At 60.5% G+C, this 57,671-nt stretch carries 46 protein-coding genes, 1 tRNA gene, 1 other RNA gene and 4 pseudogenes (2 of these 52 cut by a window edge); 44 read left to right on the top strand and 8 right to left on the bottom strand.

Annotation, left to right across the window (positions count from 1 at the left end; all coding sequences use genetic code 11):
• Positions 1–1,426: the 5' portion of a DNA repair protein RecN gene (gene recN / locus K5Q02_RS24140; protein WP_225835113.1), read on the bottom strand. It extends 248 nt beyond the left edge of the window; 1,426 of the gene's 1,674 nt are visible here — the first part of the coding sequence; its start codon is at positions 1,424–1,426; the stop codon falls past the left edge of the window.
• Positions 1,427–1,603: 177 nt separating this feature from the next.
• On the opposite strand from recN, the gene grpE reads away from it, so the two are divergent.
• From grpE to K5Q02_RS24115, 5 genes are all read left to right on the top strand, one after another.
• The gene (gene grpE / locus K5Q02_RS24135; protein WP_225835111.1) at positions 1,604–2,170 is read left to right on the top strand and encodes a nucleotide exchange factor GrpE; all 567 of its coding nucleotides are present in this window, start codon (positions 1,604–1,606) and stop codon (positions 2,168–2,170) included.
• Positions 2,171–2,269: 99 nt separating this feature from the next.
• Positions 2,270–4,192, top strand: coding sequence for a molecular chaperone DnaK (gene dnaK, locus K5Q02_RS24130; RefSeq protein ID WP_225835110.1), 1,923 nt, complete (start codon positions 2,270–2,272; stop codon positions 4,190–4,192).
• A gap of 123 nt (positions 4,193–4,315) precedes the next feature.
• On the top strand, positions 4,316–5,443 hold the full coding sequence (dnaJ, locus tag K5Q02_RS24125) for a molecular chaperone DnaJ (RefSeq protein ID WP_225835108.1): 1,128 nt from the start codon (positions 4,316–4,318) through the stop codon (positions 5,441–5,443).
• A 68-nt stretch (positions 5,444–5,511) separates the two neighbouring features.
• On the top strand, positions 5,512–6,312 hold the full coding sequence (dapB, locus tag K5Q02_RS24120; protein ID WP_225835106.1) for a 4-hydroxy-tetrahydrodipicolinate reductase: 801 nt from the start codon (positions 5,512–5,514) through the stop codon (positions 6,310–6,312).
• 70 nt (positions 6,313–6,382) lie between these two features.
• Positions 6,383–7,114 carry a PmeII family type II restriction endonuclease gene (locus tag K5Q02_RS24115; protein ID WP_225835105.1) on the top strand — a complete coding sequence of 244 codons (732 nt, stop codon included), beginning with the start codon at positions 6,383–6,385 and terminating at the stop codon, positions 7,112–7,114.
• Between the two features lie 12 nt (positions 7,115–7,126).
• Here the strand turns inward: K5Q02_RS24115 and K5Q02_RS24110 are convergent, their stop codons facing one another.
• Entirely contained in the window at positions 7,127–8,530 is a 1,404-nt protein-coding gene (locus K5Q02_RS24110; RefSeq protein ID WP_225835099.1) for a DNA cytosine methyltransferase, read from the bottom strand.
• A gap of 257 nt (positions 8,531–8,787) precedes the next feature.
• Between K5Q02_RS24110 and carA the strand changes: the two are divergent.
• The 4 genes and pseudogenes from carA (at position 8,788) to K5Q02_RS24090 (ending at position 14,085) form a co-directional block, all read left to right on the top strand.
• Positions 8,788–9,923: pseudogene (gene carA, locus K5Q02_RS24105) on the top strand (glutamine-hydrolyzing carbamoyl-phosphate synthase small subunit).
• 34 nt (positions 9,924–9,957) lie between these two features.
• Positions 9,958–13,179, top strand: coding sequence for a carbamoyl-phosphate synthase large subunit (gene carB / locus K5Q02_RS24100; protein ID WP_225835097.1), 3,222 nt, complete (start codon positions 9,958–9,960; stop codon positions 13,177–13,179).
• Positions 13,176–13,652: a transcription elongation factor GreA gene (gene greA, locus K5Q02_RS24095; RefSeq protein WP_225835095.1), complete on the top strand. Its 477-nt coding sequence runs from the start codon at positions 13,176–13,178 to the stop codon at positions 13,650–13,652. The genes carB and greA overlap by 4 nt, the downstream gene beginning before the upstream one ends.
• Positions 13,630–14,085, top strand: coding sequence for a DUF4149 domain-containing protein (locus K5Q02_RS24090; RefSeq protein WP_329959547.1), 456 nt, complete (start codon positions 13,630–13,632; stop codon positions 14,083–14,085). Before greA ends, K5Q02_RS24090 begins: the two co-directional genes overlap by 23 nt.
• A 9-nt stretch (positions 14,086–14,094) precedes the next feature.
• Here the strand turns inward: K5Q02_RS24090 and yhbY are convergent, their stop codons facing one another.
• Positions 14,095–14,406, bottom strand: a complete 312-nt coding sequence (yhbY, locus tag K5Q02_RS24085; RefSeq protein ID WP_225835093.1) for a ribosome assembly RNA-binding protein YhbY — start codon at positions 14,404–14,406, stop codon at positions 14,095–14,097.
• Positions 14,407–14,505: 99 nt separating this feature from the next.
• Between yhbY and rlmE the strand changes: the two genes are divergently transcribed.
• From rlmE to K5Q02_RS24010, 15 genes and pseudogenes are all read left to right on the top strand, one after another.
• Entirely contained in the window at positions 14,506–15,138 is a 633-nt protein-coding gene (gene rlmE, locus K5Q02_RS24080; RefSeq protein ID WP_225835089.1) for a 23S rRNA (uridine(2552)-2'-O)-methyltransferase RlmE, read from the top strand.
• A 187-nt stretch (positions 15,139–15,325) separates the two neighbouring features.
• Positions 15,326–17,242 (top strand): ATP-dependent zinc metalloprotease FtsH, encoded by a 1,917-nt coding sequence (gene ftsH, locus K5Q02_RS24075; RefSeq protein WP_225835088.1) that lies wholly within the window; start codon positions 15,326–15,328, stop codon positions 17,240–17,242.
• A gap of 8 nt (positions 17,243–17,250) precedes the next feature.
• Complete coding sequence (folP, locus tag K5Q02_RS24070; protein ID WP_225835087.1) at positions 17,251–18,102, top strand: dihydropteroate synthase; 852 nt, start codon at positions 17,251–17,253, stop codon at positions 18,100–18,102.
• Between the two features lie 22 nt (positions 18,103–18,124).
• Positions 18,125–19,462 (top strand): phosphoglucosamine mutase, encoded by a 1,338-nt coding sequence (gene glmM / locus K5Q02_RS24065; protein WP_225835086.1) that lies wholly within the window; start codon positions 18,125–18,127, stop codon positions 19,460–19,462.
• A gap of 65 nt (positions 19,463–19,527) precedes the next feature.
• A complete protein-coding gene (gene tpiA / locus K5Q02_RS24060; RefSeq protein WP_225835084.1) occupies positions 19,528–20,283 on the top strand; it encodes a triose-phosphate isomerase in 756 nt (251 codons plus the stop codon).
• A gap of 4 nt (positions 20,284–20,287) precedes the next feature.
• A complete protein-coding gene (gene secG, locus K5Q02_RS24055) occupies positions 20,288–20,677 on the top strand; it encodes a preprotein translocase subunit SecG (RefSeq protein WP_225835082.1) in 390 nt (129 codons plus the stop codon).
• Between the two features lie 10 nt (positions 20,678–20,687).
• Positions 20,688–20,773 (top strand) — tRNA-Leu (locus K5Q02_RS24050).
• A gap of 300 nt (positions 20,774–21,073) precedes the next feature.
• On the top strand, positions 21,074–21,532 hold the full coding sequence (gene rimP / locus K5Q02_RS24045; RefSeq protein WP_225839871.1) for a ribosome maturation factor RimP: 459 nt from the start codon (positions 21,074–21,076) through the stop codon (positions 21,530–21,532).
• A 66-nt stretch (positions 21,533–21,598) separates the two neighbouring features.
• Positions 21,599–23,080 (top strand): transcription termination factor NusA, encoded by a 1,482-nt coding sequence (gene nusA, locus K5Q02_RS24040; RefSeq protein WP_225835080.1) that lies wholly within the window; start codon positions 21,599–21,601, stop codon positions 23,078–23,080.
• Positions 23,081–23,106: 26 nt separating this feature from the next.
• A pseudogene (gene infB, locus K5Q02_RS24035) lies at positions 23,107–25,595 on the top strand (translation initiation factor IF-2).
• A gap of 109 nt (positions 25,596–25,704) precedes the next feature.
• Complete coding sequence (gene rbfA / locus K5Q02_RS24030; RefSeq protein ID WP_225835078.1) at positions 25,705–26,112, top strand: 30S ribosome-binding factor RbfA; 408 nt, start codon at positions 25,705–25,707, stop codon at positions 26,110–26,112.
• A 4-nt stretch (positions 26,113–26,116) separates the two neighbouring features.
• On the top strand, positions 26,117–27,034 hold the full coding sequence (gene truB / locus K5Q02_RS24025) for a tRNA pseudouridine(55) synthase TruB (protein ID WP_225835076.1): 918 nt from the start codon (positions 26,117–26,119) through the stop codon (positions 27,032–27,034).
• Between the two features lie 140 nt (positions 27,035–27,174).
• Complete coding sequence (gene rpsO / locus K5Q02_RS24020) at positions 27,175–27,444, top strand: 30S ribosomal protein S15 (protein WP_042554902.1); 270 nt, start codon at positions 27,175–27,177, stop codon at positions 27,442–27,444.
• Between the two features lie 172 nt (positions 27,445–27,616).
• Positions 27,617–29,722 (top strand): polyribonucleotide nucleotidyltransferase, encoded by a 2,106-nt coding sequence (gene pnp, locus K5Q02_RS24015; protein WP_225835073.1) that lies wholly within the window; start codon positions 27,617–27,619, stop codon positions 29,720–29,722.
• A 121-nt stretch (positions 29,723–29,843) separates the two neighbouring features.
• Positions 29,844–30,600: pseudogene (locus tag K5Q02_RS24010) on the top strand (carbon-nitrogen hydrolase family protein).
• Between the two features lie 75 nt (positions 30,601–30,675).
• On the opposite strand, the gene K5Q02_RS24005 reads toward K5Q02_RS24010, so the two are convergent.
• The 4 genes from K5Q02_RS24005 to K5Q02_RS23990 all read right to left on the bottom strand — a co-directional run bounded on the left by K5Q02_RS24005 (position 30,676) and on the right by K5Q02_RS23990 (position 34,044).
• Positions 30,676–31,209: a BON domain-containing protein gene (locus K5Q02_RS24005; protein WP_225835071.1), complete on the bottom strand. Its 534-nt coding sequence runs from the start codon at positions 31,207–31,209 to the stop codon at positions 30,676–30,678.
• Positions 31,206–31,799 (bottom strand): phosphoheptose isomerase, encoded by a 594-nt coding sequence (locus K5Q02_RS24000; protein ID WP_042554905.1) that lies wholly within the window; start codon positions 31,797–31,799, stop codon positions 31,206–31,208. The genes K5Q02_RS24005 and K5Q02_RS24000 overlap by 4 nt, the downstream gene beginning before the upstream one ends.
• 104 nt (positions 31,800–31,903) lie before the next feature.
• Positions 31,904–32,269 (bottom strand): YraN family protein, encoded by a 366-nt coding sequence (locus K5Q02_RS23995; protein WP_225835069.1) that lies wholly within the window; start codon positions 32,267–32,269, stop codon positions 31,904–31,906.
• Positions 32,266–34,044: a penicillin-binding protein activator gene (locus K5Q02_RS23990; RefSeq protein ID WP_225835067.1), complete on the bottom strand. Its 1,779-nt coding sequence runs from the start codon at positions 34,042–34,044 to the stop codon at positions 32,266–32,268. The genes K5Q02_RS23995 and K5Q02_RS23990 overlap by 4 nt, the downstream gene beginning before the upstream one ends.
• Positions 34,045–34,215: 171 nt before the next feature.
• Here K5Q02_RS23990 and rsmI point away from each other — a divergent pair, with 171 nt between their 5' ends.
• The 18 genes and pseudogenes from rsmI to lpxC all read left to right on the top strand — a co-directional run bounded on the left by rsmI (position 34,216) and on the right by lpxC (position 53,583).
• A complete protein-coding gene (gene rsmI, locus K5Q02_RS23985) occupies positions 34,216–35,088 on the top strand; it encodes a 16S rRNA (cytidine(1402)-2'-O)-methyltransferase (protein ID WP_225835066.1) in 873 nt (290 codons plus the stop codon).
• Positions 35,089–35,129: 41 nt separating this feature from the next.
• An RNA gene (gene rnpB, locus K5Q02_RS23980) (RNase P RNA component class A) lies at positions 35,130–35,487 on the top strand.
• A 301-nt stretch (positions 35,488–35,788) separates the two neighbouring features.
• Entirely contained in the window at positions 35,789–36,244 is a 456-nt protein-coding gene (gene mraZ / locus K5Q02_RS23975) for a division/cell wall cluster transcriptional repressor MraZ (protein WP_013792660.1), read from the top strand.
• A 2-nt stretch (positions 36,245–36,246) separates the two neighbouring features.
• Positions 36,247–37,187: pseudogene (gene rsmH, locus K5Q02_RS23970) on the top strand (16S rRNA (cytosine(1402)-N(4))-methyltransferase RsmH).
• Positions 37,184–37,477 (top strand): cell division protein FtsL, encoded by a 294-nt coding sequence (ftsL, locus tag K5Q02_RS23965; protein ID WP_042554910.1) that lies wholly within the window; start codon positions 37,184–37,186, stop codon positions 37,475–37,477. Before rsmH ends, ftsL begins: the two are co-directional and overlap by 4 nt.
• Positions 37,477–39,213 carry a peptidoglycan D,D-transpeptidase FtsI family protein gene (locus K5Q02_RS23960; RefSeq protein ID WP_225839868.1) on the top strand — a complete coding sequence of 579 codons (1,737 nt, stop codon included), beginning with the start codon at positions 37,477–37,479 and terminating at the stop codon, positions 39,211–39,213. Before ftsL ends, K5Q02_RS23960 begins: the two co-directional genes overlap by 1 nt.
• A complete protein-coding gene (locus K5Q02_RS23955; RefSeq protein WP_225835064.1) occupies positions 39,213–40,676 on the top strand; it encodes a UDP-N-acetylmuramoyl-L-alanyl-D-glutamate--2,6-diaminopimelate ligase in 1,464 nt (487 codons plus the stop codon). Before K5Q02_RS23960 ends, K5Q02_RS23955 begins: the two co-directional genes overlap by 1 nt.
• A complete protein-coding gene (locus K5Q02_RS23950; RefSeq protein WP_225835062.1) occupies positions 40,669–42,048 on the top strand; it encodes a UDP-N-acetylmuramoyl-tripeptide--D-alanyl-D-alanine ligase in 1,380 nt (459 codons plus the stop codon). Before K5Q02_RS23955 ends, K5Q02_RS23950 begins: the two co-directional genes overlap by 8 nt.
• A complete protein-coding gene (mraY, locus tag K5Q02_RS23945) occupies positions 42,049–43,131 on the top strand; it encodes a phospho-N-acetylmuramoyl-pentapeptide-transferase (RefSeq protein ID WP_225835060.1) in 1,083 nt (360 codons plus the stop codon).
• Positions 43,132–43,138: 7 nt separating this feature from the next.
• A complete protein-coding gene (gene murD / locus K5Q02_RS23940; RefSeq protein ID WP_225835059.1) occupies positions 43,139–44,485 on the top strand; it encodes a UDP-N-acetylmuramoyl-L-alanine--D-glutamate ligase in 1,347 nt (448 codons plus the stop codon).
• Positions 44,485–45,711 (top strand): putative lipid II flippase FtsW, encoded by a 1,227-nt coding sequence (gene ftsW, locus K5Q02_RS23935; protein WP_225835057.1) that lies wholly within the window; start codon positions 44,485–44,487, stop codon positions 45,709–45,711. The genes murD and ftsW overlap by 1 nt, the downstream gene beginning before the upstream one ends.
• On the top strand, positions 45,701–46,771 hold the full coding sequence (murG, locus tag K5Q02_RS23930; protein WP_225835055.1) for an undecaprenyldiphospho-muramoylpentapeptide beta-N-acetylglucosaminyltransferase: 1,071 nt from the start codon (positions 45,701–45,703) through the stop codon (positions 46,769–46,771). The genes ftsW and murG overlap by 11 nt, the downstream gene beginning before the upstream one ends.
• Before the next feature lie 34 nt (positions 46,772–46,805).
• A complete protein-coding gene (gene murC / locus K5Q02_RS23925) occupies positions 46,806–48,212 on the top strand; it encodes a UDP-N-acetylmuramate--L-alanine ligase (RefSeq protein WP_225839866.1) in 1,407 nt (468 codons plus the stop codon).
• On the top strand, positions 48,209–49,159 hold the full coding sequence (locus K5Q02_RS23920) for a D-alanine--D-alanine ligase (RefSeq protein ID WP_225835054.1): 951 nt from the start codon (positions 48,209–48,211) through the stop codon (positions 49,157–49,159). The genes murC and K5Q02_RS23920 overlap by 4 nt, the downstream gene beginning before the upstream one ends.
• Complete coding sequence (locus K5Q02_RS23915) at positions 49,159–50,019, top strand: cell division protein FtsQ/DivIB (protein WP_225839865.1); 861 nt, start codon at positions 49,159–49,161, stop codon at positions 50,017–50,019. Before K5Q02_RS23920 ends, K5Q02_RS23915 begins: the two co-directional genes overlap by 1 nt.
• A 22-nt stretch (positions 50,020–50,041) precedes the next feature.
• Positions 50,042–51,289: a cell division protein FtsA gene (gene ftsA, locus K5Q02_RS23910; protein WP_225835052.1), complete on the top strand. Its 1,248-nt coding sequence runs from the start codon at positions 50,042–50,044 to the stop codon at positions 51,287–51,289.
• Between the two features lie 79 nt (positions 51,290–51,368).
• Positions 51,369–52,559: a cell division protein FtsZ gene (gene ftsZ, locus K5Q02_RS23905; RefSeq protein ID WP_225835047.1), complete on the top strand. Its 1,191-nt coding sequence runs from the start codon at positions 51,369–51,371 to the stop codon at positions 52,557–52,559.
• Positions 52,560–52,671: 112 nt separating this feature from the next.
• On the top strand, positions 52,672–53,583 hold the full coding sequence (gene lpxC, locus K5Q02_RS23900; protein ID WP_225835044.1) for a UDP-3-O-acyl-N-acetylglucosamine deacetylase: 912 nt from the start codon (positions 52,672–52,674) through the stop codon (positions 53,581–53,583).
• A 175-nt stretch (positions 53,584–53,758) separates the two neighbouring features.
• Here the strand turns inward: lpxC and K5Q02_RS23895 are convergent, their stop codons facing one another.
• Positions 53,759–54,217 carry a DciA family protein gene (locus tag K5Q02_RS23895; protein WP_225835042.1) on the bottom strand — a complete coding sequence of 153 codons (459 nt, stop codon included), beginning with the start codon at positions 54,215–54,217 and terminating at the stop codon, positions 53,759–53,761.
• 86 nt (positions 54,218–54,303) lie between these two features.
• Between K5Q02_RS23895 and K5Q02_RS23890 the strand changes: the two genes are divergently transcribed.
• Together K5Q02_RS23890 and secA are read left to right on the top strand one after the other, a co-directional pair.
• The gene (locus K5Q02_RS23890) at positions 54,304–55,230 is read left to right on the top strand and encodes a M23 family metallopeptidase (protein ID WP_225835040.1); all 927 of its coding nucleotides are present in this window, start codon (positions 54,304–54,306) and stop codon (positions 55,228–55,230) included.
• A gap of 169 nt (positions 55,231–55,399) precedes the next feature.
• Positions 55,400–57,671, top strand: partial view of a preprotein translocase subunit SecA gene (gene secA / locus K5Q02_RS23885; RefSeq protein WP_225835038.1) — the 5' portion only. 467 nt of this gene lie beyond the right edge of the window; 2,272 of the gene's 2,739 nt are visible here — the first part of the coding sequence; it begins with the start codon at positions 55,400–55,402; its stop codon lies beyond the right edge, outside the window.

Raw genomic sequence — 57,671 nt, 5'->3', positions numbered from 1 at the left:
GACCGACGACTTCGGCGGTAGGGCCGCCGATGCCCACGTCCACTTCGTCGAACACCAGGGTCGGTACCCGTGAGGTTTGTGCGGTGATCACCTGGATCGCCAGGCTGATACGCGACAGCTCGCCGCCTGAGGCCACCTTGGCCAGTGCCTTGATGGGTTGGCCCGGGTTGGCGCTGACCAGAAACTCCACCTGTTCGAGGCCATTGGCGTTCGGTTCGTTGCTGGTGTTTTCCTGCAGTTGAATGCTGAAGCGCCCGCCGGGCATGCCCAGCGTCTGCATTTCCTTTTCCACCGCTTTGCTCAGCTTGCCTGCCGCCTTGTGTCTGTGGGCGCTCAGTTCGGCGGCCTTCTCCTGGTAGTGACGGCCATAGGAGGCCAGTTCTTCGCTCAGGCGTTCGGTGGCTTGGTCATCGGCATTCAGGCCTTCCAGTTCGTCGAACAGCTGCTGCTGCATGGTGGGCAGTTCGCTGGGGTGAATGCGATGCTTGCGTGCCAGGGTATAGATGGTGTCCAGGCGCTCCTCAAGTTGTTGCTGGCGCTGAGGGTCTGCCTCGAAATGATCGAGAAAGCGGTTCAGCTCGCCCACCGCCTCTTCGACCTGGATCTGTGCGCTGGCCAGCAAATTGGCGGCTTCGTTGAGCGCGCCCGGTTGGCCTTGGACGCCGCTGAGTCGGCTCAAGCTGTTGGTCAGGGCAGACAGTACGTTGCCGGCATCGCTCTCGCTGCATTGCTCGATGACCTGGCGACAGGCTGCGAGCAGGCCTTCGGCGTTGGTCAGGGCCTTGTGATCCTGTTCGAGCTGCTCCAGCTCATTGTCGCCAAGCCCGAGGTTCTCCAACTCTTCCAGTTGATAGCTAAGCAGTTGATGGCGCGCGCGCTGCTCATCGCCCTGAGAGGCGAGACGTTCCAGTTCGCTACGTGTTTGTTTCCAGCGCTGGGCGGCAAGGTGCACCTGGCGGGCCAGTTCCTGGGCATTGGCATATTCATCGAGCAGGCGTCGATGGGTGTCGGCCTTGAGCAGCGACTGATGTTCATGCTGGCTGTGGATGTCGATCAGCAGCTCGCCCAGCGCCTTGAGGTCGCCGAGCGGGCAGGGCGTGCCATTGATGTAGCCACGCGAGCGGCCTTCGGTGGTGATCACGCGGCGCAGAATGCACGGGCCGTCATTGTCCAGGTCGCGCTCGGCGAGCCAGGTGTGAGCTTCGGGGATATCGCCCAGATCGAAGCTGGCGAGAATGTCAGCCTTGTCGGCTCCGGGGCGTACCACACCGCTGTCCGCGCGATCGCCAAGAGTCAGGCCAAGGGCATCGAGCATGATCGATTTGCCGGCGCCCGTTTCGCCGCTGATGACGCTCATGCCTTTATCCAGCTCGAGATCAAGGTGTTCGACGATGGCGTAATTGTGTACGGACAGGTGCACCAGCATGGCGAGGCCTCCGAGAATTTGTCTGGTTATTTATACAGTGTTTTGTCTCGTGGTGGCAATCCTGCCCCTCGTATGCTGCTGCGATGTGCTTGCGCCCCTTGAAACCCTACAAATCGTCCTTATATAGGCGGCAGACGCGCGAGTTGAGGCTCGTCGAATTATTCAGAGGAGAAATGCATGGCTGACGAACAGAACCTGGATCCGCAGCCTCCCGAGGCTGAAGCGAATGACGCTGCGCTGAGTGACGACCTGATTGCTCGCGTGCAAACGCTGGAAGAGCAACTGGCGGCTGCGCAGGATCAGTCGCTGCGCATGGCTGCCGATCTGCAGAACGTGCGCCGCCGCGCTGAGCAGGATGTCGAGAAGGCGCATAAATTCGCTCTCGAGAAATTCGCCAACGATCTGCTGCCGGTGGTTGACAGCCTGGAGCGCGGTCTCGAGTTGTCGAGCCCGGACGATGAGGCCATTAAGGCCGTGCGCGAGGGCTTGGAGCTGACGCTCAAATTGCTGCTCGACACCCTCAAGCGTCATCAGCTGGAAGCTATCGATCCGCATGGTGCGCCGTTCAATCCGGAGCACCATCAGGCCATGGCTTTGCAGGAAAGCACCAACGTCGAGCCAAACAGCGTGCTCAAGGTGTTTCAGAAGGGCTACATGCTCAATGGTCGCCTGCTGCGCCCGGCGATGGTCGTGGTCAGCAAGGCACCGGCCGAGGCGCCACCGTCCATTGACGAGCAGGCTTGAAATCGGCGGCTGAGCCCCCATCTATTAAGTCAAGCGTATTAGTGCTACCGCAGCGGTCACGACAACGCTGCGGCTATATCAAAGTTTCGGGAGAGTAAAATGGGCAAAATTATTGGTATCGACCTGGGGATCACCAACTCCTGCGTCTCCATTCTTGAAAATGGCAAAGTCAAAGTCATCGAAAACGCCGAAGGCGCGCGCACCACGCCGTCGATCATCGCTTACGCCAACGATGGCGAGATTCTGGTCGGCCAGTCGGCCAAGCGTCAGGCTGTGACCAATCCGCACAACACCTTGTATGCGGTGAAGCGTCTGATCGGTCGTCGCTTCGACGAAGAAGTCGTGCAGAAAGACATTCAGATGGTGCCGTACAAGATCGCCAAGGCTGATAACGGCGATGCTTGGGTCGAAGTCAACGGCCAGAAAATGGCGCCGCCGCAGATCTCGGCTGAAATTCTCAAGAAGATGAAGAAGACCGCCGAAGACTATCTCGGCGAAGCAGTCACCGAAGCGGTGATCACCGTTCCGGCTTACTTCAACGACAGCCAGCGTCAGGCCACCAAGGATGCCGGTCGCATCGCTGGTCTGGACGTCAAGCGCATCATCAACGAGCCGACCGCGGCTGCGCTGGCCTATGGCATGGACAAGGCCAAGGGCGATCACACCGTGATCGTTTATGACCTGGGCGGCGGTACTTTCGACGTGTCGGTGATCGAGATCGCTGAAGTCGACGGTGAGCACCAGTTCGAAGTGTTGGCTACCAATGGCGATACGTTCCTCGGTGGTGAGGACTTCGATATCCGTCTGATCGACTACCTCGTCGACGAATTCAAGAAAGAAAGCGGTATGAGCCTCAAGGGCGATCCGCTGGCTATGCAGCGCCTCAAGGAAGCTGCCGAGAAGGCTAAAATCGAGCTGTCCTCGAGCCAGCAGACCGACGTCAACCTGCCGTACATCACTGCAGACGCCACCGGTCCGAAGCACCTGAACGTGAAGATCTCCCGCGCCAAGCTGGAATCGCTGGTCGAGGATCTGGTGCAGCGCACCATCGAGCCTTGCCGCATTGCGCTGAAAGATGCCGGTATCGATATTGGTGCGATCAACGACGTGATCCTGGTCGGTGGTCAGACCCGTATGCCACTGGTGCAGAAGCTGGTGACCGAGTTCTTCGGCAAAGAAGCACGCAAGGACGTCAACCCGGACGAAGCCGTTGCCATGGGCGCTGCCATTCAAGGTGCGGTTCTGGCTGGTGACGTCAAGGACGTACTGCTGCTCGACGTTTCGCCGCTGACCCTGGGTATCGAAACCATGGGTGGCGTGATGACTGCGCTGATCGACAAGAACACCACCATCCCGACCAAGAAGTCGCAGGTGTTCTCCACCGCGGACGACAACCAGGGCGCTGTGACCATCCATGTGCTGCAGGGTGAGCGCAAGCAAGCCGGTCAGAACAAGTCCCTGGGCAAGTTCGACCTGGCCGAGATCCCGCCAGCTCCGCGTGGCGTGCCGCAGATCGAAGTGACCTTCGACATCGACGCCAACGGCATCCTGCACGTCGGCGCGAAGGACAAGGCAACCGGCAAGACCCAGTCCATCGTGATCAAGGCCAACTCCGGCCTTTCCGATGACGAGATCGAGCGCATGGTACGTGACGCCGAGGCCAACGCCGAGGAAGACCGCAAGTTCGAAGAACTGGCCACTGCCCGTAACCAGGGCGATCAGCTGGTTCATGCGACCCGCAAGATGCTCACCGAAGCTGGCGACAAGGCCACTGCGGACGAGAAAGCGGCCATCGAAGCTGCGTTGGGTGAATTGGAAGTTGCCGTACGTGGCGACGACAAGGCAGCCATCGAAGCGAAGATGAATGCCCTGTCCGAAGCGACCACGCCGCTGGCGCAGAAAATGTATGCCGAACAGCCGCAGCCAGGTGCTGCCGGTGCGGCGGCGGATGCGGGTGAAACCAAGGGCTCTGCGGACGACGTGGTCGACGCCGAGTTCGAGGAAGTCAAGGACAACAAGTAAGCCCCGGCTTGCCTGTGTTTGCGCCCTGTCGCACAGCTGTGTGCCAGGGCGATCCGCCGCGCGGGGGCTTGCTCCCGCGTTGGCGTGTCTGGACGGTACGAATTTTGAGAGTGTTAGAAACCCATGTCTAAACGTGACTACTACGAAGTGCTCGGGGTCGAGCGCGGCGCCAGCGAGGCGGAGCTGAAAAAGGCTTACCGCCGCCTGGCGATGAAGCATCACCCCGATCGCAACCCCGGCGACAAGGCTGCCGAAGACGCCTTCAAGGAGGCCAACGAGGCCTACGAAGTGTTGTCCGATGCGGGCAAGCGCAGCGCTTACGATCAGTACGGTCATGCCGGTGTCGACCCGCAGATGGGTGGCGGTGGCGGCTTTGGCGGCGGCAGCGCCAACTTCTCCGATATCTTCGGCGACGTGTTCAGTGATTTCTTCGGTGGCCAGCGTGGCGGTCAGCGCGGCGGTGCCCAGCGCGGCAGCGACCTGCGTTACACCCTGGAGCTGGATCTCGAAGAGGCGGTGCGTGGCACCACAGTGACCATTCGCGTGCCGACGCTGGTCAACTGCAAGGTCTGCGAAGGCTCTGGTGCCAAGAAGGGCACCAGCCCGGTTACCTGTACCACTTGCGGTGGTATTGGTCAGGTGCGCATGCAACAGGGCTTCTTCTCGGTGCAGCAGACCTGCCCGCGTTGTCACGGCAGCGGCAAGATGATCACTGACCCCTGTGGCTCCTGCCACGGCCATGGCCGTGTCGAAGAGCACAAGACGCTGTCGGTCAAGGTGCCGGCTGGTGTCGATACCGGCGACCGTATTCGCCTGTCCGGCGAGGGCGAGGCGGGCACCATGGGTGGCCCGGCTGGCGATCTGTATGTGGTCGTCAACGTGCGTGAGCACGCGATCTTCCAGCGTGACGGCAAGCATCTGTACTGCGAAGTGCCGATCAGCTTCGCCGATGCGGCGTTGGGTGGCGAGCTGGAAGTGCCGACCCTTGATGGTCGGGTCAAGCTGAAGATCCCGGAAGGTACACAGACCGGCAAGCTGTTTCGTCTGCGTGGCAAGGGCGTGGCCCCGGTGCGTGGTGGCGGTGCTGGCGACCTGATGTGCAAGGTGGCGGTGGAAACGCCGATCAACCTGGATCGTCGTCAGCGCGAGCTGCTCGACGAATTTCGTCAGTCCCTGGCGGGTAACAGTTCCCACTCGCCCAAGGCCAACGGCTGGTTTGAAGGCGTCAAACGTTTCTTCGGCGATCTTTAATTCGGCAACGAGCGGCGGGCTATTGGTCAGAACCAGTAGCTCGCCGCTTGCAGTTTGGAGCGATGCATATGCGTATTGCAGTGACAGGCGCCGCCGGGCGCATGGGCAAAAATCTGATCGAGGCCGTGCAGCAAGCCGAAGGTGTCAGCCTTGGTGCTGCAGTGGCGCGTCCTGAAAGTACGTTGTTGGGTGCTGATGCTGGCGAGCTGGCCGCTGTCGGCAAACTCGGAGTTGCGGTTGGTGGCGATCTGCAGGGCGTGCTCGATCAATTCGATGTGCTGATCGACTTCACTCACCCCTCGGTAACCCTGAGGAATCTGGATATCTGCCGAAAGGCAGGCAAGGCCATGGTCATCGGCACCACTGGTTTCAGCGCTGCTGAAAAGCAGCTGCTGGTCGAAGCGGGCAAGGATATTCCGATCGTCTTCGCCGCCAACTTCAGCGTGGGCGTCAACCTGTGCCTGAATCTGCTCGATACCGCGGCGCGGGTGCTGGGTGACGACGTGGACATCGAAATCCTCGAGGCCCATCACCGTCACAAGGTCGATGCACCGTCCGGTACCGCGCTGCGCATGGGTGAAGTCATCGCCAATGCCCTGGGGCGTGATCTTGAAAAGGTCGCGGTCTACGGGCGTGAAGGCCAGACCGGCGCCCGCGCTCGCGAAACCATCGGCTTCGCCACGGTACGGGCCGGCGACGTGGTCGGCGATCACACCGTACTGTTCGCTGCCGACGGCGAGCGTGTGGAGATCACCCACAAGGCCTCCAGTCGCATGACCTTCGCCAACGGCGCCGTGCGTGCGGCCTCCTGGTTGCGAGACCGCTCTGCCGGTCTTTACGACATGCAGGATGTGCTGGGGCTGAAGTGATCGTAGTGCGGATGAGGTCACTGGCCTCATCCGGCTTCATCTGCAAGCCTTGTGAATAAGGATGTTGGCGATGAATCCGTTGAATCTCGATGATGTGGCGCGTTACGTCGAGCTGAATATTGGTGCCTTTCACCAGAAGCGTATTGCCAGCCTTGGGCGGCTCAAGCTCAAAGATGTGCTCAAGCGTAAGAACCCTTATATGTACCGCGCCAAGCACGTCCTCACGGCCGAGCAGATCATTCGCGGGATCATCGACGCGCATATTTCCTCCAACGAAGAAACCTTGTTCGGCGATTGGTTGGAAGGATTGGCGATCTTTATCAATGCTCAGGTCTATGGGGGTTGGAAGTCCGGTATCACCGGAGTGGATCTGGAATTCGATAAGGAGGGCTTGCGTTACATCGTTGCGATCAAGTCAGGGCCGAACTGGGGTAATAGCTCGCAGATCGGTCAGATGAAAAGTAATTTTCTCACCGCCCAGCGCACCCTGCGTACCGGTAATTCGGGGCTGCAGGTGGTTGCGGTCAATGGCTGTTGCTATGGGCGCGACAACAATCCCGACAAAGGCAGCTATTTCAAATATTGCGGTCAGCGTTTCTGGGCGTTCATTTCAGGTGATGAGGATCTTTACCTGGAGCTGATCGAGCCGCTTGGCTTCAAGGCCCGTGAGCGCAACGACGAGTTTGCCGAGAGCTACGGGCAGATGATTAACAAGTTCACCCGCGAGTTCACCCTGGAGTTCTGTGACGAACAGGGCGCGATCGATTGGGCGCGCTTGCTGCGTTTTAACTCCGAAGCCTGAGCGTCCAGAGCTTTAGCTGATTGCCAGGGTCAATTGCGCCTTGCGTCGTTGCTGCTCGAAGGCTTTCAGCCATTGTTCGTGGCAGGTCGCCTGATAGCGCGAGAACTTGAACGCGCTCGGCGCCGGGTGCGCTTCGCCTGCGAGCAGGCCGCGCAGCAGAACCCCTACAGCGTGGCCGAGGCTCACCGGCACAGCATTGCCGACCTGTTTGTACTGCTGGATCAGCGGGCCCGCCAGTTGCCAGTCGTCGGGAAATTCCTGAATACGTTTGTACTCCTGGATCGACAGCGGGCGGTCTTCCTGTGGGTGCGCCAGATCCGTGGCGGGCATCGCCGGATGCGTCACCAGGGTAGGCGAGGGTTTGTCCCAGGCCAGGCGCCGTAGAAAGCCGGTCTTGCCACCGCCGGAGAAGTAGGATTTGCCCATCGCTTCGCGCTGCAGATCCTCTGGCAGGTTGCGCCAGTTCTGCCCAGCTTTGAGCAGGCGGTAATAACGCAGGCGCTTTTCCGGGAAATTCAGGTGGGCATGATTGCTCAGGCCTTCCAGGGCCTGGCGTACGGTGCGCCAGGCGGGCAGGTTCAGGGCGCCATCCTCGCTATGGGTTGGTGTCAGGAACGGAGCGGTTTGCCCGTCTCGTGAGCAGATGATGATGACCCGCTCGCGCACCTGTGGGGTGCCGAAGTTCGCCGAGTTGTACAGGTTGAACGAGTAGGCGTAGCCCGCATTACGAAGCTTGCTGAGCACGAAGTTCAGTGCGCCTCCTTTCATTTCGTCCAGTGAAAGATCAGGGAAGTCCGTGCCGCGTTGGTCATGAGGGCGATGATCCATTGGGCAAGAGAGTAGGCCGCGGACGTTCTCGATGACGATCAGTGGTGGACGAATCTCCAGGGCGAGGTCGATGTATTTGAGAAAGGCGTTGCCGCGGTCGTCATTGAACGCCTTGCGTTTGCCGGCCGTGCTGAAGGCTTGGCAGGGTGGGTCGCCGACGATTACGTCGACGTCGTCGCGTCCGATGCCGGCGGCTTCCAGCACCTGTTCTGCGGAGCAGCTATTGATATCGCCGAGCAGTGCAGTGTCCGGGCGGTTCAGGGCGATGGTCTGGCGGCAGTACTTGTCCGATTCGCAAGCCAGGCGAATATCGAAACCAGCCTTTTCCAAGCCTAGATCCAGGCCCATGGCACCGGAAAAGAAACTCAGGGCGATGGGTTTTCCACTCTGGCGCTGCTGCGCCGGATGATCATGTGCAAGCATATGAGCCGTTTTTAAACCGTAGTGGGTGACGCTGAGTGGGTCGATGATCCAGCTGCTGCCAATTTTTTGGGCGGCCAGATTGCCATTTCGGCACAGGGTTCTAACACGCTGTACGCTGATCTTCAGTGCGGCGGCGGTGGCCGAAATGCTTAGATAGGTACTCATTCAGGGTTTCCCTGCCGAAACCTGTAGGAAGTACCGAATTTTACGGCTGAGGGGTGGTGTGTCAATTAGTGATGGATCGGTTTGCAAGTTTTCCCTGGTTATGGCTTTCGAAAAACCGGGTTTTCCTGTAGGCTTTCCGCTTTAGTGTGTCCACTAAAGTTGCGCAGAATGAATCAATTAAAAAAGCGGGATGACCTTCACACGTCATCCCGCTTTTTTACAATCTGCGTTCGCTTCACGATCTACGGGAGGTCTTCTTGAGTAAGCCAGCCATACTCGCCCTTGCTGACGGCAGCATTTTTCGCGGCGAGGCCATCGGGGCCGATGGCCAGACTATCGGAGAGGTGGTGTTCAACACCGCCATGACCGGCTATCAGGAAATTCTCACCGATCCTTCCTATGCCCAGCAGATTGTCACGCTGACCTATCCGCACATCGGTAATACCGGTACCACCCCAGAAGACGCCGAGTCGAATCGCGTTTGGGCGGCTGGTCTGATCATCCGTGACCTGCCGCTGACCGCCAGTAACTGGCGCAACAAGCAGTCCTTGCAGGATTACCTCAAGGAAAACGGCACTGTCGCCATCGCCGGTATCGATACCCGCCGCCTGACGCGCATTCTGCGCGAGAAAGGTTCGCAGAACGGCTGCATCCTGGTCGGTGCTGATGCCACCGAGGAAAAAGCCCTTGAGTTGGCGCGGGGCTTCCCGGGCCTCAAAGGTATGGATCTGGCCAAAGAAGTCAGCTGCACCGAGCGCTATGAGTGGCGTTCCAGCGTGTGGGATCTGAAGGATGACAGCCATCCGGAAATTGCCGCCAGCGAGCTGCCCTATCACGTCGTGGCCTATGACTACGGCGTTAAGCTGAACATCCTGCGCATGCTGGTCGCGCGTGGTTGCCGTCTCACCGTGGTGCCTGCGCAGACACCGGCCAAGGATGTGTTGGCACTCAACCCTGACGGCGTATTCCTGTCCAACGGCCCGGGTGATCCCGAGCCTTGCGACTACGCGATCCAGGCGATCAAGGACGTACTGGAAACCGATATTCCGGTATTCGGCATCTGCCTCGGTCACCAGTTGCTGGCCCTGGCTTCCGGCGCCAAGACCGTGAAGATGGGCACCGGCCACCACGGTGCCAACCACCCGGTTCAGGATCTGGATACCGGCGTGGTGATGATCACCAGTCAGAACCACGGGTTCGCCGTGGACGAAGCAACTCTGCCGGGCAACCTGCGGGCGATCCACAAGTCGCTGTTCGACGGCACCCTGCAAGGTATCGAGCGCACCGACAAGGACGCGTTCAGCTTCCAGGGCCACCCTGAAGCCAGCCCGGGTCGAACGATGTCGCCCCGCTGTTCGACCGCTTCATCGACGCCATGGCCAAACGCCGCTAAGCCCGCCGACTGACCTAAGGATTCGAGAGAGAACATGCCAAAACGTACAGACATCAAAAGTATCCTGATCCTCGGCGCCGGCCCCATCGTCATTGGGCAGGCTTGCGAGTTCGATTATTCCGGCGCCCAGGCCTGTAAGGCCCTGCGCGAGGAAGGCTTCCGCGTCATCCTGGTGAACTCTAACCCGGCCACCATCATGACCGACCCGGCGATGGCTGATGCCACCTACATCGAGCCGATCAAATGGGCCACCGTGGCCAAGATCATCGAGAAGGAACGCCCTGACGCCCTGCTGCCTACCATGGGTGGCCAGACTGCATTGAACTGTGCGCTGGATCTGGAAAAGCACGGCATCCTGGAAAAGTTCGGTGTGGAAATGATCGGCGCGAACGCCGACACCATCGACAAGGCTGAAGACCGCTCGCGCTTTGACAAGGCGATGAAGGACATTGGTCTGGCATGCCCGGTCTCCGGCATCGCGCACGACATGCAGGAAGCCTATGGCGTTCTCGAGAAGGTCGGCTTCCCGTGCATCATCCGTCCGTCCTTCACCATGGGCGGCACGGGTGGCGGTATTGCCTACAACCGAGAAGAATTCGAGGAAATCTGCACGCGCGGCCTCGATCTGTCGCCGACCAGCGAGTTGCTGATCGACGAATCGCTGATCGGCTGGAAGGAATACGAGATGGAGGTGGTCCGCGACAAGAAGGACAACTGCATCATCGTCTGTGCCATCGAAAACTTCGATCCGATGGGCGTGCACACCGGTGACTCGATCACCGTCGCACCGGCCCAGACCCTGACCGACAAGGAATACCAGATCCTGCGTAACGCCTCCCTGGCGGTGCTGCGCGAGATCGGCGTGGAAACCGGTGGCTCCAACGTACAGTTCGGCATCTGTCCGAACACTGGCCGTATGGTCGTCATCGAGATGAACCCGCGCGTGTCGCGTTCCTCGGCGCTGGCCTCCAAGGCTACCGGTTTCCCGATCGCCAAGATCGCCGCCAAGCTGGCCGTGGGTTACACCCTCGACGAGCTGTCCAACGACATCACCGGTGGTCGTACCCCGGCGTCGTTCGAGCCGGCCATCGACTATGTGGTTACCAAGATCCCACGTTTCGCCTTCGAGAAATTCCCCAAGGCCGACGCCCGCCTGACCACCCAGATGAAATCCGTCGGTGAAGTCATGGCCATCGGCCGTACCTTCCAGGAATCCCTGCAGAAAGCGCTGCGTGGCCTGGAAGTCGGCGTGTCCGGCTTCGATCCGAAGCTCGATCTAACCGACCCTGAGGCGGAAAGTACCCTCAAGCGCGAGCTGATCGTGCCGGGTGCGGATCGCATCTGGTACGTGGGCGACGCTTTCCGTGCCGGCAAGACGGTCGAAGAAGTGTTCGAGTTGACGCGTATCGACGAGTGGTTCCTGGTACAGATCGAGGATCTGATCAAGGACGAGCAGCGTATCAAAACCCTGGGTCTGTCGAGCATCGACCGTGACCTGATGTTCAGCCTCAAGCGCAAGGGCTTCTCCGATGCGCGCCTGGCCGAACTGCTCGGTGTCACCGAGAAGAACCTGCGCAGCCATCGCCACAAGCTCAAAGTGCTGCCTGTGTACAAGCGCGTGGACACCTGCGCTGCCGAGTTCGCAACCGATACCGCCTACATGTATTCGACCTACGAGGAAGAGTGCGAGGCCAATCCGAGCAGCCGCGACAAGATCATGATCCTCGGTGGCGGCCCGAACCGCATCGGCCAGGGCATCGAGTTCGACTACTGCTGCGTGCACGCCGCGCTGGCCATGCGTGAAGACGGTTACGAGACCATCATGGTCAACTGCAACCCGGAAACCGTTTCCACCGACTACGATACCTCTGATCGCCTGTACTTCGAGCCGGTGACCCTGGAAGACGTGCTGGAAATCGTTCGCGTCGAGAAGCCGAAAGGTGTGATCGTCCAGTACGGCGGCCAAACCCCGCTGAAACTGTGCCGTGCCCTGGAAGAAGCTGGCGTACCGATCATCGGTACCAGCCCGGACGCCATCGACCGCGCCGAAGATCGTGAGCGTTTCCAGCAGATGGTGCAGCGCCTCGGCCTGCGTCAACCTGCCAACGCCACTGCGCGTAGCGAAGAAGAGGCGCTGACGCTGTCCAAGAACATCGGCTACCCGATGGTGGTGCGTCCATCCTATGTACTGGGTGGCCGGGCGATGGAAATCGTCTACCAGGAAGAAGAGCTCAAGCGCTACATGCGCGAAGCGGTGAAAGTCTCCAACGACAGCCCGGTTCTGCTCGATCGCTTCCTCAACTGCGCCATCGAAGTCGATATCGATGCGGTATGCGATGGTGAGCAGGTCGTCATTGGCGCCATCATGCAGCACATCGAACAAGCGGGCGTGCACTCCGGTGACTCCGCCTGCTCGCTGCCGCCTTACTCGCTGCCGGCACACATCCAGGACGAGATCCGCGACCAGGTCAAGAAAATGGCCCTGGAGCTCGGCGTCGTCGGCTTGATGAACGTGCAGATGGCCGTGCAGGGCGAAGACATCTATGTGATCGAGGTCAACCCGCGCGCTTCGCGTACTGTGCCGTTCGTCTCCAAGTGCATCGGCGAGTCGCTGGCCAAGGTTGCGGCGCGTGTGATGGCTGGCAAGACGCTGGCTGAAATCGGCTTCACCAAAGAAATCATCCCGCCGTTCTTCAGCGTCAAGGAAGCGGTATTCCCGTTCAACAAGTTCCCAGGCGTTGACCCGATTCTCGGCCCAGAGATGAAGTCCACGGGTGAAGTGATGGGCGTCGGTGACACCTTCGGTGAGGCGTTCGCCAAGGCGCAGCTGGGCGCTAGTGAGATTTTGCCGAACTCCGGCTGTGCGTTTATCAGTGTGCGTGATGATGACAAGCCGCTGGCCGAGCAGGTCGCGCGTGATCTGATAGGCCTGGGCTTCGAAGTCGTGGCCACCTCCGGTACTGCCAAAGTGATCGAGGCTGCCGGTCTGCCGGTACGTCGCGTGAACAAAGTGACCGAAGGCCGTCCGCACGTGGTCGACATGATCAAGAATGACGAAGTCACTCTGATCATCAACACCACCGAAGGTCGTCAGTCCATCGCGGACTCCTACTCCATCCGTCGTAACGCTCTGCAGCACAAGATCTACTGCACCACCACCATTGCGGCTGGTCAGGCGATCTGCGAAGCACTCAAGTTCGGTCCCGAGAAGACAGTGCGCCGGCTGCAGGATCTGCACGCAGGAATCAAGGCATGATCAAATACCCAATGACCGTCGAGGGCGCTCGCGCCCTGGAAGAAGAGCTGGCCCACCTGACCAAGGTCGTCCGTCCGAAGCTGAGCCAGGATATCGGCACGGCCCGTGAATTGGGCGATTTGAAGGAAAACGCCGAATACCATGCTGCTCGTGAGCAGCAGGGTATGGTCGAGGCGCGCGTGCGTGATATCGAAGGGCGCCTGCAGAATGCAGTGGTGATCGATGTCAGCACCATTGCCCATACCGGCAAGGTGATCTTCGGCACCACGGTGGAAATCGCCAACGTCGAGACTGACGAAAGTGTGTCCTACCGGATCGTCGGAGAGGACGAGGCCGATATCAAGCAGGGCAAGATTTCCGTTGGTTCACCTATCGCCCGTGCCTTGATCGGCAAGGACGAGGGTGACGTGGTTACGGTGAAAACGCCAAGCGGTCTGATCGAGTACGAAATTGTCGAAGTTCGTCACGTCTGACCTCGCCGCGACGTCCGACATGGCGGCAGGCTTCTGGATGCTGCTGCAAACCCTCTGGGTGGGCGGCATCTGGATACTGCACTTCATGGTGCTGCCGGGGCTATACAGTGTAGGGCTGGCGTCGCTGCTGATCGATGAAATCGCCGGCGTGCTGATGCCGCAGATGGTGTTGATCACCTTGGTCTGCGTGCTGATTCAGGCTGGCTTGCTGGTCAGGTTGCGTCGTCTTTCGTCGCTTTGGGGCGAGCGCCGCGGGCAATTGCTGCTCGCGGTACTGGCAATCGCCTCGGGCTTGCTGGCTTCGCTCGCGCTCTGGCCAGATGCCATTCGTTGGCAACTGTTCAGTTACCTGTTGCTGGCATTTTTCGGTCTGCTGCTGGTGCTACAGCCTGTACCCCGCAAGTCTTCGGTAGCCGACCCCGCGGTCGGCTAATTCGACGACTCAGCCCTGATGGCGGCTGATGTTGGACAGATTGCGATTGGCTTTGGGATTCTTGCGGTAGAGCAACGCCATTTTTCCGATAACCTGTGCCAGGTCGGCCTTGCTGGCCTTGCACAGTTCATCGATCACTGCCAGGCGGCCTTCGCGCTCGGTAATGCGCAGCTGAATCTTGATCAGTTCATGATCGTTCAGGGCGCGCTCCAGCTCCGCCAATACGCCTTCGGTAACACCGTTATCGGCAACGATCAATACCGGTTTCAGGTGGTGACCGATAGATTTGAACTGTTTCTTCTGCTCTTGAGTGAGCGGCATAATCTGAACCCTGCGTCTTAATCTGGGGAAAGCGGCCTATTTTAACCGAGCCGCTCGAAGACCGCCCAGTTATTCATTCTGTTCTTCCGAGGTGTTGTTGTGGCCCGTTCCAAGACCAGCCAGCGTTGGCTGAAAGAGCATTTCGACGATCCGTACGTCAAAATGGCGCAAAAGGACGGCTATCGTTCACGTGCCAGCTACAAATTGTTGGAGGTTCAAGAGAAGGATCGCATCCTGCGCCCCGGCATCACGGTGGTCGACCTCGGTGCTGCTCCGGGCGGTTGGTCGCAGGTCACCAGTCGCGTCATTGGCGATAAAGGCCGGCTGATCGCTTCTGACATCCTGGAAATGGACAGTATTCCGGACGTGACTTTCATTCAGGGCGATTTCACGGATGACGCGGTGTTCGCGCGCATTCTGGAAGCGATCGACAATCATCCGGTAGACCTTGTGATTTCCGATATGGCCCCCAATATGAGTGGAGTCAGGGAGTCGGATCAGCCTCGTGCCATGTATTTGTGCGAGCTGGCACTGGATCTCGCCACGCGGGTATTACGTCCTGGTGGCGATTTCTTGATCAAGATCTTCCATGGCGAAGGTTTCGATGAGTACCACAAGCAGGTTCGTGGTCTGTTCGAGAAGGTGCAGATGCGCAAACCGCTGTCATCGCGCGGCCGTTCTCGTGAGCAGTACATGTTGGCTCGCGGACTCAAAGTACAGCGCGAAGAGTAAAACCAAAGGCTTGGTTGTCAGTCCAAGCCTATGCGCGCATCGTTACGGGCAGATATCTCATAAAGGGTTACAGACGGTGTCAGCCACGGGCGGGCGTTTGTAGTAAGTTAGATCGGTTTATAACTGGTCGTCATGCGAAGCACGCTTCGGCAAGGGGCCTGCTTCAGAGGGTAGCTAATTGAACGACATGGCAAAGAATCTGATCCTGTGGCTGATCATCGCTGCCGTCCTGGTTACGGTGATGAACAATTTCTCCAGTCCGAGTGAGACTAACAAGCTCAACTACTCGGAGTTCATCCAGCAAGTGCAGGATGGTGGGGTCAAGCGTGTCACCGTCGATGGTTACATCATCAGCGGCATGCGTTCCGACGGTTCGTCGTTTGAAACCGTGCGCCCGGCGATCCAGGATAATGGCCTGATCAAGGATCTGATGGATAACAACGTCGAGATCGTGGGTAAGCAGCCTGAGCAGCAGAGCATCTGGACGCAATTGTTGGTTGCCAGCTTCCCGATCCTGGTGATCATTGCCGTGTTCATGTTCTTCATGCGCCAGATGCAGGGCGGTGCCGGTGGCAAAGGCGGGCCGATGAGCTTTGGTAAAAGCAAGGCGCGCCTGCTTTCCGAAGATCAGGTCAAGACCACTTTCGCTGACGTCGCGGGCTGCGACGAGGCTAAAGAAGAAGTCAGTGAACTCGTCGAGTTCCTGCGTGATCCGGGCAAGTTCCAACGCCTCGGTGGGCGTATTCCGCGCGGTGTGCTAATGGTCGGCTCGCCGGGTACCGGTAAAACCCTGCTGGCTAAAGCTGTTGCCGGCGAAGCAAAAGTACCGTTCTTCACTATTTCCGGTTCCGACTTCGTGGAAATGTTCGTGGGTGTCGGCGCATCCCGTGTGCGTGACATGTTCGAGCAAGCCAAGAAGCATGCGCCGTGCATCATCTTCATCGACGAGATCGACGCCGTTGGTCGCCACCGTGGCGCCGGCATGGGTGGCGGTCACGACGAGCGCGAGCAGACCCTCAACCAGTTGCTGGTAGAGATGGACGGCTTCGAAATGAACGATGGCATCATCGTCATCGCCGCGACCAACCGTCCGGACGTGCTCGACCCTGCGTTGCTGCGCCCGGGCCGCTTCGACCGTCAGGTCGTGGTCGGTCTGCCGGACATCCGTGGTCGTGAGCAGATCCTCAATGTGCACATGCGCAAGGTGCCGATGGGCGAAGACGTCAAGGCTGCGGTCATCGCCCGTGGTACTCCAGGCTTCTCCGGTGCTGACCTTGCCAACCTGGTCAACGAGGCATCGCTGTTCGCTGCTCGTTCGGGTAAGCGCGTCGTCGAGATGAAGGAGTTCGAACTGGCCAAAGACAAGATCATGATGGGCGCAGAGCGCAAGTCCATGGTCATGTCGGACAAGGAGAAGCTCAACACCGCATTCCACGAGGCGGGTCACGCCATCGTCGGTCGTCTGGTGCCCGAGCATGATCCGGTCTACAAGGTGTCGATCATTCCCCGTGGCCGTGCCCTAGGCGTGACCATGTTCCTGCCAGAGGAAGACCGTTACAGCTTGTCCAAGCGCGCCCTGATCAGCCAGATCTGCTCGCTGTACGGTGGCCGCATCGCCGAGGAAATGACTCTGGGCTTCGACGGTGTCACCACTGGCGCGTCCAATGACATCATGCGCGCCAGTCAGATCGCCCGCAACATGGTTACCAAGTGGGGGCTTTCCGAGAAACTTGGCCCGCTTCTGTATGCCGAAGATGATGACCAGCCGTTCCTTCGTGGTGGTGGCGGTTCGTCCAGCTCCAGCGTGTCGGGTGAAACAGCCAAGCTGATTGATTCAGAGGTGCGCAGCATCATCGACCAGTGCTATGGCACGGCCAAGCGCTTGCTCGAGGAAAACCGCGACAAGCTTGATGCCATGGCTGAAGCCTTGATGAAGTATGAAACCATCGACGCTGATCAGATCGACGACATCATGAGCGGTCGCGCGCCGCGTGAGCCGCGTGATTGGACAGGTGGTGGCAACGATGCCGGTAAGCCGGCAGCCAAGCCCGATGAAGCTGATCTTCCCGAAAAACCAATCGGCGGCCCTGCTGCCGAGCTGTAAGGCTTTTCATGTCCCTTGCGATACCCCGGAACCGGCTGCCCTGTGGCAGCCGGTTTCTTGATTTGACCCGTCCTCAGGTGATGGGGATCCTCAACGTAACCCCAGATTCTTTCTCCGACGGTGGCCGCTTCGCCATGCGCGATGCGGCGTTGCGCCATGCCGAAAGCATGCTGCTGGCCGGGGCGACGCTGATCGATGTCGGCGGTGAGTCCACTCGGCCGGGCGCCGCTCCGGTGGCCGTGGAGCAGGAGCTCGCGCGCGTGGCGCCGATGGTGGAAGCCATCGCCGCTGAGCTGGACGTGATCATCTCCGTCGATACCTCGACTCCGGAAGTCATCCGTGAGTCGGCCAGGCTGGGTGCCGGGCTGATCAACGACGTGCGCTCGCTACAGCGTGATGGTGCGCTTCAAGCGGCTGCCGACAGCGGCTTGCCGGTTTGCCTGATGCATATGCGTGGCGAGCCCACGACCATGCAGCAAAGCCCGCAGTACGACGATGTGCTGGATGCCGTGGCGGACTTTCTGCGTGAGCGTCTGGCGGTCTGCGAGGCAGCAGGTATTTCTGCGCAGCGTATCGTTCTGGATCCGGGTTTCGGCTTTGCCAAGACCCTCGAGCACAACCTCAGCCTGTTCCGGCGCATGTCGGCGCTGCAGGCTTTTGGTCTACCACTGCTGGTAGGCGTTTCACGCAAGAGTATGATTGGCGCCGTATTGGGTCGCGAGGTCGACGGACGCCTGTATGGCAGTCTGGCCCTGGCGGCTCTGGCCGTTGCCAAGGGTGCAAGCATTCTGCGCGTTCACGATGTGGCGGAAACCGTCGATGTTGTGCGCATGGTCGCCGCAGTCGAGGCGGCGCAGTAATCAGAAGAAGGGAGTTGTCGTTTTGAGTCGCAAGTATTTTGGCACCGACGGTATTCGTGGGCGCGTCGGTCACTATCCCATCACCCCGGACTTCATGCTCAAGCTCGGCTGGGCTGCAGGCATGGCCTTTCGTAAGCAGGGCAAGTGCCGGATTCTGATCGGCAAGGACACGCGCATCTCCGGCTACATGTTCGAGTCGGCCCTGGAGGCGGGTCTGTCCGCTGCAGGCGCTGACGTCATGCTGCTGGGGCCGATGCCGACACCGGCGATCGCCTATCTGACGCGTACCTTCCATGCCGAAGCGGGTATCGTCATCAGTGCGTCGCACAACCCGCACCATGACAACGGCATCAAGTTCTTCTCCGGGCAGGGCACCAAACTGCCTGACGAGGTCGAGTTGATGATCGAGGAGCTGCTCGATGCGCCGATGACGGTGGTCGAATCCGAGCAGCTCGGCAAGGTGTCGCGGATCAATGATGCCGCGGGTCGCTATATCGAGTTCTGCAAGAGCAGTGTTCCGACCAGTACCGATTTCGCCGGCCTCAAGATCGTTCTCGATTGTGCCCATGGCGCGGCCTACAAGGTCGCTCCGGCGGTGTTTCAGGAACTCGGGGCCGAGGTTTCGGTGCTTTCCGCTCAGCCCAACGGGCTGAATATCAACGCCGATTGTGGCTCGACCCATATCGAAAACCTGCAGGCCGAAGTGATCGCGCGTCAGGCAGATCTGGGCATTGCTTTCGATGGTGACGCCGATCGGGTGCTGATGGTCGATCACACTGGAGCTGCGGTAGACGGTGACGAACTGCTGTTCATCATCGCTCGCGACCTCCAGGCTCGTGGCAAGCTGCAGGGTGGCGTTGTCGGTACGCTGATGAGCAATCTGGGTCTTGAACTAGCTCTCGATGAGCTGCAGATTCCCTTCGTGCGCGCCAATGTGGGCGACCGCTACGTGATCGCCGAGCTCCTGGAGCGTGGCTGGCAGCTGGGTGGCGAGAACTCTGGGCATTTGGTGTGTTTCCAGCACGTCACTACGGGCGACGCCATCGTCGCTGCGCTGCAGGTGTTGCTTGCCATCCGTCGGCGTGGGCAGAGCCTTGCCGAGGCGCGCCAGGGTCTGCGCAAATGTCCGCAAGTGTTGGTCAATGTGCGTTTCGGTGGCGGTGTCGATCCGCTCAAGCATCCCGATGTTCAGGCGGCCAGTGACAGCGTGACCGAGCGTATGGCGGGGCGTGGCCGTGTGCTGCTGCGCAAGTCCGGCACCGAACCGCTGGTTCGGGTGATGGTAGAGGGCGAGGACGAAACTCAGGTGCGAGCCTATGCCAATGAATTGGCTGAGGTTGTCTCTCGAGTCTGTGTCTGATTCGGCTTGCCAGTCCACAATCGGTTGGGTAACATCTGCGCCCTCTTTGACCAACGAGGTAAAGCATGCGCCGCCCAATGGTTGCTGGTAACTGGAAAATGCACGGTACCCGCGCCAGTGTCGCAGAGCTGATCGGTGGTCTGAATCAGCAGGCGTTGCCTGCTGATGTCGATGTTGCTGTGTTCCCTGTCAGTGTTCATCTCGGTCAGGTTGTCGAGGGGTTGGGTGGTGTTGCCGTGTCGGTTGGCGCGCAAGACTGCGCAGTCGAGGCGGGGCAGGGTGCGTTGACCGGTGAGGTGTCGAGCGAGCAATTGCGCGATGCCGGTTGCCAGCTCGTGCTGATCGGCCATTCCGAGCGTCGCCTGATCCTGGGTGATAGCGAAGAGCAGGTCGTGCGCAAGTTCGCTGCGGCGCAGGTTGCCGGGCTCGTTCCGGTTCTGTGTGTGGGGGAAACCCTCGAGCAGCGCGAAGCTGGGGAGACGCTTGCAGTCGTCGAGCGTCAGCTCGATAGCGTGATCGACGCCCTGGGCGTTGCGGCTCTGTCGGCTGCTGTAGTGGCATACGAGCCGGTCTGGGCCATTGGTACCGGGCTGACGGCGTCGCCCGCGCAGGCTCAGGATGTGCATGCGGCGATTCGTGCTCGGGTCGCTGGTAAAGATGCAGATGTTGCAGGTGCTTTGAGAATTCTTTATGGCGGCAGTGTCAAGGCCGCCAATGCTGCCGAGCTATTCGGCATGCCAGATATCGATGGGGGGCTTGTGGGTGGAGCCTCTCTGAATGCGGATGAGTTCGGTGCGATCTGTCGCGCTGCAGGAAACTAAGAATATGCTGGAAACAGTCGTTGTGGTTCTTCATCTGCTGGGTGCGATCGGTGTGGTTGTGCTGGTTCTGCTGCAGCAGGGTAAGGGTGCGGATGCGGGTGCTTCGTTTGGTGCTGGTGCTTCGAATACCGTATTCGGTAGTCAAGGAACTACTACCTTTCTGAGTCGAGTTACTGCTATACTTGCCACCGCTTTTTTCATTACCAGCTTGGGGTTAGCTTACTTTGCTAATCAAAAGTCTGATGCGCTTGGTCAGGCTGGTTTGCCTGATCCGGCAGTGATGGAAGTGCCGCAGGAAAGCAAGCCTGCAGCAGAAGATGTACCGGTGCTTGAGCAACAGCAGGCGCCAACTTCGGGGCAGCAAGATGTACCTCAAACCCCTGAAGAGCAGTAAGCGTTAATTTGCCGAGGTGGTGGAATTGGTAGACACGCTACCTTGAGGTGGTAGTGGCCATAGGCTGTAGGGGTTCGAGTCCCCTTCTCGGTACCAATTAAACAGAAGAGCCCGCTGCATGCGGGCTTTTCTGTTTCTGGTGGTTTGGTTGACCTGTGGGGCGTTTCGGTCGTATAATCCGTTCCCGGTTTTAGCGCGGGGTGGAGCGGTTCGATGGCTCGTCGGGCTCATGGCCCGAAGGTCGTTGGTTAATCCATTCCCCCGTAGCCAGTATTAGCTGAGCCCCTTTCAAGGGGCTTTTTGCTAGCTGGTAGACAGATTTGCCGTCGCACGGACGGTTTTATGGATGGGCGTTTCGCCCATTTTTTATTTGCACAGCATGCGCGAGGGGTTCAGGTGTCGAGCAAGCTAGAACAGTTGCAGGCCTTGGTGGCCCCGGTAGTCGAGGCGCTTGGCTACGAGTGCTGGGGTATTGAGTTTCTGTCTCAGGGGCGGCATTCGCTGCTACGTATTTATATTGATAGCGCCGATGGCATTCTTATCGACGATTGCGAGAAGGTCAGCCGGCAAATCAGCGGTGTTCTCGATGTCGAGGATCCTATTGCAGCGGAGTACACCCTGGAGGTGTCGTCGCCCGGTATGGATCGGCCGCTTTTCACGTTGGTGCAGTTCGGCAGCCATGTTGGCGAACAGGTAAAAATCAAGTTGCGCTCGCCGTTCGAAGGGCGCCGCAATTTTCAGGGTCTGCTCCGCGGTGTGGAGGAGGAAGATGTGGTGGTGCAGGTGGATGACCACGAGTTCCTTTTGCCGATCGATCTGATCGACAAGGCCAATATTATCCCCAGGTTTGATTGAGACACGGATCCCGCGGGGTTCGCGGAATGCGTGGATCCCAATGGATTGCGAGAGGCGAGGCGTACGATGAGCAAAGAAGTACTGCTGGTTGTTGAGTCGGTATCCAATGAAAAGGGCGTGCCGGCCTCTGTAATTTTCGAAGCGCTTGAGTTGGCTTTAGCCACGGCGACTAAGAAGCGTTTTGAAGATGAAGTAGAGCTGCGCGTGGCGATCAATCGCCAGACTGGCAACTATGAGACCTTCCGTTGCTGGACCGTTGTCGAAGAAGAACACTTCGACGATCCAGCGCATCAGGTGACCACCGACATGCCGCGCGCTGTCGAGGCGAGCGCCAAGGTCGGTGATGTACTCGAGGAAAAGATCGAGTCCATCGAGTTCGGGCGCATCGCTGCGCAGACCGCCAAGCAGGTCATCGTGCAGAAAGTGCGCGAGGCCGAGCGGGCTCAGGTCGTCGAAGCCTACCGCGAGCGTGTTGGCGAGATCATCGCGGGCACCGTGAAGAAGGTCACCCGTGACAATGTCATCGTTGATCTGGGTGCCAACGCGGAAGCATTGCTGGCGCGTGAAGACATTATCCCGCGTGAAACTTTCCGGGTTGGTGTTCGCCTGCGTGCGCTGCTCAAGGAAATCCGTGCTGAAAACCGCGGGCCGCAGCTGATCCTGTCGCGTACTGCGCCGGAAATGCTCATTGAGTTGTTCCGTATCGAAGTGCCGGAAATCGCCGAAGGCCTCATTGAGGTTAAAGCCGCTTCTCGTGATCCGGGCTCGCGAGCCAAGATCGCGGTGCGTTCCAAGGACAAGCGTATCGACCCGCAGGGTGCCTGTATTGGTATGCGCGGTTCGCGCGTGCAAGCGGTTTCTGGCGAGCTGGTTGGTGAGCGTGTGGACATCGTGCTGTGGGATGACAATCCTGCTCAGTTCGTCATCAACGCCATGTCGCCGGCTGAAGTCGCGGCGATCATCGTTGACGAAGATGCTCATGCCATGGACATCGCTGTTGGCGAGGACAACCTGGCGCAAGCAATTGGCCGTGGTGGTCAGAACGTTCGTCTGGCCAGCCAACTGACCGGCTGGACGCTGAACGTGATGACCGAAGCGGACATCCAGGCCAAGCAGCAGGCCGAGACTGGCGACATCCTGCAGAGCTTCATCGACGAGCTGGAAGTCGACGAAGAACTGGCTCAGGTGCTGGTCGAAGAAGGCTTCACCAGCCTGGAAGAAATTGCTTATGTACCGATGGAAGAGATGCTCAGCATCGATGGTTTCGATGAAGAAATCGTCAACGAACTGCGCTCGCGAGCGAAAGATCGTTTGCTGACCAAAGCCATCGCTACAGAAGAAAAGCTGGCAGACGCCCAGCCGGCCGAAGACCTCCTCGAACTCGAGGGTATGGACAAAGGCCTGGCGCAGGAACTGGCAGTGCGCGGTGTGGTTACCCGCGAAGACCTGGCCGAGCAGTCTATTGACGACCTGCTCGACATCGACGGCATCGACGAAGAGCGTGCCGGCAAGCTGATCATGGCCGCCCGAGCCCACTGGTTCGAGTAAGTTTTACGGCCTGAGGAGAGAAGTGCATGACGCAAGTCACGGTGAAAGAACTGGCCCAAGTGGTCGACACACCGGTAGAGCGCCTGCTGCAGCAGATGCGAGAGGCGGGTTTGCCGCACAGCAGTGCCGAGCAAGTTGTCACCGATAACGAGAAGCAGGCCCTGCTTGCTCATCTGAAGAGCAGCCACGGCGAGAAGAAAGCCGACGCGCCGCGCAAGATTACCTTGCAGCGCAAAACCACCAGCACCCTGCGGGTCGCTGGCAGCAAGACCATCAGCGTTGAAGTGCGCAAGAAGAAAACCTTCGTCGAGCGCAGCAACGAAGAGATCGAAGCCGAGAAGCAGCGTGCGCTCGAAGAGCAGCGCGCCGCGGCGGACGCCGTTCGCCTGAAGGCCGAGGAAGAAGCCAAGCGTAAGGCCGAGGAAGAGGCCAAGCGTCAGACTTCCTCGCCGACTGCTGAGCGAACCCCTGCTGTTGAGGCTCCGTCGGTTGTCGCTCCTGTCGCAGCACCTGCAGCCGATGAGCGTAAAAAGGACGAGCCGCGTCGCCCAGACAAAGCTCGTAACGACGACGCTGATCGCCGTGGTGGCGATCGCAAGACCACTCAGCATCGCCCAACCGTCAAGGAAAAGGCGCCTGCTCCGCGTGTTGCTCCGCGTACTGTCGACGAAGAAAGCGATAACTTCCGTCGTGGCGGTCGTGGTAAGTCCAAGCTCAAGAAGCGCAATCAGCATGGCTTCCAGAGCCCGACCGGTATCCGGTCGTGCGTGACGTTGCCATCGGCGAGACCATCACTGTTGGCGAGCTGTCCCAGCAGATGTCGGTCAAAGCTGCTGAAGTCATCAAGTTCATGTTCAAGATGGGCACTCCGGTGACCATCAACCAGGTTCTCGACCAGGAAACTGCGCAACTGATCGCCGAAGAGCTGGGCCACAAGGTCAAGCTGGTCAGCGACAACGCGCTGGAAGAGCAACTGGCTGAGTACCTGAAGTTCGAAGGGGAGGCTATCTCCCGCGCGCCGGTCGTTACTGTCATGGGTCACGTTGACCATGGTAAGACCTCGCTGCTCGACTATATCCGCCGCGCCAAGGTGGCTTCTGGTGAGGCAGGTGGCATCACCCAGCACATCGGCGCCTACCACGTGGAAACTGATCGCGGCATGGTCACCTTCCTTGATACCCCGGGCCACGCCGCGTTTACCGCGATGCGTGCTCGTGGTGCCAAGGCGACCGATATCGTGATCCTGGTCGTGGCTGCTGATGACGGCGTGATGCCGCAAACCATCGAAGCGATTCAGCATGCCAAGGCTGCTGGCGTACCGCTGGTGGTTGCGGTGAACAAGATCGACAAGCCGGGCGCTGACCTCGACCGTATCCGCAGCGAGCTGTCGGTTCACGGTGTGACGTCCGAAGAGTGGGGCGGTGATACGCCATTCGTGTCGGTGTCCGCGAAAGTGGGTACCGGTGTAGACGATCTGCTTGAAGCCGTGCTGCTGCAGGCCGAAGTGCTGGAGCTGACCGCAACGCCGTCGGCCCCGGGCCGTGGTGTAGTGGTTGAGTCTCGCCTGGACAAGGGGCGTGGCCCAGTGGCGACTGTTCTGGTTCAGGACGGTACGTTGCGCCAGGGCGACATGGTTCTGGTCGGTTCGAACTACGGTCGTATCCGCGCCATGCTCGACGAAAACGGCAAGTCGATCAAAGAAGCGGGCCCGGCGATTCCGGTTGAGATCCTCGGTCTCGACGGGACACCGGAAGCCGGTGACGAAATGAGCGTATTGGCTGACGAGAAGAAAGCGCGTGAAGTTGCGCTGTTCCGTCAGGGCAAGTTCCGCGAAGTGAAACTGGCCCGTGCTCATGCTGGCAAGCTGGAGAATATCTTCGAGAACATGGGTCAGGAAGAGAAGAAGACGCTCAACATCGTCCTCAAATCCGACGTCCGTGGCTCGCTGGAAGCTCTGCAAGGCTCGCTCGGCGGTCTGGGTAACGACGAAGTGCAAGTGCGCGTCGTCGGTGGCGGGGTTGGTGGTATCACCGAATCCGACGCCAACCTGGCACTGGCCTCCAACGCTGTACTGTTCGGCTTCAACGTGCGTGCCGATGCTGGCGCACGGAAGATCGTCGAGCAGGAAGGTCTGGACATGCGTTACTACAACGTCATCTACGACATCATTGAGGACGTCAAGAAGGCGCTCACCGGTATGCTCGGCAGTGACGTTCGCGAGAACATCCTCGGTATCGCCGAAGTTCGTGACGTGTTCCGTTCGCCGAAGTTTGGCGCGGTCGCCGGTTGTATGGTGGTTGAAGGTACCGTGCACCGTAACCGTCCGATCCGCGTACTGCGCGACGACGTGGTGATCTTCGAAGGCGAGCTGGAATCCCTGCGTCGCTTCAAAGACGATATGGCCGAAGTGCGTAATGGCATGGAGTGCGGTATCGCTGTGAAGAGCTACAACGATGTCAAGGTCGGCGACAAGATCGAAGTGTTCGAGAAAGTCCAGGTGGCTCGCAGCCTGTAATCGCGAGTCGCAACACGCAGCGCCCGGCCCCGCATTTGCGCGGCCGGGCGTTTGCCGCTTTTGAGTCCGATGCTTTTTCAAGCATCGAGGCGAGTGGAAGGTAGCAAAGATGGCAAAAGACTATAGCCGTGCTCAACGTATCGGCGACCAGATTCAACGCGAATTGGCGCAGCTGATTCGCACCGAAGTCAAAGACCCGCGCCTGGGTGGCCTGGTGACTGTCACGGCGGTCGATGTCAGCCGCGACGCCAGCCACGCCAAAGTATTCGTCACCATCATGGGTGCGGAGCCGGAGGAAGGCGTAGATCCCGTTACGCAAAGCCTGCGGGTGCTCAATGACGCCAGCGGCTTCCTGCGTATGCAGCTCGGCAAGGCGATGAAGTTGCGCAGTGTGCCAAACCTGCGTTTTCACTACGACGAGAGTGTGATTCGTGGTGCTCAGCTGTCGGCGCTGATCGAGCGTGCGGTGACCGAGGACAGCAAACACAACGAAGACGATACCGAGGCCAAGGAGTAAGCACGTGGCCCAGGTAAAGCGTATTCGTCGCAAGGTCGACGGCATTATTCTGCTCGACAAGCCCAAAGGCTTCAGTTCCAACGCCGCACTGCAGAAAGTTCGCTGGCTGCTCAATGCCGAGAAGGCGGGGCACACCGGTAGCCTCGACCCACTGGCCACCGGCGTATTGCCGCTGTGCTTTGGTGAAGCAACCAAGTTTTCCCAGTATCTGCTCGATGCCGACAAGGGTTACGAGACGGTCATGCAGCTTGGCGTCACCACCACCACGGCGGATGCCGAGGGCGAAGTACTGCAGCGCTGTGAGGTGAACGTTGTGGCGGCTGATATTGAAGCGCTGCTGCCACGTTTTCGCGGCAATATCAGTCAGATTCCGCCCATGTACTCGGCACTCAAGCGTGACGGACAGCCGTTATACAAGCTGGCTCGGGCAGGAGAAGTAGTGGAGCGCGAGGCGCGTTCTGTTAGTATTGCGCGCCTTGAGTTGCTTGATTGCGCTGCCGACAAGGCGAGCCTGGCGGTGGACTGTAGCAAAGGCACCTATATTCGTACCCTGGTCGAGGATATTGGCCAACTGTTGGGTTGTGGTGCTCACGTCGCAGATCTGCGTCGGGTCAAGGCCGGGCCGTTTGGGTTGACGCAGACAGTCAGCCTGGAAGAGCTGGAGCAGGTGCATGCCGACGGTGGTCACGAGGCGGTTGATCGCTTCCTTCACCCTGTCGACAGTGGGCTTGAACACTGGCCGCTGCTCAGCTTCTCGGAGCACAGTTCGTTCTATTGGCTGCAAGGGCAGCCCGTGCGTGCATCGGATGCGCCGAAGTTTGGCATGGTGCGGGTACAAGATCACAATGGCCGCTTCATCGGTATCGGTGAAGTGAGCGAAGACGGGCGCATTGCGCCGCGTCGTTTGATTCGGTCTGCATGACCGTGGCGAGCTGCTCAAACGGCTCGTATCGAGGGTGGCTGTCAATAGGCGCGGTCATTACTCCTTTTAAAACACGGGAAGTTATTCCCGGCCTATTGAGATTGTCGTTCGCGACAGTCTCCAGATGAGAGGATGCCCACATGGCACTCAGCGTTGAAGAAAAAGCTCAGATCGTTAACGACTACAAGCAAGCCGAAGGCGATACCGGTAGCCCGGAAGTTCAGGTTGCTCTGCTGTCCGCTAACATCAACAAGCTGCAAGGCCACTTCAAGGCCAACGGTAAAGATCACCACTCGCGTCGTGGTCTGATCCGTATGGTTAACCAGCGCCGCAAGCTGCTGGATTACCTGAAGGGTAAAGACACCAGCCGTTACAGCGCCCTGATTGGTCGCCTGGGTCTGCGTCGCTAAGCAATGCTTATGCGTCGTTGACCGCAAAAGCTGGAAGTGGGCTCGCCCTGCTTCCAGCTTTTGCGTTTATGCTTTACCTGTTTTGGACAGCGCCGGGTCGACTCCCGAAGCAACTGCCCACGAATTCGCAAGAAACCGTTTCCCCAAAGGCAACAGAGAGAAGGAAAACACCGTGAACCCGGTAATCAAGAAATTTCAGTTCGGTCAATCGACCGTTACCCTCGAGACTGGCCGTATCGCCCGTCAAGCCTCCGGCGCAGTGCTGGTCACCGTTGACGACGACGTTGCTGTACTGGTTGCCGTAACCGGCGCTAAAACTGCCGACCCGAGCAAAGGCTTTTTCCCGCTGTCCGTGCATTACCAGGAAAAAACCTACGCTGCAGGCAAGATCCCCGGCGGTTTCTTCAAGCGTGAGGCCCGTCCCTCCGAGAAAGAAACCCTGACCTCGCGTCTGATCGATCGTCCGATCCGTCCGCTGTTCCCGGAAGGCTTCCAAAACGAAGTGCAAGTCATCTGCACCGTGGTTTCCACCAGCAAGAAGACCGATCCGGACATCGCTGCGATGATCGGTACCTCGGCTGCTCTGGCGATCTCCGGCATTCCGTTCAACGGCCCAATCGGTGCCGCCCGCGTCGCTTTCCATCCGGAAACCGGCTACTTGCTGAACCCGAACTATGAGCAGCTCAAGGCTTCCAGCCTGGACATGGTCGTAGCCGGCACCAAAGACGCCGTACTGATGGTTGAGTCGGAAGCCAAAGAGCTGACCGAAGACCAGATGCTGGGCGCTGTGCTGTTCGCCCATGATGAATTCCAGGTCGTTATCCAGGCTATCGCCGAGCTGGCTGCCGAAGCCGCCAAGCCGACGTGGGACTGGCAGCCTAAGGCTGAAAACACCGCACTGCTCAGCGCTATTCGCGGCGAGTTCGGTGATGCCATCTCCCAGGCTTACACCATCACCGTCAAGCACGAGCGCTATGCCCGTCTGGGTGAGCTGCGCAATGAAATCGTTGCCAAGTTCTCTGGCGAAGAAGGCCAGCCAACTGCCGGCGAAGTCAAAGAAGTATTTGGCGAAATCGAATACCGCACCGTGCGCGAGAACATCGTCAACGGCAAACCGCGTATCGATGGCCGTGACACCCGTACCGTACGTGGCCTGAACATCGAGGTCGGCGTACTGGACAAGACCCACGGTTCGGCGCTGTTCACCCGCGGCGAAACCCAGGCGCTGGTCGTTGCTACCCTCGGTACTGCCCGTGACGCACAGCTGCTGGACACCCTCGAAGGCGAGCGTAAAGACCCCTTCATGCTGCACTACAACTTCCCGCCGTACTCGGTGGGCGAGTGTGGCCGTATGGGCGCCACTGGTCGTCGTGAAATCGGCCACGGCCGCCTGGCTCGTCGTTCGATCGCAGCCATGCTGCCAGCTGCTGACGTGTTCCCGTACACCATCCGTGTCGTGTCGGAAATCACCGAGTCCAACGGTTCCAGCTCCATGGCCTCGGTCTGTGGTGCTTCCCTGGCGCTGATGGACGCTGGTGTGCCGATGAAGGCACCGGTAGCCGGTATCGCCATGGGTCTGGTGAAAGAGGGCGAGAAATTCGCCGTTCTGACCGACATCCTCGGCGACGAAGATCACCTGGGCGACATGGACTTCAAGGTAGCGGGTACCGCCAATGGCGTCACCGCGCTGCAGATGGACATCAAGATCCAGGGCATCACCGAAGAAATCATGGAAATCGCTCTGGGCCAAGCCCTGGAAGCGCGCCTGAATATCCTCGGCCAGATGAATCAGGTCATTGCTCAATCGCGTAGCGAACTGTCGGCCAATGCGCCGACCATGATCGCCATGAAGATCGATCAGGACAAGATTCGCGACGTCATCGGTAAAGGCGGCGCCACCATCCGCGCCATCTGTGAAGAGACCAAGGCTTCGATCGATATCGAAGACGACGGCTCGATCAAGATCTTCGGCGAAACCAAGGAAGCTGCAGAAGCCGCGCGTCAGCGCGTTCTGGGCATCACTGCGGAAGCCGAGATCGGCAAGATCTATGTCGGTAAGGTTGAGCGCATCGTCGACTTCGGTGCCTTCGTCAACATCCTGCCGGGCAAAGACGGTCTGGTGCACATCTCCATGCTCAGCGATGCGCGCGTAGAGAAGGTCACCGACATTCTGAAAGAAGGCGAGGAGGTCGAAGTGCTGGTACTGGACGTCGACAACCGCGGCCGTATCAAGCTGTCCATCAAGGACGTTGCCGCTGCCAAAGCTTCGGGTGTCTGATCCGGGCTAACGCCGCTGCTACGAAAAAAGCCAGTCAGGGTGACCTGACTGGCTTTTTTATTGCTGTTAGTTTTAGCGGCGCAGACGCTGCGCTAAAGTTGCGCTTTTCGCGGAGAAGCTCATGTCGTCACCTGTTCTGGTTGCGGCTCAATGTGCGGTGCAGGCTGGCGATCTCGCTGCCAACCTGGCTCTGCATCTGGATTTCATGCGGCGCGCTCGTGAGCTGGGCGCGGCCCTGATTGTCTTCCCCGAGCTATCTCTTAGCGGATACGAGCCGGCTCTGGCCGCTGTGCTGGCGCAGGCTACCGACAGCGCGTTGCTCGGTCCGTTGTGCAGTCTGGCCGTGCAGGCCGGCATGACGGCCGTAGTAGGTTTCCCGCTGCGTGTCGCAGGCCATGACAAGCCGCAAATTGCCGCCTGCATTGTTCATCCCGACGGCTCACGTGCCATCTATTACCAAGCAGTATCTGCATGCAGGTGAAGAGCAGTTTTTCAGCTCAGGCCAGGGTGGCCAGTTGCTGCGTATTGAGGCCATGTCGGTGGCCTTGTCGGTGTGTGCGGATTTCGCTCATGCCGACCATCCTGCTCAGGCAGCCGAGCGTGGTGCGCAGGTGTATGCAGCCAGTGTGCTTATCGGCGAGGGCGGTTATCACCACGACAGCTCGCTGTTGCAGGACTATGCACGGCGGCATGGTATGGCGGTGCTGATGGCTAATCATGGAGGCCCAACGGGAGGCTGGGTTGCAGCCGGGCGTAGTGCGTTCTGGGATGGGCAGGGGCGATGTATCGCATCAGCGGCAGGCGTGGGCAATCGTCTGCTAGTCGTTTCCAGGCAGGCGGATGGCTGGCAGGGGCGCGACATTGTGTTGTCCAGTTGATGCCTAAGCGCCCGTTATAAAAAAACGCCAGTCAGGGCATGCCTGGCTGGCGTTTTTTGTTACGGCGTTTACTGATCAGTCGGTGTACTGGAACAGCTTGATGATCTTTTGTACGCCCGAGGTGTTCTGTACGACGTTGCTGGCGGCATTGGCTTCCTGGCGGCTGACGACGCCCAGCAAGTAGACAACACCGTTCTCGGTGATCACCTTGATGCGACTGCCCGGTACGCCGCTGTCGGCGAGCATCTGGGTTTTGATCTTAGTGGTCAGCAGCGAGTCGTTGCTGCGGGCCAGCAGCGAGCTTGGCTGCTGCACCTGCAGCTCGTTGTGTACCTTGCGCACGCCTTGTACGGTGCGCGCGGCCTGCTCGGCGGTGCTCTTCAGTTCGGCGCGTGGCGTTTGCCCTGCGATCAGGATCACGCCGTTGTAGCTGCTCACCACGATGTGCGAGGTGGGGCTAGCGAGATCAGCGTGCGCGCGGGTAATGGCGTTTTCGACATTGGGGCCGACGAACTGATCGTCGATCTTGTTGCCAATGCTACGGCTGCCGCAACCGCCAAGGATGAGGCTGATTGCCAGTGCGGCGAAGATCAATGGTGAACGGGTCATTCTTCACTCCCAAACAGTTGACTGTCGATAAGGTCGCACAAGCAGTGGATGGCCAGCAAATGGACTTCCTGAATGCGTGCCGTGACCTTGGACGGCACGCGAATTTCCACATCTTCGGGGAGCAGCAGCGAAGCCATGCCGCCGCCGTCACGCCCGGTCAGGGCGACCACGGTCATTTCTCGGTCGTGGGCCGCCTGAATGGCCTGGATCACGTTGGCCGAGTTGCCACTGGTGGAGATCGCCAGCAGCACGTCGCCAGGTTGGCCCAGTGCACGAATCTGCTTGGAGAAAATTTCGTTGTAGCTGTAATCGTTGGCGATCGAGGTGATCGTCGAGCTATCGGTGGTCAGCGCAATGGCGGGCAGGCTCGGGCGCTCACGCTCGAAACGGTTGAGCAGTTCCGAGGAGAAATGCTGAGCGTCGCCAGCGGAGCCGCCGTTGCCGCAGGAAAGAATCTTGCCTTCGCTGAGCAGCGCCTGAACCATCACCTGACTGGCGTGCTCGATGAAAGGTGGCAGTACCTCCATCGCGTGGTGCTTGGCTTCTATGCTGGCTTGAAACAGCTGGCGAATACGGGCTTGCATATCCATGTGGATGTTTTGACCTTGACTGTAACGGTACGCCGAGCCGGGTGGCGCGCAGCGCTGTCGTTGAAAATGGCGGTGAAGCGGAGCGTTCGCAGCAAGCCGGAGCTTCAGCTGTCGAAGGCGTTCCTGATCCACTCCAGTGGTGCGGGTTTGCCATGGCCTATGGCTATGACATCGAAACGACAGGGATGTTTGGCCCAGCGCTTCTCTTGCTGCAGAAACTGCGTCGCCGTTGCGATCAGCTTGTCGCGCTTGCGCTTGTCGACGCTTTCGATCGCACCGCCCCAGGCATTGTGTTTGCGGTAGCGCACTTCGGCGAATACTACTGTATCGCCATCGAGCATGACCAGATCGAGTTCGCCGCGTTGGCCGCGCCAGTTATGGGCGATGTGTTTCAGACCGTGAGTTTCGAGATGCTCGCGGGCGAGGGCTTCAGCCGCTCGCCCGCTGGCATGTCGCGGGTCGTCGCTCAAAGCGGAACGTCGGGCAGGCGCTGGATCTGCCCGCCACGAATTTCAGCCCAGGGCAGTTGACGCTCCACGCGCTGTGCTGGGTTCAGGCTGAGGCTGCCTGAAAGACCATCGACACGGCTGTCTGGCAGTGCCTTGAGCTGGCCGAGGCGCGGCGCCAGGCGGAAGGCGTCGACGCCCATGGCGTACAGGCGGCCCATGCTGCCGCCAGCTTGCGGCCACTGGTTGTTGACCTGCTGGCGCAGTGGGTCGTTGGCGTCCAGCAGCCACGGCGTTTCGCAGAAACGGATGCCGTCTAGGTCGCGATACTGGGCGGCGTTCATGCTGCCGTTGAACAGGTGCGAGGTCGCATAGACCGGTACTTCACCTGCGTACTGGTAGGCCAGGGTCGGTTTGATCTGTTGAGCCTGTTGCGGCGTGGCGGCAAGGAAGATGAAATCGACATCTTGGCGGCGGCTGGGCGCGGCGCCAGAGGCCGAACCGCTGCCGCTGAGCTGGAACAGGTTGGCGATCTGCCGAGCCATGTCCACCGGTTGGTCGATATGTTCGGCACCGAGGAAGGTGCCGCCGGCGGCCTGCCAGCTTTGCTGGAACGCGGCCAGAACGCGATCGCCCCAGTCACCTTTGGGAACCAGTGCGACGGCGCTGCGCTTGCCATCGGCCCAGGCGCGACGAGCGACTTCACGGGCTTCGTCTTCGGCAGCCAGACCGAACTGGAACAGTTGCTCCGGGCTTTCTGCGCTGGCTTCGCTGTAGTTGAGGGCCAGCGTGGTGATCGGCAGTTGCTCGCGATTACCCAGCTGAGTCACCAGATTCTTCTCGAGTGGGCCGACGACCAGTTGCACGCCATCGGCCTGAGCCTGGCGGTAGAAATCATCCAGGGAGGTCAGGCGGGCACTGTCGTACAGCTGGATCTGCGGCTGCTTCTCGCCGCTCTGCTGCGCCTGGTAGTGAGCGGCAAGGAATCCGTCACGCAGTGCGCGCGCCACGGATGCCAGTTGGCCTTCCTGTGGCAGCAGCAGGGCGATCTTTTCCAGCGGCTGACTGGACAGCGCCTGCAGGTCGGCCAGGGCTTTCGGCAGTTGCAGGGCAGCGGGGTGGTTCGGGTGCTGAGCCAGCCAGTTGTCGATGGCGCCCTGCTGCTGTTGCAGGGTGCCGACTGTCTTGGCGACCTGCGCCAGAGACAGCCAGCCGGCCAGATCGGCATCGTCGGCGCTGGGCGCCGGCTCGGCCGGCAGGCTGGAGACCAGGCTCCAGATCTGATCCTGGTTGCGCTGTGCCTCGTCGCCGCTCAGCAGCGGCGCGATGAACACGCGCTCACGGGCTGCGGCGAGAATCTGGCCATCTTTCTCGAGTGCGTTGGCGCGGGTCAGCTGGGTGCGTGTCTGCTGTTCGACCGGCAGTTCACCGAGGCGCTCAAGGCTGGGATGGGCGAGGGCACTGAGCGCTGCCTTGGCATCGTTGCGGGTCAGGGCCAATTCGGCAGCGAGCGTGCTGGCGAATATCTGCTGAGCCGGCTTGAGGGTCTGCAGGTCGACCTGAGCGAGAATGCCGCTGGCGCGCTCGGCGTTGCCTTGCTTGTAGGCCAGGTCGGCGGCGGTGAGGCGCAGCAATTGCGCGTCTTCGCTCTGGCTGGTACCGGCCTGCTGGAGCATCTGCTCGAGGCTGGCTTGAGGTGTGCGAGGCAGTTCGCCGAGGTTGGAGGTGGGCGAGCTGCTGCAGGCAACGAGCAAGCCGGCAAGGCAGAGTGCAGAGAGCGGACGCAGGCAGGCGATCATGTAAGCGATTCCGGTTCTTGAGCAAATGAACGCACAATTGTACCCAAGGCATGCCGTCGGCGCGATCTCGAAGGTGTTAACCGGTGCGCAGACAGCGGTATCGTCCGTCGGGAACCCCTCGTTTGTCGCACGCGTTACAATGAGCGCTTTCTGATTAGATGAGGCGCCGCCGTGACTGCTAATGAAGCTCCCCGTTCCGCCACGGGCACCTTGTTCGTGGTGGCGACGCCTATCGGCAATCTCGACGACCTCAGCGCCCGGGCGCTCAAGGTGCTCAGCAGTGTCGCGCTGATCGCTGCCGAGGATACCCGGCACTCCTCGCGCCTGATGCAGCACTTCGGTATTGGCACGCAGCTGGCTGCCTGTCATGAGCACAACGAGCGTGATGAGGGCAGCCGCTTTATCGAGCGTCTGCGTGCGGGCGAAGATGTCGCACTGATTTCTGATGCCGGTACGCCGCTGATCTCCGATCCCGGCTACCATCTGGTGCGCCAGGCGCGTGCTGCGGGTATTCGCGTGGTGCCGGTGCCGGGCGCTTGCGCGTTGATCGCCGCGTTGTCCGCTGCCGGCCTGCCTTCCGATCGTTTCGTCTTCGAAGGTTTCCTGCCCGCTAAGAGCGTGGGGCGGCGCACCCGCCTTGAGCTGGTGCGTGAAGAGCCGCGTACGCTGATCTTCTATGAGGCGCCGCACCGGATTCTGGAATGCCTGCAGGACATGCGCGACGTGTTCGGCGGCGAGCGCCAGGCGCTGCTGGCGCGTGAGCTGACCAAGACCTTCGAAACCCTGCAGGGGCTGCCGCTCGAGCAGTTGTGCGAATGGGTGGCTGCGGATGCCAATCAGCAGCGTGGCGAGTGCGTGGTGCTGGTGGCGGGCTGGCAGGCGCCTGAAGACGAGGCCGCGGTCAGTGTCGAAGCGCTGCGCGTGCTCGATCTGCTGCTCGCCGAACTGCCGCTCAAACGTGCGGCGGCGCTGGCGGCGCAGATCACCGGGGTGCGCAAGAACCTGCTTTATCAGGCCGCGTTAGAGCGTCAGCAGGATGTTTGAACTTGTTCTCGCGGTGCCCCAGCGGTTACCCTAGTCGGCGGAGAGTCGATCGGACAGTCGCTGCCGTGCTTCGTTCGCGAAGTGTGGGGGAGGAAAGTCCGGGCTCCATAGGGCGGAGTGCCAGGTAATGCCTGGGGGGCGTGAGCCTACGGAAAGTGCCACAGAAAATAACCGCCTAAGCGCTTCGGCGCCGGTAAGGGTGAAAAGGTGCGGTAAGAGCGCACCGCACGGCTGGTAACAGTCCGTGGCTAGGCAAACCCCACTCGGAGCAAGACCAAATAGGGTTCCATTGGCGTGGCCCGCGCTGGAACCGGGTAGGTTGCTAAAGACGTACAGTGATGTCCGTCGTAGAGGAATGACTGTCCTCGACAGAACCCGGCTTATAGATCGACTCTCCACCTCCTTTCGCTTTGCGCTCCATCCTCTCGTTTCTAATACCGAAAAGATCTTACTCTTAACAAACTACTTTAAGTTTGTGGGTCAGGCTTCTGTATGTGCTTGTTTTTACCCCGACTATCGCTCCGATACCTCTGTCACACTCCCTCCTTTATCCGCTAAATCTCCGTTCTATAAGGACTTTTCCGTTCTGGCGCGCCTTGACGGTGGGGTATGCGCGTTCCTATAGTGTGCTCCGGTGGTGAAAAGTGGCATGAAGTGGGTTTTTTTGGATGCAGATGGCTAATTAAGGGGAAACGCAACAGTGTTTCGCGGAGCTAACGCCATAAGTCTCGACGCCAAAGGGCGACTCGCGATGCCTAGCCGGTATCGGGACGAGCTCGTGTCGCGTTCGGCTGGCCAGCTCATCGTTACCATTGATGCCATCGATCCCTGCCTTTGTGTCTATCCGCTGCCGGAGTGGGAAATCATCGAAAACAAGCTGCGTGAGCTGGCGTCCTTCCGTGAGGAAAACCGCCGCCTGCAGCGTTTGCTGATTGGTAATGCCGTCGATCTCGAGCTGGACGGTAGTGGTCGTTTTCTGGTTCCACCGCGTCTGCGCGAGTACGCCAAGCTGGATAAGCGCGCGATGTTGGTAGGGCAGCTAAATAAATTTCAACTGTGGGATGAGGATTCCTGGAATGCCGTGGCTGACGCCGATCTGGCCGCCATCAAGCAACCGGGTGCTCTTTCCGATGACTTACGTGACCTGATCCTGTGAATATGACCTCTACCTTCCGCCATATCACTGTACTGCTCGAGGAGGCCGTCGAAGGCCTCTCGCTGCGTGCGGATGGCTGCTATGTGGACGGTACATTCGGGCGAGGGGGGCACAGCCGGCTGATCCTTGATCGGATCGGGCCAGGCGGTCGCTTGCTGGGGTTCGATAAGGACCTCTCGCAATCGCGACTGGAAATACGCTAGCGGCCGAAGACGGCCGCTTTGTCGTTGTGCAGAGAAGCTTTGCGGAACTTGCTGATGAGCTCGCTGTCCGCGATCTCGCCGGTAGGGCCAGTGGCGTGCTGCTGGATCTGGGTGTGTCGTCCCCGCAGTTGGACGACGCCGAACGCGGCTTCAGCTTCCTCAATGACGGCCCTCTGGACATGCGCATGGATCCGACGCGTGGCGTCAGTGCAGCGCAGTTCATTGCCACTGCCGATGCCGACGAAATCGCCCGGGTCTTCAAGGAATACGGCGAAGAGCGTTTTGCCAAGCGTATGGCTCGCGCGGTGGTAGCACGTCGTGCCGAGCAGCCGTTCGAGCGTACCGCCGATCTGGCTCAGGTACTGACCGTGGCCAATCCCGCCTGGGAGAAGGGCAAGAATCCGGCTACCCGAGCTTTCCAGGGCCTGCGCATTCACGTCAACAACGAGCTGGGTGACCTGGAACGTGGTCTCGATGCCGCGCTGGAAAGCCTGGAAGTTGGTGGTCGTCTGGTCGTGATCAGCTTTCACTCCCTGGAAGACCGCATCGTCAAATTGTTCATGCGTAAGCACGCCAAGGGCGAAATGGACAAATTGCCCCGCGACTTGCCGATCATTCCCAAGGCCTTCGAACCGCGCCTGAAGCTGATCGGCAAGCCGCAGTTTGCTTCCGAAGCCGAGCTCAAGGCCAACCCTCGCTCGCGCAGCGCCGTCATGCGTGTCGCGGAGAAGCTGCGATGAGCGGCGTGCTCGCCAAGCGTTTCCCCAAGGGCAGCCTGCTGATGCTGGTGCTCTTCGTTGCCGTGCTCGGCTCCGCGCTGGCAGTGTCCTACAGCGCGCATTGGAATCGTCAGTTGCTCAATGGCCTGTATGCCGAACTCAGCGTGCGCGACAAGGCGCAGGCTGAGTGGGGGCGGTTGATTCTTGAGCAAAGCACCTGGACCGCTCACAACCGTATCGAGACCCTGGCCAGCGAACAGCTGAAAATGCGCATCCCCGACGCTGCCGAAGTGCGCATGGTGGCGCCATGATGAAGCTCGAGGGAGCTCTCTACCCGTGGCGCTTCCGCCTGGTCATGCTGCTGCTGGCGGTGATGGTCGCGGCGATTGCTGCGCGGATCTTCGAGCTGCACGTATTCGACCATGACTTCCTCAAGGCCCATGGCGATGCGCGCAGCGTGCGGCACATTCCTATCCCGGCACACCGTGGCCTGATCACTGACCGCAATGGCGAGCCGCTGGCCGTCAGTACTCCGGTCACCACGCTGTGGGCCAATGGCAAGGAGCTGCAGGCCGGCAAGGCCCAGTGGCCGGTGCTCGCTGCCGCGCTTGGTCAAGAACCGAATGCCTTCGCCACGCGCCTGCAGGCCAATGCCGAGCGCGAGTTCATGTACCTGGTTCGTGGTCTGACCCCGGAGCAGGGCCAGCGCGTGCTTGACCTCAAGGTGCCGGGCGTTTACCCAATCGAAGAATTCCGCCGTTTCTACCCGGCCGGTGAAGTGACCGCCCATATGGTCGGCTTCACCGACATCGACGACCGCGGCCGCGAAGGTGTCGAGCTGGCGTTCGAGGATTGGCTGGCCGGCGTGCCTGGCAAGCGCCAGGTGCTCAAGGACAGGCGTGGTCGTCTGATCCGCGATGTTCAGGTTACTCAGAACGCCAAAGCCGGTAAGGCTCTGGCGCTTTCCATCGATCTGCGCCTGCAATACCTGGCTCACCGCGAGCTGCGCAATGCGCTGGTCGAGTTCGGCGCCAAGGCCGGTAGCCTGGTGATGGTCGACGTGAAGACCGGCGAAATCCTCGCCATGGTCAACCAGCCGACCTACAACCCGAACAACCGCCGCAATCTGCAGCCGGCCGCCATGCGCAACCGGGCGATGATCGATGTGTTCGAGCCTGGCTCGACCATGAAGCCGTTCTCCATGAGCGCCGCTCTGGAAACCGGGCGCTGGAAGCCTACCGACAAGGTCGATGTGCAGGGCGGTACGCTGCAGATTGGTCGTTACACCATCAAGGACGTGTCCCGTGCGCCGGAAGGCGTGCTCGACCTGACGGGTATTCTCATCAAGTCCAGTAACGTCGGCATGAGCAAGGTCGCCTTCGATATTGGCGGCGCAGCTATTTATGACGTCATGCAGCAAGTTGGCCTCGGCCAGGATACCGGTCTGAGCTTCCCGGGCGAGCGCGTCGGCAACCTGCCCAACCATCGCGAATGGCGCAAGGCAGAGACCGCGACCCTTTCCTACGGCTACGGGCTTTCGGTTACCGCAGTGCAGCTGGCGCATGCTTATGCCGTACTCGGTAACAGCGGCCGCAGCGTGCCGATGTCGCTGACCCGTACCGACCGCGTGCGCGACAGCGTGCAGGTGATCCCGGAAGACGTCGCCCACACCCTACAGGGCATGCTGCAACAAGTGATCGAAGCGCCAGGTGGCGTATTCCGCGCCCAGGTGCCGGGTTACCACGTGGCCGGCAAAAGCGGCACCGCACGCAAGACCGCCTCCGGCACCAAGGGCTATCAGGCCAATGCCTACCGTTCGCTGTTCGCCGGCTTCGCTCCAGCGAGCAACCCACGTATCGCCATCGCCGTGGTCATCGACGAGCCCAGCAAGAGCGGTTACTACGGCGGCCTGGTATCGGCGCCGGTGTTCAGCCGCGTCATGGCCGGCGGCCTGCGCCTGATGAACATCACCCCGGACAATCTGCCCGAGACCGCGGCGGCAAAAGCCGAAGCGCCGACGGCGACCAACAATGGAGGGCGCGGCTGATGCCCATGCCATTGAACCAGTTGTTGCCTCAGGCAAGCAGCGGCGTACTGATCCGTGAGCTGACCCTGGACAGCCGTCAGGTGCGTCCGGGCGATCTGTTCCTGGCCGTGCCCGGCACTCGTCAGGATGGCCGCGTGCACATTGCCGACGCGATTTCCCGTGGTGCTGCTGCGGTTGCCTACGAAATCGACGGTTCCCTGCCAATGACCGCCGAGAGCGCCGAGCTGGTCGCCATCAAGGGGCTGGCAGGGCAGTTGTCGGCGATTGCCGGACGCTTCTATGGCGAGCCGAGCCGTGGCCTGCACATGGTCGGCATCACCGGCACCAACGGTAAAACCAGCGTCAGCCAATTGCTGGCTCAGGCACTGGATCTGCTCGGCGAGCCTTGCGGCATCGTCGGCACCCTCGGCAACGGTTTCTATGGCGCCCTGGCTCAGGGGCTGCACACCACGCCCGATCCTATCGGCGTGCAGGCGACCCTGGCCGGGCTGAAGAAGAACGGTGCCCGGGCGATCGCCATGGAAGTATCGTCCCACGGTCTGCATCAAGGTCGTGTCGCCGCGCTGGACTTCGACGTGGCGGTGTTCACCAACCTGTCGCGCGATCACCTGGACTATCACGGCTCGATGGAGGCCTATCAGGCTGCCAAGTCGGCCCTGTTCGCCTGGCCGAGCCTGCGTAGCCGGGTGATCAATCTGGATGACGCCGTAGGTCGCAAACTGGCCGAGGAAGAGCGCGAGTCGCGCCTGATCGGTTACAGCCTGGAAAATCAAAGCGCCTACCTGTTCTGCCGCGACATCCATTTCGATGATCAGGGCGTGCGCGCCACATTGGTCACGCCGCGTGGCGAAGGCAGCCTGCGCAGCTCGTTGTTGGGGCGCTTCAACCTCAGCAATCTGCTGGCGGTGGTCGGTGCGCTGGTGGCCATGGACTACCCGCTGGACGAGATTCTCAAGACCCTGCCGCGTCTGCAGGGGCCGGTCGGGCGCATGCAGCGTCTGGGTGGTCAGCAGGCACCGCTGGTGGTGGTCGATTACGCCCACACCCCGGACGCCCTGGAAAAAGTACTGAGTGCGTTGCGCCCACATGTCACCGGTCGCCTGCTGTGCCTGTTCGGCTGCGGCGGTGATCGTGATCGCGGCAAGCGTCCGCTGATGGCCGAAGTCGTCGAGCGCCTGGCCGATGCCACGCTGGTTACCGACGACAATCCGCGCAGCGAGGCACCCGAGCAGATTTTCGAGGATATCCGTGGCGGTTTGCGCAGCGCGGATCAAGTGCGTTTCGTCCATGGTCGTGGCCGTGCCATCGCTGAACTGATCGGCGAAGCCGCAGTGGGCGACGTGGTGGTGCTGGCTGGCAAGGGCCACGAGGACTACCAGGAAATCGACGGCGTGCGTCAGCCGTTCTCCGATCTGCAGGAAGCGGCTCGCGCACTCGCGGCATGGGAGGCGGCACATGCTTAAGGCACTGCGTTTGAGCGAAGTGGCCGGGCCATTGAATGGCCGCCTGGTTGGCGAAGATCGCGCTTTCGATGCCGTCAGCACCGATAGCCGCAGCATCGTGCCGGGCCAATTGTTCATCGCCCTGAGCGGCCCGCGTTTCGACGGCCATGACTACCTGGCGCAGGTCGCTGCCAAGGGCGCCGTGGCTGCGCTGGTCGAGCGTGAAGTACCAGATGTTGCGCTGTCACAGCTGGTGGTTGGCGATACGACACTGGCACTTGGCCAACTGGCTGCATTGAATCGTCAGGCCTACGGCGGCCCGTTGGCGGCCGTGACCGGCTCCAGTGGCAAGACCACGGTCAAGGAAATGCTCGCCAGCATCCTGCGCGCTGCTTTCATGGATCTGGGCGGCACCGTGCTGGCCACCCGTGGCAACCTGAACAACCAACTTGGCGTGCCGTTGACCCTGCTGGAGCTGGCTCCAGAGCACAAGGGCGCGGTGATCGAACTCGGTGCTTCCGGTATTGGCGAGATCGCCTACACCGTCGGCCTGACTCAGCCTCACGTGGCGATCATTACCAACGCCGGTAGCGCTCATGTGGGTGAATTCGGTGGGCCCGAGAACATCGTGCTGGCCAAGGGTGAAATCCTTGAAGGGCTGGCCGAAGGTGGCGTCGCCGTGCTTAACCGCGATGACGTGGCCTTCGAGCGCTGGGTCAAGCGTGCGGCCGGGCGCCGGGTGCTGAGTTTTGCCCTGCGTGATGCATCTGCTGATTTCCATGCCAGCGAATTGAGCCGCGACCCTCGTGGGTGCTCGGCTTTCAGCCTGTATTGCCATGATGGCCAGGCGCGCGTGCAACTGAACCTGTTGGGTGAGCACAACGTCGCCAATGCCTTGGCTGCGGCCGCTGCCGCCCATGCCTTGGCGGTGCCGCTGGTAGCCATCAAGAACGGTCTCGAAAGCTTGCTGCCGGTCAAAGGGCGTGCCGTCGCGCAATTGGCGCAGAACGGCGCACGGGTGATTGACGATACCTACAACGCCAACCCGGCTTCGATCTGCGCTGCCATCGATATTCTTGCCGGTTTCTCCGGGCGCAAGGTACTGGCGCTGGGTGATATCGGTGAACTGGGCGAGTGGTCAGAGCAGGGGCACCGTGAGGTCGGCGAATATGCGCTCGGCAAGGTGGACGCTCTGTATGCAGTCGGGCCACAGATGAAACACGCCGTACAGGCTTTTGGTTCCGCTGGCCGGCACTTCGCCGACCAGGCCGCGCTGATCGATGCGGTACGCGCCGAGCCCGGCGACAGCACCATTCTAATTAAAGGTTCACGCAGCGCCGCGATGGAAAACGTCGTGGTCGCACTGTGTGGCGATAGCGGGGAGAGTCACTAAATGCTGCTGCTGCTGGCAGAGTATCTGCAACAGTTCCACAAGGGCTTCGCGGTCTTTCAGTACCTGACGCTGCGCGGGATTCTCGGCGTGCTCACGGCGCTGACACTGTCGCTGTTCCTGGGCCCCTGGATGATCCGTACCCTGCAAATTCGGCAGATCGGTCAGGCCGTGCGCAACGACGGCCCGCAGTCGCATCTGTCGAAAAAGGGTACGCCGACCATGGGCGGTGCGCTGATCCTTTCGGCAATCGCCGTCAGCACCCTGCTGTGGGCGGATTTGAGCAACCGCTACGTGTGGGTGGTACTGATCGTCACCCTGCTATTCGGCGCCATTGGCTGGGTCGATGATTACCGTAAGGTGATCGAGAAAGATTCGCGCGGCCTGCCGAGCCGCTGGAAATATTTCTGGCAGTCGGTATTCGGCCTGGGCGCGGCGATCTTCCTTTATATGACGGCGCAGACGCCGGTGGAAACCACCCTGATCGTGCCGTTGCTCAAGGATGTCAGCATCCCGCTGGGCATCGGTTTCGTGGTGCTGACCTATTTCGTCATCGTCGGCTCCAGCAATGCGGTGAACCTGACCGATGGCCTCGACGGCCTGGCCATTCTGCCGACCGTCATGGTCGGCGGCGCCCTGGGCATCTTCTGCTACCTGTCGGGCAACGTGAATTTCTCCGAATACCTGTTGATTCCCTATGTACCGGGCGCAGGCGAGCTGATCGTGTTCTGCGGCGCGCTGATCGGCGCCGGCCTCGGCTTCCTGTGGTTCAACACCTATCCGGCGCAGGTGTTCATGGGCGACGTCGGTGCGCTGGCGCTAGGCGCTGCACTGGGCACCATCGCGGTGATCGTGCGTCAGGAAATCGTGCTGTTCATCATGGGGGGCGTGTTCGTCATAGAAACCCTGTCGGTGATCATCCAGGTCGCCAGCTTCAAGCTGACCGGCAAGCGCGTGTTCCGCATGGCACCGATACATCACCACTTTGAATTGAAAGGCTGGCCCGAGCCGCGGGTCATCGTTCGTTTCTGGATCATCACCGTCATTCTGGTGCTGATCGGTCTTGCCACTTTGAAACTGCGTTGAGGAACGAATGAGCCTGATCGCTTCCGACCAATTCCGCATCGTTGTCGGCCTCGGCAAGAGCGGCATGTCCCTGGTGCGCTACCTCGCGCGCCAGGGCATGCGCTTTGCCGTGGTCGATACCCGTGCCAATCCGCCGGAGCTGAGCACCTTGCGTGAACAGTTCCCGCAGGTCGAAGTGCGGTGTGGCGAATTGGATGCGGAATTCCTTGGCCGTGCCAGCGAACTGCTGATCAGCCCCGGCCTGGCCGTGGCCACTCCTGCGTTGCAGGAAGCGGCGAAGCGTGGTGCCAAGCTGTCCGGTGACATCGATCTGTTCGCCCGCGCCGCCAAGGCCCCGATCATCGCCATCACTGGCTCCAACGCGAAGAGCACCGTGACCACTCTGGTCGGCGAGATGGCTGTAGCGGCCGGTCGCAAGGTCGCCGTGGGCGGCAACCTTGGCACGCCTGCGCTGGATCTGCTTGCCGATGACGTCGAGCTGTATGTGATCGAGCTGTCCAGCTTCCAGCTGGAAACCACTGAATTGCTCAACGCTGAAGTGGCTACCTGCCTGAATATCAGCGAAGACCATATGGATCGCTATGCCGATCTGCCGGCCTATCACCTGGCCAAGCACCGCGTGTTCCGTGGCGCGCGGCAAGTGGTGGTGAACCGGGACGACCCGCTGTCGCGGCCGATGATCGCCGAGCAGGTACCGTGCTGGAGCTTCGGCCTCGGTAAACCTGACTTCAAGCGCTTCGGTCTGCTCGAGGAAAATGGCGAGAAGTATCTGGCCTATCAGTTCGAGACACTGTTGCCGGTGCGCGAGCTGAAAATCCGCGGCGCGCATAACCAGTCCAATGCACTGGCCGCGTTGGCGCTCGGCCACGCTGTAGGGCTGCCGATGGATGCCATGCTCGATACCCTCAAGGGTTTCACTGGCTTGCCGCATCGCTGCCAGTGGGTCGGCGAGCGTGCAGGCGTGAGCTATTACGATGATTCCAAGGCCACCAACGTCGGTGCCGCCCTGGCGGCCATCGAAGGCCTGGGCGATGACATCGCCGGCAAGCTGGTGCTGATCGCCGGTGGCGACGGCAAAGGCGCCGACTTCTCCAGCCTGCGCAAACCGGTGGCGGCGCATTGCCGCGCCGTGGTGCTGCTTGGCCGTGATGCCGACAAGCTGGCTGCGGTGCTCGACGGCGCAGTGGACATCGTTCGTGTCGACAGCCTACAGGCGGCGGTCGAGCAAGCTGCAGCTATCGCACAAAATGGTGACGCGGTGCTGCTGTCGCCGGCTTGCGCGAGCCTCGACATGTTCAAGAACTTCGAAGAACGCGGGCGCTTGTTCGCCCAGGCCGTGGAGGCGTTCGTCTGATGCTGTCCTTCTTGCGCCCTTATCCGTCCCCGCTGTTCAGCCGCCGTGGCCTGGACATGGACTTCCCCATGCTCGCTGGCTGCCTGGCGCTGCTCGGTCTCGGCCTGGTGATGATCTCCTCGGCCTCCACCGAAGTGGCGGCGGTCAACACCGGCAGCCCGCTGTACTACATGATCCGCCACCTGGTGTACCTGGTGATCGGCCTTGGCGCCGCTGGTGTGGTGCTGATGATTCCACTGGCGACCTGGCAGCGCCACGGCTGGTTGTTGCTCCTGGCTGCGCTGGCGCTGCTGGTCATGGTGCTGGTGCCGGGTATTGGCCGTGAAGTGAACGGCGCACGGCGCTGGATCGGCTTCGGCGCCTTCAACATCCAGCCGTCGGAGATCGCCAAGGTCTTCGTGGTGATTTACCTCGCCGGTTACCTGGTGCGTCGCCAGGAAGAGGTGCGTGAGAGCTGGGCCGGTTTCTTCAAGCCGTTCGTGGTGTTGCTGCCGATGGCTTTTCTGCTGCTGCTGGAGCCTGACTTCGGCGCCACCGTGGTGATGATGGGCTCGGCGATGGCCATGTTGTTCCTCGGTGGCGTCGGCCTGCTGCGCTTTGGCCTGATGGTGGCCTTGGCCGTGGGCGCAGTCTTCGTGCTGGTGCAGACCCAGGAATACCGCCTGCAGCGTTTGATCACCTTCACCGACCCGTGGGCCGACCAATACGGTTCCGGCTACCAGTTGACCCAGGCACTGATCGCCTTCGGTCGCGGTGAGTGGCTGGGCGTGGGGCTCGGCAATAGCATCCAGAAGCAGTTTTACCTGCCTGAAGCACACACCGACTTCGTGTTCTCCGTACTGGCCGAGGAGCTTGGCCTGGTCGGCGCGCTGGCGACCGTCGGCCTGTTCGTGTTCGTCAGCGTGCGTGCCCTGTATATCGGGCTGTGGGCTGAGCGCGCCAAGCAATACTTCTCGGCCTATGTAGCCTTTGGCCTGGCCTTCCTGTGGATCGGCCAGTTCCTGATCAACATCGGTGTGAATATCGGCCTGCTGCCAACCAAAGGTCTGACGCTGCCGTTCCTCAGCTACGGCGGCAGCTCTCTGGTGATCTGCTGCGTGAGCCTGGCGCTGCTGCTGCGCATTGAGTGGGAAACGCGCAATCAGCTGGGCAACGAGGACGTCGAATTCGACGAGTCGGACTTCCCCGAGCCCGCTACCGGCAAGGAGGCTGCTCATGGCCGGTAATGTGCTGATCATGGCGGGCGGCACCGGGGGCCATGTGTTCCCGGCTCTGGCCTGCGCCCGTGAATTCCAGGCCCGCGGCTATCGCGTGCACTGGCTGGGCACGCCGCGCGGTATCGAGAACGAGCTGGTGCCGGCTGCCGGTCTGCCGCTGCATCTGATCAACGTCAGCGGGCTGCGTGGCAAGGGCAAGCTGTCGCTGCTCAAGGCGCCGTTGCAATTGCTCAAGGCGCTGTTCCAGGCGCGCAAGGTGGTGCGTGAGCTGCAGCCGGTGTGCGTGTTGGGCATGGGTGGTTATGTAACCGGCCCGGGCGGCCTGGCTGCGCGACTGGCCGGCGTGCCACTGATCATTCACGAACAGAATGCAGTGGCCGGTACCGCCAATCGCAGCCTGGTGGCATTCGCCAGCCGGGTCTGCGAGGCTTTCCCCGATACCTTCGCTGCGTCGGACAAGCGTCGTACCACCGGCAACCCGGTGCGCGAGGAACTGTTCCTGGAAACGCCCCGCGATTCGTTGACCGGTCGTCGCCCGCGTCTGCTGATTCTGGGTGGCAGCCTGGGCGCCGAACCACTGAACAAACTGCTGCCGGAGGCGCTGGCGCAGGTATCTGCCGAGCTGCGGCCGGAAGTCTTTCACCAGGCGGGCAAGCAGCACGCCACGGTGACTGGCGAACGTTACACCGCTGTGGGCGTCGAAGCGCAAGTCGCGCCGTTCATCAGCGACATGGCCCGCGCCTATGCCTGGGCCGACCTGGTGGTCTGCCGCTCCGGCGCGCTGACCGTCAGTGAACTGGCTGCTGCCGGTCTGCCGGCTTTCCTGGTGCCGTTGCCCCACGCGATCGACGATCACCAGACGCGCAATGCCAGCTATCTCGCGAAGGACGGTGCCGCCGTCCTTCTGCCACAACGCTCCACTGACGCTGCCGATCTGGCAGCGCAGCTGACCGAGGTCTTGATGCACCCCGAACGACTCAAAGAAATGGCCAGCACGGCACGTCGCCTGGCCAAGCCCGATGCCACCCGTAGTGTTGTTGATGTTTGCCTGGAGGTGGCCCGTGGCTAAGTCTCCCGCAGCGGTCAAGGCAGAAGTGCGGCGCATGCGCCGTATCCGCCGTATTCATTTCGTCGGTATCGGCGGCGCTGGCATGTGCGGCATCGCTGAAGTGCTGCTCAATCTCGGTTACGAAGTTTCCGGCTCCGACCTGAAAACCTCGCCGGTTACCGAGCGCCTGGAAAACTTCGGTGCCCATATCTTCATCGGTCACCGTGCCGAGAATGCCGAGAATGCCGACGTGCTGGTGGTTTCCAGCGCCATCAACACCTCCAATCCGGAAGTTGCTACCGCCCTGGAGCGACGCATTCCGGTGGTACCGCGTGCCGAGATGCTCGCCGAGCTGATGCGCTACCGTCACGGTATCGCCGTGGCCGGTACCCATGGCAAGACCACTACCACCAGCCTGCTCGCTTCGGTGTTCGCTGCCGGCGGCCTGGATCCAACCTTCGTGATCGGCGGGCGTCTGAACGCTGCCGGCACCAATGCGCAGCTCGGCACCAGTCGTTACCTGATCGCCGAAGCCGACGAGAGCGATGCAAGCTTCCTGCACCTGCAGCCCATGGTCTCGGTGGTCACCAACATCGACATGGATCACATGAGCACCTATGAGGGTGACTTCAATAAACTGAAAAAGACCTTCATCGAGTTTCTCCACAACCTGCCGTTCTACGGCCTGGCCGTGGTCTGCGTGGACGACCCGGTGGTACGCGAGATTCTCTCCCAGGTGGGTCGCCCGACCGTGACCTACGGTTTCAGCGAAGACGCCGACGTGCGCGCCATCAATGTGCGTCAGCAGGGCATGCAGACCTTCTTCACGGTGCTACGCCCGGACTGCGAGCCGCTCGACGTGTCGGTGAACATGCCCGGCAACCACAACGTGCTCAACTCCTTGGCGACCATTTGCATCGCCACCGACGAAGGCATCAGCGATGAGGCCATCGTGCAGGGGTTGTCGCAGTTCCAGGGCGTAGGGCGGCGCTTCCAGGTCTATGGCGAACTGCCGGTCGAAGGCGGCCAGGTAATGCTGGTCGACGATTATGGCCACCACCCGCGTGAAGTCGCAGCAGTGATCAAGGCCGTACGTGGCGGCTGGCCTGAGCGCCGATTGGTGATGGTCTACCAGCCGCACCGATTCAGCCGTACCCGTGACCTGTACGACGATTTCGTCCAGGTATTGGCCGATGCCAACGTGCTGTTGCTGATGGAAGTCTATCCGGCTGGCGAAGAACCGATTCCCGGTGCCGATAGCCGCCAGCTGTGCCACAGCATCCGTCAGCGTGGTCAGCTGGATCCCATTTATGTCGAGCGTGGTGCCGAACTGGCGCCGCTGATCAAGCCGCTGCTGCGTGCTGGCGACATCCTGCTTTGCCAGGGTGCCGGCGACATCGGCGGGGTTGCCCCACAACTGTTGAAAAGCCCGCTGTTCAGCGTGCAAGGTCAAGCGAAATGAGCGCCGAAACCCTGAAATCCCAACTGCCGGTTGCAGCCTTCGGCCGTGTGGCCGTGCTGTTCGGCGGCAAGAGCGCCGAGCGCGAAGTCTCGCTGAAGTCCGGCAACGCCGTGTTGTCTGCGCTGCAGAGCGCGGGCGTGGACGCCTTTGGCATCGACGTGGGTGATGATTTCCTCGAGCGCTTGCTTAGCGAGAAGGTTGATCGTGCCTTTATCGTGCTGCATGGCCGTGGCGGCGAAGACGGCAGCATGCAGGGCCTGCTCGAGTGCGCCGGCATTCCCTACACCGGTAGCGGCATCCTGGCCTCGGCACTGGCCATGGACAAGCTGCGCACCAAGCAGGTGTGGCAGAGCCTGGGTCTTTCCACGCCGCTTCATGCCGTGTTGGCTAGCGCCGAAGATTGCCGCCGTGCGGCTGCCGAGCTGGGCTTCCCGCTGATCGTCAAGCCGGCCCACGAAGGCTCCAGCATCGGCATGGCCAAAGTCACCGATGTCGAGGCGCTGATTGCCGCCTGGCAGGACGCTGCCTGCTACGACAGCCAGGTGTTGGTCGAACAATGGATCCACGGTCCCGAGTTCACCATCGCCATGCTGCGTGGCGAGGTATTGCCGCCCATCGCGCTGGGCACCTCGCACAGCTTTTATGACTACGATGCCAAGTACCTGGCCGATGATACCCAGTATCGAGTTCCCTGTGGCCTAGATGCCGACAAGGAAGCCGAACTCAAGGCGCTGACCGCCAAGGCCTGTGAGGCCGTAGGCACTCAGGGCTGGGCTCGCGCCGACGTGATGCAGGATGCCGAGGGGCGTTTCTGGCTGCTCGAGGTGAACACCGTACCGGGCATGACCGACCACAGCCTGGTGCCAATGGCTGCGCAGGCCGCCGGCTTGGACTTCCAGCAACTGGTGTTGGCGATTCTTGCCGATAGCGTCGAGGCCCGGGGGTAATCATGAGCGCCGTCTTGCGTCATCAGCCAGGTACCGCCCGAGCGCCTATGCGCGGCAAGGCCGTGCCGCGCGGCGCCAGCCGTCTGGTGGCGAAGGAGCCGATCAGCCTGCGTTTGCCACGGCCCAATTTCAGCCTGCTCAAACGTATTACCTGGCCGGTATTGCTGCTGGTGCTGGGGTTCGGCGCCTATGAGCTGTCGCTGCGCCTGCTGCCTTACGCGGATCGTCCGATCGCCAAGATCAGCGTCGAAGGCGACCTCAGCTACATCAGCCAGCAATCGGTGCAACAACGCATTGAACCTTTTGTCAGCGCGAGCTTCTTCAGTGTCGACCTTGTCGGTATGCGGCACGAGTTGGAGCAGATGCCATGGATCGCCCACGCCGAAGTGCGTCGCGTATGGCCCGATCAGGTGATGGTGCGTCTGGAAGAGCAACTGCCGATCGCCCGCTGGGGTGACGAGGCTCTGCTCAACAATCAAGGGCAGGCATTCGCGCCGAAAGAGCTGGCGCATTACGAGAATCTGCCACAGCTGTACGGCCCGAAGCGGGCCCAGCAACAAGTCATGCAGCAGTATCAGGTGTTGAGCCAGATGCTGCGACCAATGGGATTCACCGTGGCACGCCTGGAGTTGCGTGAGCGCGGCAGCTGGTTCCTGTCCACTGGGCAGGGCATCGAAGTGCTGCTTGGGCGCGACCATCTGGTGGAAAAAATACGTCGTTTCAGCGCCATCTACAGCAAGGCGCTGAAGGATCAGAAAGACAACATCGCGCGGATCGATCTGCGCTACGCCAACGGCCTTGCCGTTGCGTGGCACGAGCCGCAAGCACCCGTAGCGGTCGAACCCGCTGCGGTGCAGTGAATCAGGAGAGAAGGCAACAGTCATGGCAAACGTGCAGAGCGGCAAGATGATCGTCGGTCTCGACATCGGCACCTCCAAAGTGGTGGCGCTGGTGGGCGAGGTGACCGCTGATGGTCAGCTGGAAATCGTCGGCATCGGTACTCACCCGTCGCGCGGCCTGAAGAAGGGCGTGGTGGTCAATATCGAGTCCACGGTGGCCTCGATCCAGCGCGCGGTCGAAGAGGCTCAACTGATGGCGGGTTGCCGTATTCACTCGGCGTTCGTCGGTGTAGCTGGCAATCACATCCGTAGCCTCAACAGCCATGGCATCGTCGCCATCCGCGACCGTGAGGTCAGCAGTGCCGATCTGGAGCGTGTGCTCGACGCCGCTCAGGCCGTGGCCATTCCGGCAGATCAGCGTGTGTTGCACACCCTGCCGCAGGATTACGTGATTGATAACCAGGAAGGCGTTCGTGAGCCTCTGGGCATGTCCGGCGTGCGCCTGGAAGCCAAGGTACACGTGGTGACCTGCGCAGTTAATGCGGCGCAGAACATCGAGAAGTGCGTGCGCCGCTGCGGTCTGGAAGTCGACGACATCATCCTCGAGCAGCTCGCATCCGCGTATGCGGTGCTGACCGACGACGAGAAAGAGCTGGGCGTGTGCCTGGTCGACATCGGCGGTGGCACCACTGACATTTGCATCTTTACCGAAGGCGCGATTCGTCATACCGCGGTGATCCCGATCGCTGGCGATCAGGTCACCAACGACATTGCCATGGCGCTGCGTACGCCGACTCAGTACGCCGAAGAGATCAAGATCCGTTATGCCTGCGCCCTGGCCAAGCTGGCTGGCGCCGGCGAAACCATCAAGGTGCCGAGCGTGGGCGACCGTCCACCGCGCGACCTGTCGCGCCAGTCCCTGGCTGAAGTGGTCGAGCCGCGTTACGACGAGCTGTTCACTTTGATCCAGGCTGAACTGCGCCGCAGCGGCTACGAAGACCTGATTCCGGCTGGCATCGTGATGACCGGTGGCACGGCGAAGATGGAAGGCGCGATTGAGCTGGCCGAAGAAATCTTCCATATGCCGGTGCGCCTCGGCATGCCCCATAGCGTCAAGGGGCTCAGCGACGTGGTGCGCAATCCCATTTATTCAACAGGCGTTGGCCTGCTGTTGTACGGGCTGCGCAAGCAGTCCGACGACATTCCGATGCCCGGCAACGGTGGGTACGGCGATGATACGAAAACCCCGGTACTGGAGCGGCTTAAACGCTGGATCCAGGGCAATTTCTGATGTTGGGCGGCGCGTGCACGGGCGTGTGCGGCGTCATCAGCAGTAGGCGTTAAAAACTAGAAAGTACAGGAGAGAGACCATGTTTGAACTCGTAGACAACCTTCCGCAAAGCGCGGTTATCAAGGTCATCGGTGTCGGTGGTGGTGGTGGCAATGCCGTCAATCACATGGCCAAGAGCAACATCGAAGGCGTCGAATTCATCTGCGCCAACACCGATGCTCAGGCACTGAAGAACATCGGTGCTCGCACCATTCTGCAACTCGGCACAGGCGTAACCAAGGGCCTGGGCGCTGGCGCCAATCCGGAAGTCGGCCGTCAGGCGGCTCTGGAAGACCGTGAGCGTATTGCCGAAGTGCTGCAGGGCTGTGACATGGTTTTCATCACCACCGGCATGGGCGGTGGTACCGGTACTGGTGCTGCGCCAGTGATCGCCGAAGTAGCCAAGGAAATGGGCATCCTTACCGTTGCGGTAGTGACCCGTCCGTTCCCGTTCGAAGGCCGTAAGCGTATGCAGATCGCTGACGAAGGCATTCGCTTGTTGTCGGAAAGCGTCGATTCGCTGATCACGATCCCCAACGAAAAACTGCTGACCATCCTTGGCAAAGACGCCAGCCTGCTGTCCGCCTTCTCCAAGGCCGATGATGTGCTGTCCGGCGCCGTACGTGGCATCTCCGACATCATCAAGCGTCCGGGCATGATCAACGTCGACTTCGCCGACGTGAAAACCGTGATGAGCGAAATGGGTATGGCGATGATGGGCACTGGCTGCGCCAGCGATCCTAACCGTGCTCGTGAAGCCACCGAAGCGGCGATTCGCAACCCGTTGCTGGAAGACGTCAACCTGCAGGGCGCTCGCGGCATCCTGGTGAACATCACCGCCGGCCCGGATCTGTCCCTGGGTGAGTACTCTGACGTGGGTAACATCATTGAACAATTCGCTTCCGAGCACGCGACCGTCAAGGTTGGCACCGTGATCGATCCGGATATGCGTGACGAGCTGCACGTGACCGTGGTTGCCACTGGCCTGGGTGCGCGTATCGAGAAGCCGGTCAAGGTCATCGACAACACCGTTCAGGTCGCTGCCGCTCAGTCGGCTGCGCCCGTAGCTGCCCCGATTCGTGGTGAGCAGAATGTTAATTACAAGGATTACGAGCGCCCGACCGTACAGCGTCAGAGCCATGGTGGTGCAGCTACTGCGGCGAAGCTGAATCCTCAGGATGATCTGGATTATCTGGACATTCCGGCATTTCTGCGTCGTCAGGCGGATTGATGAAATCTATCAGGAGCATAAGGGTGATTGGTGTTCAGCAAAGGTCGGTTCTGCTATTATTGCCAGCCTTTGTTGAAAACAATTCGCACTTAGCGCTATAGCGGCCAGAGCCATGATCAGACAACGCACCCTGAAGAACATCATCCGCGCCACGGGTATCGGCCTGCACTCCGGGGAGAAGGTTTACCTGACCCTGAAGCCGGCTCCGGTGGACACCGGCATCGTGTTCCGTCGTACCGACCTCGACCCTGTAGTGGAGGTTGTCGGTTACGCCCTGAACGTCGGTGAAACCACCATGTCGACCACGTTGGTCAATGGTGATGTCAAGGTGGATACGGTAGAGCACCTGCTTTCGGCCATGGCTGGCCTGGGCATCGATAACGCCTACGTCGAGCTCTCTGCATGTGAAGTGCCGATCATGGATGGCAGTGCTGGGCCCTTTGTTTTCCTGATTCAGTCGGCTGGCCTGCAAGAGCAGGACGCGCCGAAGAAGTTCATCCGCATCACCCGTGAAGTGACCGTGACGGAAGGCGACAAGCGCGCCACTTTCATTCCGTTCGAAGGCTTCAAGGTGAGCTTCGAGATCGATTTCGACCACCCGGTGTTCCACGACCGTACCAAGACCGCGAGTGTGGATTTTTCCAGCACCTCGTTCGTCAAGGAAGTCAGCCGTGCCCGCACGTTCGGTTTCATGCGTGATATCGAATTCCTGCGTTCGCACAACCTGGCACGCGGCGGTAGCGTGGACAACGCCATCGTGGTGGACGAGTTTGGTGTGCTCAACGAAGACGGCCTGCGGTACGAGGACGAATTCGTCAGGCACAAGATTCTCGATGCGATTGGTGACCTTTATCTGCTTGGTAACAGTTTGATCGGTGAGTTCCGCGGCTACAAATCTGGCCACGGCTTGAACAATCGCCTGCTGCGCGCCTTGATCGCACAGCCGGACGCTTGGGAAGTGGTGACTTTCGAAGACGCCGAGGCTGCACCGATTTCTTACATGCGCCCAGCAGCGGCAATGTAAGACACTCTCCTTGCTTTATCTTTAAGGCCACCCTCGGGTGGCCTTTTTTATGCCCGTATTTCTATCGTGCACGCAGGTTCGGTTTGCAGCATTCAGGGCTGCAGCGGCTATCAGTTTGAGAGAGGTGACATTTTTCCGGCGAGTATCAACTGCTGCGGTAACAGCTTGATGAGCTTTACGAATCGCTGCGCCGGCGGTGATTGGCAAGGCGCTCCAGGGCTTCCCGCAGACGGGGATCGGTGACGCCTGCAGCGGTTTCCTGAATGTTATCTGCGGCGCTGTCTGAGAGCTCGAAGGGCTGAGTGGGCTCACGCCTTTCGGCGGTAGGAGGTTGCACCTTGAAGAGTATTTTCGTTAAGGTCGCGAACGTTTCGAGCGCCTGCAACTGCCTTTGCAGGCGTCGCTGTTGATAACGCAGCCGGGTGGCCCAGTGGCCGTCGGTGACGATTAAAAGCAGACAGCCTTCTCGCCAGGACGCCACATGGCAATGTTCCCGGGCGGCTGGTTGTAGCTGGCTTTCCAGCAACTGCTGCAGGTGATCAATCCGCTGAGCCTGATTGAACAGGGCTTTCAGGGGTTTCGCCTCGCGCATCAGTGCAGCGGGAGCCTTGGCCGGCAAGGGACGAAAACTCATGGCGGAGCGCCTGCAACTTTGTGGGCCGTCATGTTAGCAGAACCTTGCTGAGCGCTTGGGTTCCACTTTTTTTACATGGGGATGTCATGCACATCATTTTTCTCAGTCGACGCCACGGTGCGGCGCGTTCGCTCAGTCTCGATCTGCGCTGGCTGGCGATCGGCCTGGCGCTGTTGGTCGCGTTGGCGGTTGGCGGAGGTGCCGCTGTCGGCGCCTGGCTGGCACCGAAGACGACAGGGCTGCCGGAAAGCGTCGAAATCACTCAGGCACTCGATGCCCAGCGTGACGAAGTGGGCGCGGTGCGTATCGATGCGCAGCGTCAACTGGATGCGTTCGCCGCCCACGTCGCCGAGTTGCAGGCCCGACTGACTCGTCTCGATGCTCTCGGTGAACGCCTTACCGAGCTGGCGGAGCTGGACGCCAGTGAGTTCGACTTCTCCCTGGGTGTCGGTCAGGGCGGTCTCGAGGAACTGGTCGATGGCGCGGCCTATGCCCCGCCGCCTTTCATGAGTACTCTCGATGAACTGGCGCTGCGCATGGACAGCCGCGAGCAGCAGCTCGAAGTGCTGGAGCAACTGCTGGCAGATCGGCGTATTGACGAAGCCGTGATGCTGTCGGGGCATCCGGTATTGCAGGGTTATGTGTCGTCGCCTTTCGGTCGCCGTGTCGACCCTCTGACTGGCCGTGCCAGCGTACACAAAGGCGTGGATTTTGCTGCCAAAGCTGGCAGTGATGTGGTTGCGGTCGGAGCTGGTGTGGTGACTTTTGCCGGGCGCCGTAACGGCTATGGCAACACCGTGGAAATCAGCCATGCCGATGGCTACGTCACCCTGTATGCACACAATCGCAGCAATCGTGTGCAGGTCGGTGATCTGGTTCAGCGTGGTCAGGCCATCGCAACGGTGGGCAGTACCGGGCGCTCGACCGGTAATCACGTTCACTTCGAAGTCAGTCGTAACGGGCAAGTGGTCAATCCGCACAATTACATTGCGCGAGTCAGCGACGGCGAATGAAGCGCACGGCCGCTGGCCGTCTCGTACATCGCCGATGGCCCTGTGCCAATAACGCCGCTTTCCTCAATTCCGTTTCCGGGTAGAATGCCCCCTTCTCACGCAGCCATAAGGGCTGCATGGGCGACTCACGGGGCCGCCCTCCATCCATAGCGTGGAAGATCCTGTCGATATGTTTGCGCCTTTGTTGAAAAAACTCTTTGGAAGCAAGAACGAGCGTGAGGTCAAGCGCCTGCTCAAGGCGGTTCAGGCCGTCAATGCATTCGAGGAGCAGATGCTCGCTCTCTCCGACGAGCAACTGCGCGCCAAAACCGAAGAATTCAAGGCCCGCCTGGCCAAAGGCGAAACCCTGGATCAACTGTTGTCCGAAGCTTTCGCCGTTGCTCGCGAGGCCGGCAAGCGTGTGATGGGTATGCGCCACTTCGACGTTCAGTTGATCGGCGGCATGACCCTGCACGAAGGCAAGATCGCCGAGATGCGTACCGGTGAGGGCAAGACCCTGGTCGGCACCCTGGCCGTCTACCTCAATGCTCTGGAAGGCAAAGGCGTGCACGTGGTCACGGTCAACGACTACCTGGCTCGCCGTGACGCCAACTGGATGCGTCCGCTGTACGAATTCCTTGGTCTGTCGGTCGGTATCGTCACCCCGTTCATGCCCCCGGACGAGAAGCGCGCTGCCTACGCCGCCGACATCACCTACGGTACCAACAACGAATTCGGTTTCGACTACCTGCGCGACAACATGGCGTTCAGCGTGGAAGAGAAATTCCAGCGCGAGCTGAATTTCGCCGTGATCGACGAAGTCGACTCGATCCTCATTGACGAAGCGCGTACCCCGCTGATCATCTCCGGCCAGGCCGAAGACAGCTCCAAGATGTACACCGAGATCAACAAGCTGATTCCTCGCCTCAAGCTGCACATCGAGGAAGAAGAGGGCGTGGTCACTCAGGAAGGCCATTACAAGGTCGACGAGAAGAGCCGCCAGGTCGAACTCAACGAGGAAGGTCATCAGGTCATCGAAGACATGCTGACCCAGGCCGGTCTGCTGGCCGAGGGCGAGAGCCTCTATTCGGCGCACAACCTCGGTCTGCTGACTCACGTGTATGCCGGCCTGCGCGCTCACACCCTGTTCCAGCGCAACGTCGAGTACATCGTACAGAACGGTCAGATCATTCTGATCGACGAGCACACTGGCCGTACCATGCAAGGCCGTCGTCTGTCCGAAGGCTTGCACCAGGCCATCGAAGCGAAGGAAGGCGTGAACATCCAGGCTGAAAGCCAGACCCTGGCTTCGACCACCTTCCAGAACTACTTCCGCCTGTACAACAAGCTGGCGGGGATGACCGGTACCGCTGATACCGAAGCCTTCGAATTCCACCAGATCTATGGTCTGGACGTGATGGTAATTCCGACCAACAAGCCCGTTTCCCGTAAGGACTTCAACGACCTGGTCTATCTGACTCAGGAAGAGAAGTACGCGGCGATCATCAACGACATCAAGGAATGCCAGGCCCAGGGCCGGCCAATCCTGGTCGGTACCGCGACCATCGAAACGTCCGAGTACGTTTCGCGGTTGCTGGAGCAGGAAGGCATCGAGCACAAGGTGCTCAACGCCAAATTCCACGAGAAGGAAGCCGAGATCATTGCCCAGGCCGGTCGCCCAGGCGCGCTGACCATCGCTACCAACATGGCCGGTCGTGGTACCGACATCCTGTTGGGCGGCAACTGGGAAGTTGAAGTCGCGGCACTGGAGAACCCTACTGCCGAGCAGATTGCGCAGATCAAGGCCGACTGGCAGAAGCGTCACCAGCAAGTGCTGGAGTCCGGCGGCCTGCACGTGATCGCGTCCGAGCGTCACGAATCGCGTCGTATCGACAACCAGCTGCGTGGCCGATCCGGTCGCCAGGGTGATGCCGGCTCCAGTCGTTTCTACCTGTCGCTGGAAGACAGCCTGATGCGTATCTTCGCTTCTGATCGGGTGAAGAACTTCATGAAGGCGCTGGGCATGCAGGCTGGTGAGGCCATCGAGCATCGCATGGTCTCCAATGCCATCGAGAAGGCGCAGCGTAAGGTCGAGGGCCGCAACTTCGATATGCGTAAGCAGTTGCTCGAATTCGACGACGTGGCGAACGAGCAGCGCAAGGTGATCTACCACATGCGCAACACCTTGTTGACCGCTGACAACGTCGGCGAAACCATCGAGGATTTCCGCAGGGAAGTGTTGGACAACACTGTCAACGCGCACATGCCACCGCAGTCGCTGCCTGAGCAGTGGGACATCGCCGGTCTGGAAGAGGCGCTTTACGCAGGCTTCAACCTGCGTCTGCCGATCCAGCAATGGCTCGACGAAGACGACAAGCTGTACGAAGACACGCTGCGCGAGCGCATCCTCAAGGAGCTGATCGAGGCCTACAACGAGAAGGAAACACAGGCCAGCGCCGAAG

The organism is Pseudomonas sp. MM211 (assembly GCF_020386635.1).
Lineage (GTDB): Bacteria > Pseudomonadota > Gammaproteobacteria > Pseudomonadales > Pseudomonadaceae > Aquipseudomonas.
Note: the sequence above shows the minus strand (reverse complement) of the source record. Positions and strands in the feature narration are given on the sequence as shown.

What these genes read in the sequence shown, in the direction of transcription:
- K5Q02_RS24110 (WP_225835099.1), bottom strand. Translation starts at nt 8,530, where the DNA reads ATGAGTACCTATCTAAGCATTTCGGCCACCGCCGCCGCACTGAAGATC.
- murC (WP_225839866.1), top strand. Translation starts at nt 46,806, where the DNA reads ATGCGCCGTATCCGCCGTATTCATTTCGTCGGTATCGGCGGCGCTGGC.
- K5Q02_RS23890 (WP_225835040.1), top strand. Translation starts at nt 54,304, where the DNA reads ATGCACATCATTTTTCTCAGTCGACGCCACGGTGCGGCGCGTTCGCTC.
- folP (WP_225835087.1), top strand. Translation starts at nt 17,251, where the DNA reads ATGTCCCTTGCGATACCCCGGAACCGGCTGCCCTGTGGCAGCCGGTTT.
- dnaJ (WP_225835108.1), top strand. Translation starts at nt 4,316, where the DNA reads ATGTCTAAACGTGACTACTACGAAGTGCTCGGGGTCGAGCGCGGCGCC.
- lpxC (WP_225835044.1), top strand. Translation starts at nt 52,672, where the DNA reads ATGATCAGACAACGCACCCTGAAGAACATCATCCGCGCCACGGGTATC.
- K5Q02_RS24005 (WP_225835071.1), bottom strand. Translation starts at nt 31,209, where the DNA reads ATGACCCGTTCACCATTGATCTTCGCCGCACTGGCAATCAGCCTCATC.
- K5Q02_RS23895 (WP_225835042.1), bottom strand. Translation starts at nt 54,217, where the DNA reads ATGAGTTTTCGTCCCTTGCCGGCCAAGGCTCCCGCTGCACTGATGCGC.
- K5Q02_RS24000 (WP_042554905.1), bottom strand. Translation starts at nt 31,799, where the DNA reads ATGGATATGCAAGCCCGTATTCGCCAGCTGTTTCAAGCCAGCATAGAA.
- dnaK (WP_225835110.1), top strand. Translation starts at nt 2,270, where the DNA reads ATGGGCAAAATTATTGGTATCGACCTGGGGATCACCAACTCCTGCGTC.
- K5Q02_RS23960 (WP_225839868.1), top strand. Translation starts at nt 37,477, where the DNA reads ATGAAGCTCGAGGGAGCTCTCTACCCGTGGCGCTTCCGCCTGGTCATG.
- ftsZ (WP_225835047.1), top strand. Translation starts at nt 51,369, where the DNA reads ATGTTTGAACTCGTAGACAACCTTCCGCAAAGCGCGGTTATCAAGGTC.
- dapB (WP_225835106.1), top strand. Translation starts at nt 5,512, where the DNA reads ATGCGTATTGCAGTGACAGGCGCCGCCGGGCGCATGGGCAAAAATCTG.
- ftsL (WP_042554910.1), top strand. Translation starts at nt 37,184, where the DNA reads ATGAGCGGCGTGCTCGCCAAGCGTTTCCCCAAGGGCAGCCTGCTGATG.
- greA (WP_225835095.1), top strand. Translation starts at nt 13,176, where the DNA reads ATGATCAAATACCCAATGACCGTCGAGGGCGCTCGCGCCCTGGAAGAA.
- yhbY (WP_225835093.1), bottom strand. Translation starts at nt 14,406, where the DNA reads ATGCCGCTCACTCAAGAGCAGAAGAAACAGTTCAAATCTATCGGTCAC.
- grpE (WP_225835111.1), top strand. Translation starts at nt 1,604, where the DNA reads ATGGCTGACGAACAGAACCTGGATCCGCAGCCTCCCGAGGCTGAAGCG.
- K5Q02_RS24115 (WP_225835105.1), top strand. Translation starts at nt 6,383, where the DNA reads ATGAATCCGTTGAATCTCGATGATGTGGCGCGTTACGTCGAGCTGAAT.
- mraY (WP_225835060.1), top strand. Translation starts at nt 42,049, where the DNA reads ATGCTGCTGCTGCTGGCAGAGTATCTGCAACAGTTCCACAAGGGCTTC.
- ftsH (WP_225835088.1), top strand. Translation starts at nt 15,326, where the DNA reads ATGGCAAAGAATCTGATCCTGTGGCTGATCATCGCTGCCGTCCTGGTT.
- K5Q02_RS23990 (WP_225835067.1), bottom strand. Translation starts at nt 34,044, where the DNA reads ATGATCGCCTGCCTGCGTCCGCTCTCTGCACTCTGCCTTGCCGGCTTG.
- ftsW (WP_225835057.1), top strand. Translation starts at nt 44,485, where the DNA reads ATGCTGTCCTTCTTGCGCCCTTATCCGTCCCCGCTGTTCAGCCGCCGT.
- murD (WP_225835059.1), top strand. Translation starts at nt 43,139, where the DNA reads ATGAGCCTGATCGCTTCCGACCAATTCCGCATCGTTGTCGGCCTCGGC.
- K5Q02_RS23920 (WP_225835054.1), top strand. Translation starts at nt 48,209, where the DNA reads ATGAGCGCCGAAACCCTGAAATCCCAACTGCCGGTTGCAGCCTTCGGC.
- tpiA (WP_225835084.1), top strand. Translation starts at nt 19,528, where the DNA reads ATGCGCCGCCCAATGGTTGCTGGTAACTGGAAAATGCACGGTACCCGC.
- ftsA (WP_225835052.1), top strand. Translation starts at nt 50,042, where the DNA reads ATGGCAAACGTGCAGAGCGGCAAGATGATCGTCGGTCTCGACATCGGC.
- rbfA (WP_225835078.1), top strand. Translation starts at nt 25,705, where the DNA reads ATGGCAAAAGACTATAGCCGTGCTCAACGTATCGGCGACCAGATTCAA.
- K5Q02_RS23955 (WP_225835064.1), top strand. Translation starts at nt 39,213, where the DNA reads ATGCCCATGCCATTGAACCAGTTGTTGCCTCAGGCAAGCAGCGGCGTA.
- murG (WP_225835055.1), top strand. Translation starts at nt 45,701, where the DNA reads ATGGCCGGTAATGTGCTGATCATGGCGGGCGGCACCGGGGGCCATGTG.
- carB (WP_225835097.1), top strand. Translation starts at nt 9,958, where the DNA reads ATGCCAAAACGTACAGACATCAAAAGTATCCTGATCCTCGGCGCCGGC.
- nusA (WP_225835080.1), top strand. Translation starts at nt 21,599, where the DNA reads ATGAGCAAAGAAGTACTGCTGGTTGTTGAGTCGGTATCCAATGAAAAG.
- rpsO (WP_042554902.1), top strand. Translation starts at nt 27,175, where the DNA reads ATGGCACTCAGCGTTGAAGAAAAAGCTCAGATCGTTAACGACTACAAG.
- secG (WP_225835082.1), top strand. Translation starts at nt 20,288, where the DNA reads ATGCTGGAAACAGTCGTTGTGGTTCTTCATCTGCTGGGTGCGATCGGT.
- K5Q02_RS23950 (WP_225835062.1), top strand. Translation starts at nt 40,669, where the DNA reads ATGCTTAAGGCACTGCGTTTGAGCGAAGTGGCCGGGCCATTGAATGGC.